Raw genomic sequence first — 55,403 nt, forward strand, 5'->3', positions numbered from 1 at the left:
GATGCGGCCGATACGGCCGATACGGCCGATACGGCCGATACGGCCGATACGGCCGACCGCGCGGAGCACCGCGATCCACAACAGCGTGACCCACAACAGCATGATCCAGAACAGCGTGATCCAGGAGGAGCAGAGACCGTATGTGCGGAATCGTCGGATACATCGGAAAGCGTGATGTGGCACCGCTGCTGCTGGAGGGCTTGCAGCGGCTGGAGTACCGGGGGTACGACTCGGCCGGCCTGGTCATCACCGGCAAGCCGGCCGCGGGCAAGCCGGCCGCGCTGAAGATGGTCAAGGCCAAGGGCCGGGTGCGCGAGCTGGAGACCCGCGTACCCAAGCGCTTCGCCGGTACCACCGGGATCGCCCACACCCGCTGGGCCACCCATGGCGCCCCGAGCGACGAGAACGCGCACCCCCACATGGATCCGGAGGGCAAGGTCGCCCTCGTCCACAACGGCATCATCGACAACGCCTCGGAGCTGCGGGTCAAGCTGGAGGCCGACGGTGTGGTGTTCCAGTCGGAGACCGACACCGAGGTGGTGACCCATCTCATCGCGCGCTCCCAGGCCTCGACCCTGGAGGAGAAGGTCCGCCAGGCGCTTCAGCTGATCGAGGGCACCTACGGCATCGCCGTCCTGCACGCCGATTTCGCGGACCGTATCGTCGTCGCCCGCAATGGCTCGCCGGTCGTCCTGGGCATCGGCGAGAAGGAGATGTTCGTCGCGTCCGACGTGGCCGCGCTGGTCTCCCACACCCGCCAGGTCGTCACGCTGGACGACGGCGAGATGGCCACCCTCAAGGCCGACGACTTCCGTACGTACACCACCGAGGGTTCGCGTACCTCGGCGACGCCGACCACCGTGGAGTGGGAGGCCGAGTCGTACGACATGGGTGGCCATGACACGTATATGCACAAGGAGATCTCGGAGCAGGTCGACTCCGTGGACCGGGTGCTGCGCGGCCGGATCGACGACCGGTTCTCCACCGTGCATCTGGGCGGTCTCAACCTGGACGCCCGGGAGGCGCGCGGGGTACGCCGGATCAAGATCCTCGGCTGTGGCACCTCGTACCACGCCGGGCTCATCGGCGCGCAGCTCATCGAGGAGCTGGCCCGGATCCCGGCGGACGCCGAGCCCGCCTCCGAGTTCCGCTACCGCAATCCGGTCGTGGACCCCGACACCCTCTATGTCGCGGTGTCCCAGTCGGGCGAGACGTACGACGTGCTGGCGGCGGTGCAGGAGCTGAAGCGCAAGGGCGCGCGCGTACTGGGCGTGGTGAATGTCGTCGGCTCGGCGATCGCCCGGGAGACCGATGGCGGGGTGTATGTGCACGCGGGTCCTGAGGTCTGTGTCGTCTCCACGAAGTGCTTCACCAACACCGTGGTCTCGTTCGCGCTGCTCGCGCTGCATCTGGGCCGGATCCGTGATCTGTCCGTCGCGGACGGCAAACGGATCATCGACGGGCTGCGCAGGCTGCCCGCCCAGATCGCCGAGATCCTGGCGACGGAGGATGACATCGCGAAGCTGGCGGCGCAGTACGCGCAGGTCAGTTCCATGATGTTCATCGGCAGGGTGCGGGGCTATCCGGTGGCGCTGGAGGCCTCGCTGAAGCTGAAGGAGATCTCCTACATCCATGCCGAGGCGTATCCGGCCTCGGAGCTGAAGCACGGCCCGCTCGCCCTGATCGAGCCGGCGCTGCCGACGGTCGCGATCGTCCCCGACGACGATCTGCTGGAGAAGAACCGGGCGGCGCTGGAGGAGATCAAGGCCCGCAGCGGCCCGATCCTGGCGGTGGCGCACCAGCCGCAGGAGAAGGCCGACCACACCATCGTCGTACCGAAGAACGAGACGGAGCTGGACCCGATCCTGCTGGGCATCCCGCTCCAACTGCTCGCGTACCACACGGCGCTGGCGCTGGGCCGGGACATCGACAAGCCCCGTAACCTCGCGAAGTCCGTGACGGTCGAGTAGCGGCTCGCCCCCGCCCCCTGCCCCCGCCCCCGCTCACGAACGCGCGGGGGCCCGTACGGCGAGAGCGGGTCCCTCCGGCGGGAGCGGGCCCGTACGGCGAGAGCGCCCCCAGCGCGTGCCACCCATCGCGCTGGGGGCGCTCCCCGAAGGGGCCGGCGCTTGCCCTGGGCGCCGGCCCGCGGCTGCCTCAGCCGGTGGCCGTCACTCCCCGGCCGGCAGCTCGACGGCGCGGCAGGGCGGTCGGCCACTTGGCGAGCGCGGCCGTCGCCGCGTACCAGGAGGCGAGGCCCGCCACGACGGCGAACCAGCCGCCGACCTTGGTGAGACCCGCACTGTCGGCGAACTGGCCCACGGCGAGCAGCAGCAGCCCGACGCAGAACAGTCCGTACGCGCTCTGCACCAGCGGCCCCGCGCCCGCGCCGCCGACGGCCAGGCTGAAGGCCAGGAGCGCCCAGAGGACGAGGAAGAGGCCCGCGGCGTCGGCGGAGGTCTGGTGGCCGACTCCCATCCCCCAGGTGAACCAGAAGGCGCCAAGGCCCGCGAAGGCCGTACCGGTGAATGAGTCACCCGCGCGGAATTCGAGCAGTCCGGCGAGGAAGAGGGCGATGCCTCCGACGTAGAGCGCGAGCGTGACGGCGGCGACCGCCGTCACTCCCCCGACGACGCCGGTGTGGCCGATTCCGAAGGCGAGCAGGGTGAGGCCCAGGGCGAGATGGCCCAGGACCCAGGTCGAAGTAGTACTTCCCGCGGAGACGGCGTTGTCCACGGCGGGCTCCCTTCACGATGTGCGTGGTGCTGTGTCCCAGCGGCCGATATGTACCCTTCACAAGGACGCAATCCACCTCTACCTGTGAGTAGATTCACACTGCGGGCAGGGCAGTTGACAAAGCGTCAGCATTCGGTTGACGTCAACGGGCTTGACGCACAAGGAGGGTTGCGGAACCGAGGGTCCGCGAGTGGAGACGGCGGCACGGCGAAGACCGTGCCGGGCGACACACGGAGATCCGTGGCGCGAGGAGTCAGGGAATCACCACGACGGGCCGCTGCGCGCGCCGCGCCAGCCGCCCCGCCACCGAGCCGAAGATCCGCCCGACGATGCCGTGGGTGGATCCGACGACGATCGCGTCGGCGGAGTACTCCTGGCCGACCTCTTCGAGTTCATGGCAGATGTCACCGCCGCGCTCGACCAGGATCCACGGCACCTCGGCGAGGTAGTCCGCGCAGGCCAGTTCGAGCCCGAGCACTTCCGTGCGGTGATCGGGCACATCCACGAAGACAGGGGGCTCGCAGCCCGCCCAGACCGTGGTGGGCAGCCGGTTGGCGACATGGACGATGATCAGACCCGAGCCCAGCCGTCTGGCCATGCCGATGGCGTAGGCGAGGGCCCGCTCACTCGATGTCGAGCCGTCGAAGCCGACAACGACTCCGTGGCGGAAGGCGGGATCGCAGGAAGAGCGCGTCTGTTCCGCCGCTCGCGGGCCCGACAGGGGGTCGGCTACCTGCTCGCGGTCTACGGGTTCTGGGATTTCGTGACCGGCCATGAGTGTCTCGGCGAAGGAAGTCCTCTTGAGAAGGATCAACAAGTGGCGTGACAGGGGGAGCTGTGTCCGGGAATCATCTTCCCAAGCCCATACCCCGAAGGGTACGGCGGCACTCCTCTCATGCCCAGAGTCCGGCGCCCCACACGCGGCGTTCCAGGGAGCATGCACGAGGGCGCCCCGGATGGCAATGCCGGATGGTCGCTACAGCCGTTCCCGCGTCGCCCCGGAGGGACCGGACGGCTCCGCTCCTCGTTGGCCATCGGCCATGTCCCCGGTCCCGGGGAGCTCCCGTGCCCGCACCACCCGGCGCACGGGCCCCGGCTGTCGCCGCGGTGCCCGCGCGCCACGGAGCGCACCCCGGGGCGCATCATGGGGCGCATCGCGCGGGGCCGCATGGGCGTCCGCCGACCCCCGTCGCGCTCGCCGCACGGCCCGCCGCGGAGCCGGCGGACGGAGCGGTCGGCTCGGCGGCGTTCGGCTGTCCGCTGGTCCCGGTGGCCCTCGCGGTCGTGACAGCGCGGTCTTCGGCGCCATGGCGGCGGCCACGGCCGGCCTCGCCGCGATGACCGCGTTCCGCCGGCTGCCGCCGCGCCGGTCCGAACGCGCCGCCGCCCGGCGGCGTGCGAAGGAGGCCAGGATGTACGTAACGTACGCAACGTCCGGAAGCCGTCACTCCCGGAGCCCCCAAGGGGCGCGCCGGGGCTCGCGCGTACGCGGACGGTGTGCGCCGGGAGACTGAGCGTGTCACACCGACGCACCCATCGCTTTTCAGCCAACTTCGCGCTTGAGTGGGACCCTTGGTGAAATGGCCTGCCAACCCCCTTGCCACCAGGGAAGAAAGGACCACACCGGTCCTTGGCACCCTACGGGGACGGGCCATGCATGCGAGGCCCACTTCCACTCTCGGCTTCCGAGTGGAACGCTTCGTGATCGAATGCTTCGCGCCAAGTTGCCTTGTCGACATAGCGCCGGTTGGAGAACTTGTCACGCCGGCACCACGGGACACAGTAGATTCGATCATGAGTATCGAAGGCTGGGGACCCGTGCAAAACCGAGGGGAATCGTGCAGGAGCGAGAGGCCCGACAAGAACGGGGAGACGCGAACACCGAGGGGGGCTTAGCACCATGAGCCAGGACTCCACTGCCGTATCGGAGTCAGCACGCAAACTTTCCGGCAGACGTCGCCGGGAAGTGGTCGCCGTGCTGCTCTTCAGCGGCGGCCCCATCTTCGAGAGCTCCATCCCGCTCTCCGTGTTCGGAATCGACCGCCAGGACGCCGGGGTTCCCCGCTATCGCCTGCTCGTCTGCGGCGGGGAGGACGGGCCGCTGCGCACCACCGGCGGCCTCGAACTCACCGCGCCGTACGGCCTGGAGGCGATCAGCAGGGCCGGCACGGTGGTGGTACCGGCCTGGCGGTCGATCACATCACCGCCACCGCCGGAGGCACTGGACGCGTTGCGCCGTGCCCACGAAGAGGGCGCGCGGATCGTCGGTCTGTGCACCGGCGCGTTCGTGCTCGCCGCGGCCGGTCTGCTGGACGGCCGGCCGGCCACCACGCACTGGATGTACGCGCCGACGCTCGCCAAGCGTTATCCGTCCGTCCATGTGGATCCGAGAGAGCTGTTCGTCGATGACGGCGATGTGCTCACCTCCGCGGGGACAGCGGCCGGAATCGATCTGTGTCTGCACATAGTCCGGACGGATCACGGCGCGGAGGCGGCGGGCGCGCTCGCCCGCAGACTGGTCGTACCACCACGGCGCAGCGGCGGCCAGGAGCGCTATCTGGACAGGTCTTTACCAGAGGAGATCGGCTCCGACCCGCTCGCCGAGGTCGTGGCCTGGGCGCTGGAGCATCTGCACGAGCAGTTCGACGTGGAGACGCTCGCGGCCCGCGCGTACATGAGCCGCCGTACGTTCGACCGGCGGTTCCGCTCGCTCACCGGGAGCGCGCCACTACAGTGGCTGATCACCCAGCGGGTGCTCCAGGCACAGCGGCTGCTGGAGACCTCCGACTACTCGGTCGACGAGGTCGCGGGCCGCTGCGGCTTCCGCTCCCCGGTGGCGCTGCGCGGCCACTTCCGGCGCCAGCTGGGCTCGTCCCCCGCGGCCTACCGGTCCGCCTACCGGGCCCGCAGGCCGCAGGGCGATGCCATGCCCCACGGGGTCATGGAGTCGGTCGTCCCCGCCCAGGCGTCCCCGCACTCCAGGCGGGCGGCGGCAGCCGCCAGCACGCCCGGCCAGGCGGCGGCGTCGGCGTCGGTGGCGGAGCACGGAAAGACCGGATCCGACATGTACGCGACAGGTCCGGCCCGTCCGAGTCTGCCCGGCCAGCGGAGCGCCCCGTAGGGTAAGGCGCATGAACGATCGAATGGTGTGGATCGACTGCGAGATGACCGGGCTCTCGCTGACGGACGACGCACTCATCGAGGTGGCCGCGCTGGTCACCGACTCGGAGCTGAACGTGCTCGGCGAAGGGGTGGACATCGTCATCCGCCCGCCGGACGCGGCGCTGGAGACCATGCCCGAGGTGGTGCGGCAGATGCACACCGCCTCGGGACTCCTCGACGAGCTGGCGGGCGGCACCACGCTCGCCGCCGCCGAGGAGCAGGTCCTCGCGTACGTACGCGAGCATGTGAAGGAGCCCGGCAAGGCCCCGCTGTGCGGAAACACGGTCGGCACCGACCGGGGCTTCCTGCTCCGCGACATGCCGACGCTGGAGGGCCACCTCCACTACCGCATCGTCGATGTCTCCTCGATCAAGGAGCTGGCCCGCCGCTGGTACCCGCGGGCCTACTTCAACAGCCCGGAGAAGAGCGGCAACCACCGCGCGCTGGCCGACATCCGCGAGTCCATCGCGGAGCTGCGCTACTACCGCGAGGCGGTCTTCGTACCCCAGCCGGGCCCGGACTCGGACACGGCCAAGCAGATCGCCGCGAAGCACGTGCTCCCCGGGGACTGACCACCCCGGAGCAGCGCCGCACCCGGGCCCCTGCCCCGCCCCGTGCGCCGCCCCCGCCCCGTGGCCCCGCCCTCGTCGGCCCGGAGCGGGACCCGGCCCCGGAATCCGGGCGCGAGCACCCTCGCGGACCCTGTACACTTTTTCTCGGCCGGTAGGGAACGAAGACCGGCCCTTGGTGGGTATAGCTCAGCTGGTAGAGCACCTGGTTGTGGTCCAGGATGTCGCGGGTTCAAGTCCCGTTACTCACCCTTGTCGATCAAGGCCCGACCCGCGGAAAGCGGATCGGGCCTTGATCGTTTCCCAGCCCTGGGAACATGGCCTTCCCCCATGGTCCTCGCGTGGCGGCCCCCGCTGGTCCCCGCGTGGCGGTCCCCGCGTGGGCGGGGACGGGTCCGCACGAGCCGGCGGGAGCGTTGGCCGGGGCCCACCGGCGCTGCCCGCTTGGCGCAGCGCGGCCTCGGTGCTTTCCCGCGCTCTCCCTGCGTCCAAGGCATCGCCCGCCACAGCGCATGCCCACGCCCTCCGTTCGTAGGGCAGCGCCCGGACACCGGCCGGTGCGTCTGGCCCGATCGTCTCGCAGGAGCAAGCCGCTATCTCCACACCGGCGCACCGGTCTCCAACGCTCTCGACGCGGACCAGCAGTACCGTGGATCCACAAACCTTCTGGCGGGGGTCACATGAACACCACCTCTATTGGCGACCGCATCCGCAGCCTGCGCGAGTTCCGCGACGTCACCCAAGAGCAACTCGCCGAACGTGCCGGCGTCCACGTGGACACCATCCGAAAGCTTGAGCAGAACGTCCGGCAATCCGCCCGCATCAACACCCTGCGAGCCCTCGCACGCGCCCTGGACGTCCAGCTTGAGCGCCTAGTAGGACAGCCCACCGTGACCCAAGAACTCACCGCAGACGGCGGCCTGATCGCTCTGCGGGACGCCATCCAGGATATCGCCGCGCTTCCCGGCGTCCTCTCCGACGGCAATCTTGAAGAGCCGCCCGACGCGGACACCTGGACGGCCTCTGTGAAAGCGGCCACCAACCTCTATTGGGCAGGCGACTACTCCGAACTGTCCAGCATGCTGCCGCTCCTCCTTCGCGACGGCCGCGCGGTCGCCCGCGAGGCTGACACCGAGCGTGTGTGGCAGCAACTCGCCCTCTCCTACCAACTGGCCGCGTCCCTCGCGGCACAAGCAGGGCATCCGGACTGGGCGTTCGCTGCTGTCGAGAAGCAACTCGCCGCCGCTCAGCGCGCCTCTGACGCGCTCATGGAAGGAATGGGGATCTCGACGCTCTCGTGGATCCTGCTGAGGCAGGGGCGGTGGGAGGAGGCACAGGACGTAGCCGAGCGAAAGGCCGACGCCCTTGAACCGCCGTCGTTCCGCCGGGCTACCCCGGCGCACCTCGCGGTATACGGCAACCTGTTGGTCGCCGCCGCCACTCCAGCGGCACGGCGGGACAATCGTGACGCCGCGGTGGAGCTTCTGAACGCGGCCGAGACCGCGGCCACCCGGTCAGGTCCGGTCCGGGCCTACGGATCAGCGTTCTCGGTAGTCGACGTCCGAACGCAGCAGGTCAACATCGCTCTCGCCGGGCAGGAGCCCGAACCCGCCGACGCCCTCCGGCTCTCCCGTGGTGTCGACGTGGACGAGATTGCCCGGCCTGTTCACTCCGCCGCCCACCGCGTGGATGTTGCGCAGGCGCGCTATCAAACGGGCGATCACGACGGTGCGTTGGAAAAGCTGCTTGAGGTGGAGAGCGACCAGCCCGAGTGGATCCGATTCCAGACGCTGGCCGCCACTACTGTTCGCGAGATGCTGGAGGCCGAGCGCAGGCGCAACACCGCTCTACGATCCCTGGCCGCCCGCCTTGGAGTGGACCCGACTCTCTGAACGGGTAGGACAACACGTCCTACCCGGGCAATCATGGGCTGCCAAGTAGGACATTCTGCCACTGGGCTGTGATCGCGCGAATTCATAGCGTGATCCGCATGAGGCGACGCCGTCCAGCCCCCGCCAGGGTCGGCCGGCGCCGCACCGCATGCAGCCCAGGAGCCGACCATGCCCACACCTTCCGCCATCGAGAGCGCGATTTCCCGATGGCTGACGTCGTCCAGCCCCCATCCAGCTGTCGTCCGCGAGGTGTGGCAGGACGGCCGCCCGGCGATGCTGCGCACCGGCAACCCGTACGACGCCGTGAAGATGCCGTTGCCGCTGGTCCACGCGGCGGCCGACAGCAGCGCCCCGGACGTCGTGGCCGCCGTCCTGGCCGAAGCGCTCGACGGCCCCGTGATCTGCCACCCGCGCCACTGGTATTACGCACTCGTACCGGCGGGGACCTGCGGGACGTGGCGAGGTGCGGAGGCTGTGGTCCGTGGCCCGGGCGGCTGGCTCGGGATCCCACGACCGGACCGCACGGAGCCGACACCCGTCACCCCCTACTGGGCCGTCCCCGTGAAGCGGCCCGGGAAGCTGTGCGCCGCCGAGGCCGTGGCCGAACTGCTCCGGGCCGGCCGGGCCCGCCTCGAAGGCACCGCCACGTGAACGCCACCAGGACCCGCGCGTACACCACCCCCGCCTGCCGCCTCGGCGAGCACGAGGAGTGCCCCGGCCCCGGAGAGACACGCCTGCCCTGGCAGACGCCCACACAGCCGCCGGTCGAAACCCTCCGCTGCGCCTGCCACTGCCACCGGGAGCCCCCGTCATGACGAAGTGCCCCGGCGGCGACCATGACTTCCCGGTCGAAGACGACGACGGCGCCCGCTGCGAGGAACACGGCATCACCCTGCTGTGGAACGGCCCGCCCATCACGGAGGACGACCTCCTCACGGAAGCAGGCGCCCTCGCACCGTGTGGGCCCTGCCTCGCCGCGCGCCTCTTCGGCCTCAGCTCTCCGCACCGCTGCCTCGGCCGCAGCGTCGCGCGCGCCCTCGTCACCGGAATCACCCTGGCGGAGCCCGAGCCGTGCCCCTGCGACTGCCAGAGGGAAGGCGCACAGTGAGCGAGCGGACCCAGCAACTGCTGTACGCCGCCGTCCTGGCCGTCCTTCTGGCCGTCCTCGCCGTCGGCATCGTCGGCTGCGCCGCGACAGGCGACACCTGGGGGCCGCCCCCGGACCGAGTGCTGAGCACGTGAGTCCCGCCCGGAGGCCCGGAGGCCGGGGCGCTCACGGCCGTACGGCGCGGCCTGTCGCCCCCGTCCGGGCCGTCGCGCCGGCGGCCGCGACGCCCGCGCGCGCTGGATACTGAAAAATTTACTCAAATCCTCTTGACTCCCCCCACATATGGCGGAAGCTGAGGAGTAGAGCCATAACCCCGAAACAGCCACAAAGCCGGTGAGGACGTCTGGTCGGCGGAGTGACTGGGACAGGATGTGGTTTCAGGCCCCCGGCAAGCCGGCGCGATACCGAGGCGACAGTGACGACTGGAGCTTCAGGACACGCGCAGCACTACCGGGGACTGTTTTTTGCCCTCGGCGCCTCAGGACGACCCCCGTACCACCAGTTCCGTCGGCAGCACCAGTTGCCGCGGGCCTCCGCCCGGCTCCGTCTCCCCGGCCTCCGTCCCGCCCGGCCCCGTCGGGTCGGACGCCGTCCCCGCGGCCGCCGGTGACCGTCGCGCGATCTCCGACAGGACCACCCGCGCCATCGCCCGGCCCATCTCCTCGATGGGCTGCCGGACGCTCGTCAGAGGCGGGTCCATGTGGCGTGCTATCGCCGAGTCGTCGAAGCCGACCAGCGCCACGTCCTCCGGTATGCGCCGGCCCGCCGCGCGGAGGGTTTGGCGGGCACCGGCCGCCATGACGTCGGAGGCCGCGAAGACCGCGTCCAGGTCCGGGCTGCGCGCCAGCAGCTCGCGCATCGCGCGACGACCGCCCTCCTCCGTGAAGTCGGCCACCGCGATCAGCGATTCGTCCGGCGCGTGGCCGGCCTCCGCGAGGGCCCGGCGGTAGCCGTCGAGGCGGCAGGCCGCGCCGTAGACCTCCAGCCGGCCGGTGATCGTCGCGATCGTACGGCGGCCCCTGGAGAGCAGATGCGTCACCGCCGTACGGGCGCCCCCGGCATTGTCGGAGTCGACCGAGGGCAGCGACTCGGCCGCCGAGCGGCGTCCGCTGATGACCGTCGGGATGCCTGTCCCGGCCAGCAGGTCCGGCAGCGGATCGTCCGCGCGGACAGAGACGAGCAGCACCCCGTCGACCCGGTGCGCGGCCAGGTACTGCGCCAGCCTGCGGCGCTCGCGCGCGCCGCCCGCGAAGGTGAGCAGCAGTTGCATCCCGGTCTCGGCGAGCGCCTCGCCCACACCGCTGACGATGTCCGAGAAATAGGGCTCGGCGAAGAACCGCGCCTCCGGCTCGGGCACCACCAGGGCGATGGCGTCGGCGCGGTTCGCGGCGAGCGCGCGGGCCGCGCGGTTCGGTACGTACCCCAGCTCGGCGATCGCCGCCTCCACCGCGGCTCTGGTCCGGTCGCTCACCCGCGGCGAGCCGTTGATCACCCGGGAGACCGTGCCGCGCCCGACCCCCGCGCGCGCCGCCACTTCTTCGAGCGTGGGCGGCTTTCCGCCGCCCCGCCGCGTCGGCAGGGCCGTACCGGCTGTAGCGGCCGTAGCGGCCGTACGGGCCTCATCCGCCCCCCGGGCCGTCCGAGCTGTCATCTCCGCCTCCCCATGAATCCGTCCCGTGGAATCCGACCCGAGTCCAGCCCGGTCCCTTGACACCCCCTACAGGGACCCGCGACGCTTCAACACATCACACATGGGAGCGCTCCCACCGTACCCGACCCATTCATGCCCCGCACGCTGCCCGACCACGCCCGGCCGGCCACGAGTGCCGGAGGAACCGGGCATGTCGGTGCACTAGGAGGACGTCATGCGTACACGTACTCGCTCGTCCCGGATGGCGGTCCTCGCCGCCGTCGCCGCGCTCACCGCCGGAGTCCTGGCCGGTTGCGCCCAGGACAGCGAAGGCCCTTCCGGCAGCGCCACGGGCGGCGGCGGAGACGGCGGCGAGGGGAAGACCACGCTCACGGTGGGGGTCTTCGGGGCCTTCGGCCTGAAGGAGGCCGGGCTCTACGACCAGTACATGAAGCTCCACCCCGACATCGTCATCAAGCAGACGTCCATCGAGCGCAACGAGAACTACTACCCGCAGTTGCTCACCCACCTCGGCAGCGGCAGCGGACTCGCCGACATCCAGGCCGTCGAGGTCAACAACATCGCCGAGATCACCGCCACCCAGGCGGACAAGCTCGTGGACCTCGGAAAGACCGGTGGCGTACGGCAGGACAGCTTCCTGCCGTGGAAGTGGTCGCAGGCCACCAACAAGGACGGCCGCACCATAGGGCTCGGCACCGACATCGGCCCCCAGGGCATCTGTTACCGCAAGGACCTCTTCGCCGCGGCCGGGCTCCCCACGGACCGCGCGTCGGTCGGCGCGCTCTGGGCGGGCGACTGGCGCAAATATCTGGATGCCGGAAAGAAGTTCAAGGCCAAGGCGCCCAAGGGGACGGCCTTCGTGGACTCGGCGAGCGGCGTCATGGCCGCCATCACCGGCAGCGAGGCGAACCGCTTCTACGACAAGGACGGCAAGGTCGTCTACAAGACCAGCCCGTCCGTACGGAACGCGTGGGACATCGCCGCGGAGTTCGCCGGGGCGGGACTGACCGCCAAACTGCAGCAGTTCACCCCGGCCTGGGACCAGGGGTACGCGAACGCCGGCTTCGCCACGGTCTCCTGCCCGGCCTGGATGCTCGGCTATATCCAGGACAAGTCCGGCGCCGCGGGCAAGGGCAAGTGGGACGTGGCCGCCGCACCGAAGCCCAGCAACTGGGGCGGCTCCTTCCTGGTGGTGCCCGAGGCGGGCAAGCACAAGAAGGAGGCGGCCGAACTCGTCGCCTGGCTGACCGCGCCCGAACAGCAGGCCACGCTCTTCGCGAAGCGCGGCAGCTTCCCCAGCTCCCAGGCGGCGTACGCGCTGCCCACCGTGTCCGGCGCCAAGCACGAGTACTTCGACAACGCCCCCATCGGAGAGATCTTCTCCGCCGCCGCCCAGGGCGTACCGGTCCAGATCGTCGGTCCGAAGGACCTGATCATCGCCCAGAACCTGGCCGATGTCGGCATGCTCCAGGTCGACCAGAAGGGCACCTCCTCCAAGGACGGCTGGGACGCGGCCGTCAAGGCGATCGACAACGCACTGGACCAGTGACCGATGGCAAGCAGTGACGCCCCCGCCGTCCCGGAGACAGGTGTCGGGGACACGGCGCCCGTCTCCGGGTGGCGGGAACAGCGAGGGGACGGGGAACGGGACGACCGGCGCCGGGAGCGGCGCAGCCGCTGGTACCGCCGCGACGTGCGGTGGAGCCCGTACGCCTTCATCGCCCCGTTCTTCGTCTTCTTCCTGGCCTTCGGCCTCTTCCCGCTCCTCTACACCGGCTGGGCCTCGCTCCACCGGGTGGAACTGACCGCGCCCACCGACATGGAGTGGGTGGGGCTGAGGAACTTCTCCCGGCTGCTGAGCGACGACTTCTTCTGGAACGCGCTGAAGAACACCCTGACCATCGGGGTGCTCTCGACCGTTCCACAGCTGCTGATCGCGCTGGGGATCGCGCATCTGCTCAACTACCGGCTGCGCGGCTCGATGTTCTTCCGGGTCGCGGTGCTCACTCCGTACGCCACTTCGGTGGCGGCCGCGACGCTTGTCTTCGTCCTTCTCTTCGGTCGTGACTACGGAATGATCAACTGGGTGCTGGGGCTGATCGGTATCGATCCGGTCGACTGGCAGAACGGCAACTGGACCTCCCAGCTCGCGGTGTCCACGATCGTCATCTGGCGCTGGACCGGCTACAACGCGCTGATCTACCTGGCGGCGATGCAGGCCATCCCGGACGATCTGTACGAGTCGGCGGCGCTGGACGGGGCGTCGCGGTGGCAGCAGTTCCTCCATGTGACCGTCCCTTCGCTACGGCCGACGATCCTGTTCACCTGCGTGGTCTCGACGATCGGCGCGACCCAGCTCTTCGGCGAGCCGCTGCTGTTCAACGGCGGCGCGGGCGCGACGGGCGGGGCGGATCACCAGTTCCAGACGCTCGGGCTGTATCTGTACGAGCAGGGCTGGGTGAATCTGCATCTCGGCCGGGCCTCGGCGATCGCCTGGACGATGTTCCTGATCCTGCTGGTCATCGGCGCGGTGAACTGGATCATCGCCCGCCGTCTCCGCAAGAGCGCGTAGGAGAGAGAGATGGCGACGACGACTTCAGGGACCGGCGACATGACGAGCGGCACAACCCGTCGCTCGACCGGTGATACGACCGGTGATACGACTGGCAACACCACCCGCGGCGGAAACAGGAAGGGCGCGGGGCGGCACCTCCACGGCGGGCGGATCACCCACGCCGTACTGATCCTCTTCACCGCCGGCTCGCTCTTCCCCCTGGTGTGGACGGCGATCGCGGCCTCCCGCAACAACACCCGGCTCGCCCAGACCCCACCGCCCTTCTGGTTCGGCGGAAACCTCTTCAAGAACCTCGAAATCGCCTGGACCGACGCCAACATGGGCACGGCACTGCTCAATACGACGATCGTCGCCGGGGCGATCGCGGCGGGCACGGTGCTCTTCTCCACGCTCGCCGGTTTCGCCTTCGCCAAGCTGCGCTTCCGGTTGAAGAATCTGCTTCTGCTGCTGGTGATAGCCACGATGATGGTGCCGCCGCAGCTCAGTGTCGTACCGCTGTACATGCTGATCGCCGAGCTGTCCTGGACCGATCAGCTCCAGTCCGTCATCCTGCCCACCCTGGTCAGCGCGTTCGGGGTGTTCTTCATGCGGCAGTATCTGACCGGGGCGCTGCCCACCGAGCTGATCGAGGCGGCCCGGGTGGACGGCGCGAGCAGCTGGCGGGTGGTGTGGCATGTGGTCTTCCCGGCCGCGCGGCCCGCGATGGCCGTGCTCGGGATGCTGACCTTCGTGATGGCCTGGAACGACTTCTTCTGGCCCATCATCGCGCTGACCCAGAACGGCAGCCCCACCGTGCAGGTGGCGCTGACCGGGCTCGGCCGCGGCTATATCCCCGATCAGTCGGTGATCATGGCCGGCGCGCTGCTGGGCACCCTGCCGCTGCTGATCGCCTTCGTGATCTTCGGCAGACATATCGTCGGCGGCATCATGCAGGGCGCGGTCAAGGGGTGACGGCCCGTGCGGCCGGCCTCATGGGGCCGGTGCCCGTACGGCCGGCCTCATGGGGCCGGTATCCGTACGGTCGGCCTCGTGGGGACGTGCCCGTACGGCGGGTCCTCGTGGGCCCGTACCCCTGTTCCTCATCTTTCCTTACTCCTTTCCCTCATCCCTCCGGTCAACGGGAGCCGCATCATGTCCGACACCTTTCCGCCCGGGTTCCTGTGGGGCACCGCCACCGCCGCGTACCAGATCGAGGGCGCGGCCCAGGAGAACGGCCGTACGCCCTCCATCTGGGACACCTTCAGCCATACCCCCGGCAAGGTCGCTCGGGGGGAGACCGGTGACATCGCCGTCGACCACTTCCACCGCAGGGCCGAGGACGTCCGGATGATGGCGGACCTCGGCGTGAACGCGTACCGCTTCTCGGTCTCCTGGCCGCGCGTCCAGCCCACCGGCCGCGGCCCGGCCATACAGCGCGGTCTCGACTTCTACCGCGGTCTGGTCGACGATCTGCTCGCCCGTGGCATCGAGCCCGTCCTGACGCTCTACCACTGGGACCTGCCGCAGGAGTTGGAGGCGGCGGGCGGCTGGCCCGAGCGCGAGACGGCGTATCGCTTCGCGGAGTACGCGCGAAGCGTCGCCGAGGCGCTCGGCGACCGGGTGACACGCTGGACGACCCTCAACGAGCCCTGGTGCAGCGCCTTTCTGGGCTACGGATCCGGTGTGCACGCCCCCGGACGTACGGACCCGGTGGCCGCCCTGCGCGCGGCGCACCATCTCAACCTGGGTCACGGGCTCGCGGCCCAGGCGCTGCGCTCCGTACTCCCGGCGAGCGGCCAGGTCTCGGTCAGCCTCAATCCGGCGGCGGTCCGGGCCCGTACGGGGTCGCCCGAGGACCGGGACGCGCGCCGCCGTATCGACGCCCTGGCGAACCGGGTCTTCACCGGCCCGATGCTGACCGGCGCGTACCCCGAGGATCTCCTCGCGGACACCGCGCGACTGACCGACTGGGCATTCGTCCAGGCCGGCGACGAGGCCGTGTGCCGGCAGCCGCTGGACTCGCTGGGCATCAACTACTACCAGCCCTCGGTGGTCTCCGCCGAGAGCGGCCAGGACGCCGCCGGGCGGAACCGTCAGGACGGCCATGGCGCGAGCGAGTACTCGCCCTGGCCCGGCGCGGAATCCGTCGTCTTCCACCAGCCGCCCGGTGAACTGACCGAGATGGGCTGGTCGGTGGATCCGAGCGGACTGTACGACCTGCTGCTGCGCTATACGCGCGAGGCGCCCGGGCTGCCCCTGATGATCACCGAGAACGGCGCGGCATACGCCGACAAGCCGGACGCCGACGGCGCGGTCCACGACCCGGACCGGATCCGCTATCTGCACGGTCATCTGTCGGCGGTACAGCGCGCGATCGCCGACGGGGCCGATGTGCGCGGCTATTTCCTCTGGTCGCTGATGGACAACTTCGAGTGGTCGTACGGCTACGGCAAGCGCTTCGGCGCGGTCCATGTGGACTACGAGACGCAGCGCCGTACGCCGAAATCGAGCGCGCGGTGGTATGCCCGGCTGGCCGGTACGGGGGTGCTGCCGGAGGTGCCCATCGGCTGACGCCGGTTGAGCGGGGGGGCGCGCCCCGGCCGGGGTGGGGGGTTGGATACCGGCCGGAGCGCGCGGTGCGGGTGCTCGTGCGGGTGCTGATGCCGATAGGCTAGCCGCCCCGCTCCGGACGAAGGACCCATTCAGGGCAGGAGCCGCTGGTCTTAGGGCGCGCTTAAGGGGCGCATCGGAAGCCGTTAAGGGTCCGGACTCGCGCGGCGTCCGCGACGTCTCAGCCGGTGGCCCCGGCGCGGCCCGTCCGCGCCGCGCCATCCGTCGAGGCCGATCCAGATCCGTACCTCGGTACCGCCGAGCACCGAGCGTCCGATCCGTACGTCGCCCCCGGTCGACTCGGCGACCCTGCGCACGATGTCCAGGCCGAGCCCGGTCGAGCCCTCCCGGCCGCCGCTGTTGCCCCGGGCGAGGGCGGCCCGCGGGTCGGCGATTCCGGGGCCCGCGTCCGAGACGAGGACGATCACGGCGTCCTCCCCGTTGTGCACATCGACGGAGAAGGCCGTGCCTTCCGGCGTGTGGCGGAAGACATTGCCGAGCAACGCGTCGAGGGCGGCGGCCAGTTCGGCGCGGACGACCGGGATGCGTACGGGGCGGCCGATGCCCGCGACCCGCGCCGGGCGCCCCTCGTCCTCCGCCAGCGCCGACCAGAAGTCCATCCGTTCCCTGACGACTTCCGAGACATCGCACCCGCCGGCCGGGCCCGCCGCCCCCGTCTGCGGTTTGGCCTCACGGGCGGTACGGATGATCGTGTCGACCTCGCGCTCCAGTTGCGCGACGGCGGCCCTGGTCTGGTCGGCGGCCGGTCCCTCGCCCAGGGACGCGGCGTTGAGGCGCAGTACGGTGAGCGGGGTGCGCAGCCGGTGGGAGAGATCCGCCGCGAGTTCCCGCTCGTTGGCGAGGAGACCGACGACCTGGTCGGCCATGGAGTTGAAGGCGATCGCGGCGGACCGCAGCTCCGCGGGGCCCTCCTCCGGGACGCGCGCGCCGAGTTTTCCCTCGCCCAGCGCGTGCGCGGCGCCCGCGAGCCGCTGGGCGGGTTCGACCATCCGCACGCCGAGCCGGTCGGCGACGGCGACGGACCCGACGATGAGCGCGAGCCCCACGCCCGCGAGCACCAGCCAGGCGGTGGTGACGCCCTTGGAGACCTCGTTCTGCGGAACGTAGATCTCGACGATCGCGATCTGGCCGGAGCCGAGGGCGGTCGGCTGGAGCAGTACCGACCCGCCGACGACCTCGGCCATGGCCGCGCGGGGGATCCGCTGGACGGTCGCCAGATCCTTCTCGGCGGCCCGGCCGCGCCCGATGTCCAGCCGGCCGGCTCCCGGCCCAGGGGCGGCCGGGACATGCACGGCCATCCGCCCCTCTGCACCGGCGTTGGTGGAGGCGATGGCCCGCTCAAGCTGCTCGCGGTCGGTGGTGATGGAGAGGGTGGGCGCGATGGCGGCGGCCTGCCGCTCGGCGTTGGAGAACGCGCGGTCCCTGGCCATCTCCTTGATGACCAGTCCGAGCGGGACGGCGAAGGCCACGACGACCATGACCGTCACGGCCACGGCCACCTTCACCAGGGCCCATCTCATAGGGGCGGCTCGGGGACGGGCGCTCCGGCCGCCGACGCCCCCGGAACCGACGCCCCCGTTACTGGCGTGCCCGGTACCGGCGTGCCCGGCACGGGCGCCTCGGGAAGGGGTTGCTCCCGTACGGGTGGCTCGGACACGGACGCCTCGGACACGGACGCCTCGGGGACGGGCGGCACGGGCGGCTCCAGCTTCACTCCGACGCCCCGCAGCGTGTGCAGATAGCGCGGCCTGGCCGCCGTCTCACCGAGTTTCCTTCGCAGCCACGAGAGATGGACGTCGATGGTCTGGTCGTCGCCGTACGACTGCTGCCACACCTCCGCGAGCAGTTCCTTGCGTGACACGACCACCCCGGGGCGCCCGGCGAGGAAGGTCAGCAGGTCGAACTCCCGCCGGGTCAGATCCAGCCGTGCCTCGTCCAACTCGGCCTGGCGGCGCAGCGGATCGATCGAGAGCCCGCCGACCCGGATGACGCGCGGCGGCGTGACCTCACCGGCGCCGGCGCGCGAACGGCGCAGTACCGCCGCCATCCTGGCCGCCAGATGCTCCACCGAGAACGGCTTGGTGAGGTAGTCGTCGGCGCCGTCGTTGAGCAGCCGTACGATCTCCGCCTCGTCGTCCCGCGCGGTGGCGATGATCACTGGTACGTCGGTGATGCCCCGCAGCATCTTCAGCGCCTCCGCGCCGTCCAGATCGGGCAGACCGAGGTCGAGAATGACCACGTCGAACCGGAAATGGGCCACCTCGCGCAGCGCCTCCAGAGCCGTGCCGACGCTCCGCACGGTGTGGGAGGCCTCGGTCAAGTGCCTGATGAGGGCGGAGCGTACGAACTGGTCGTCCTCGACCACGAGCACACTGGGCATGGGCGGCACCGTACGCCATCCGGGCCGTGCGGGAGGGCCGCTCCCGTGGGCCGGCCGTGACCAATGTCCGTTCCCCGCGCTCACGGGACAGCCGTGGCAGTCGTGGCAGGGGTGGTGCAGTATGGCCCGGATGCGTAGGGGACTCGTGCACACCCTGGCGTGGTCGCTCGCCACGGGCGCGGCGGTCACGCTGTCGTGGTGGGGCGTTCACTCGGTCATGGCGGGCACGGCGTACGACCCGCCACGCGCGCTCCCGCTGCCCGTGGACAGCGCCACGGGCGCGAGCCCCCGGGCCTCGTCCACCTGGCGTCCCCCGAGCCCGTCCGCGCGGCCACCCTCCTCGCCGACGGCGGCACCGAGCCACAGCGGTCGGCCCTCGTCGCGTCCACCGGCCGAGCAGACGAAGGACACGGCCGGGAACGGGAACGCGGACGCGGACAGGGGCCCGGCCGCGGGCGCGGAGACCGAACCGTCCGGCTCCTCAGGTGAGGTGAAGAGCTATACGGTCGACGGCGGCCGGGTCGTCTTCGACATCCACGGCGCCTCGGCCGAACTGGTCTCGGCCACGCCCGACAACGGCTGGCAGATGCAGGTGTGGGCCCAACCGACCTGGATCCGGGTCACGTTCACCCGGGACGGCCGGGAGGTGTCGGTGTTCTGCACCTGGAACGGCCACCCTCCGATGGTCCAGTTCGACGACCGCTGAGCCTGTTCTCCGGCCTCCGGTGCGCGATCACCCCGGGCCCGAAGGCTCGCGGGGTGTCCTCGCCGCCGGTCCAGCCGTAGGCGCGCCCTTGGACGAGGGGCCGGGGGGCCGGGCGCGGGGCCGGGATCAAGCCGGAAGGGTGCGGCACAGGGCGAGAGCTCGTATCAACTGAACGCGTCGGACGGGGGTGGCGGCGACGCCTTGGCGCTCGCATCGGTCACCACGGCCGCGCCGCCGGTGAAGTCGGTCAGCGCCCGGCCGTGCTCCACCCGGCCCGGATGCGGATCGCTCGCGACCCGCCGGGTCAGCTCGGCGACGGGCGGTTCACGGTCGGAGGCGAGCAGTACGGCGTTGCCGAAGCGGCGGCCCCGGAACACCGCCGGATCGGCGGCGAGCGCGAGCCGCCCGAAGACGGTGGCGGCGGTGGCGATCTGGCCGCGCAGATGCGCCAGCGGCGGACCGTCCGCGAGATTGGCCGCGTAATGGCCGTCCGCCTTCAGGACGCGGCGTACATCGCTCAGGAACTCGACGCTGGTCAGATGCGCGGGCGTACGGGCGCCGTCGAACACATCGGCGATCACCAGATCCGCCCAGCCGTCCGGCACTTTCGCGAGCCCGGCCCGCGCGTCGGCGGTACGGACGCGGATGCGGGCGTTCGGGTCCAGCGGAAGGTGCTCGCGTACGAAGTGGACGAGAGGACCGTCCACTTCGACGATCTGCTGGGTGGAGCGGGGGCGCGTGGCCGCGATGTAGCGGGCGAGGGTGAAGGCCCCGCCACCGAGGTGCACGACATACAGCGGTCGGCCGGCGGGCGCCACGAGATCCACGACATGGCCGAGCCTGCGCTGATACGCGAAGGACAGACGCGTGGGGTCGTCGAGGTCGACATGGGACTGCGGGGCCCCGTCGATCAGCAACGACCAGGCCCGCGCCCGCTCCCGGTCGGGAACCAGCTCGGCGCGACCGCCGTCGACATCCTCGGCCAGGGCCGCACGGGGCGCCCGGCGCTTGTTCTTTGCCACGGCTCTATTTTGAGGCTCGGTTCGCCTCCGGGGCGCGCGCACCCCGGGGAGCGGATGTCCGGCGGGCTATCTACATCGGTCGGCGGCCTCAAGGAGCCGCGCCGCCTCGCCCAGCGCCTCCCTCAGCAGCGCCGGATCCGTGACCGGGCCCGTCGTGTCGGGGTGGAGCAGCCAGTCCGAGCCGATGACCGGGGGTTCTGCGGGGAGGCGGAGACCTCGGCCGTTCGTCTGTGTACAGGCGCTGCCCGGCATGTCCCAGCCCGCGGCCGTACCCGGCGGGACCAGAAAGCCGAGGATGTCGCACGGGCCGTCGTGGAACACCGGCCCCACCTTGGGGGTGGCGCCCCCGCGGCGCAGGATGTCCACCGCTTCGAGGCCCTGCCGGGCCGGCACCGTCACCAGGTCACAGGGCTCCCCGGCATCGTCCCGGGAACGCCCGCCGCACTCCTGGCCGGGCATGCGCCGGGCAGTCGTCCGCGAGCCACCACTGGTGTCCATACCGACCTCCACGTTGAGCGTCTCCCGATCGTTCAACGCGTTCCGGCGTCAACGGCTACGGCGGCGCACCGTCGAAAAAGATGGCAGTTCATGGCAGATCATGGGCGAGAAATCCGGTTTGTAGGCAAACTCTATGTGTCACCATCGTCACAGCCGGTACGTTCTGCCCGTCGGAACAACCGGAGTTGGGCCCCGCGCCACCCCACACCGCACGCTCCGGGTGACCCGCGGGCACCAACGGCTGTACCAGGAGAGGGCTCGGTCATGGCGTCGTCTCGGGCAGTTCCCAACCTCGCCTTCCGTCGGCTGCGCGCGCGGCGCTCGCCGGGGGAGTTCGCGGCCGCCGTGCGCAGGGCCGCGCGGGAGATCGGTGAACAAGTCGCCTGTGACGCACGTTATATCGGACGGGTGGAGGCGGGCGAGATCCGCTGCCCCAACTACGCGTACGAACGGGTCTTTCTGCATATGTTCCCCGGGCTGACCCTGGAGGACCTCGGCTTCGCGCCGCGTGAGCACGTACGCGGCAGAGCGCCACGGGCCACGATGACCACCGCCACGGACCGGGTGGCGGCCGTCAACGGCCGGAACGGCACCGGCAGTCCAGGCGTGACCGGCGAAACCGGCGAGAACGGCGAAACCAGCGAGGAGAGCGACGTGCTGCGTCGCGCGTTCATGACGAGCGGCCCCGTCACGGTGGTGGCCGCCTCTCTCGGTCTCGGCGGTACGGCCGCCGCGGCCGTACCCACGCCGCGGCGGACACCGCGGCTGGTCGGCGACGCCGAGGTGATGGCCGTCGAGGCGGCCGTGCGGCGGATCCGGCTGCTGGACGACCGGCACGGCGCCGACGGGATCTACCGGCAGGCCGCCCAGCCGCTGCGCGCCGCGTACGCGCTGCTCGACTCGGGAACGCCCGCTCGCCAGTCCACCGCCGACCGGCTCCACGCGGGCGCCGGTGAGCTGTCGATCTCGGTGGGCTGGCTCGCCCATGACTCCGGACGCTTCGACGACGCGCGCTCGCACTACGCGGAGGCGCTGGCGACGGCGCGGATGGCGAACGATCCGGAGGTGGAGGCGCACGCCTTCGCCAACACCTCGTTCCTGGCGAAGGATTCGGGCCGGTACCGGGAAGCGGTAAGAACCGCGCAGGCCGGCCGGCGTGCCGCCAGGCATCTGGCCTCGCCACGGCTGCTGTCGCTGCTCGCCCTGCGCGAGGCGGCCGGCTGGGCCAAGCTCGGCGAGCGTACGGACTGCGAGCAGTCGCTGTCCCGGGCCCATCGCCTCTTCGACCGCGGCCCCTCGGACGCCGACCCCGAGTGGATGTCCTTCTTCGGTGAGCCCGAGCTGGAGTCACAAGTGGCGCTGTGTCACGCGGCGTTGGGCGACTGGTCGCGCGCGGCCCGGCACGCCCATCGCGCGACAGCGCTCCAGAATCCGCACTTCGTCCGGAATCTCGCGCTCTACCGGGTGGAGCTGGCCACGGATCTGGCCCGCGCGGGCGCGCCGGACGAGGCGGCGGCGGCCGGCCATCAGGTGCTCGATCTGCTGGACGTCGTCCAGTCGTCCCGTATCCATACGAGACTCGCGGCCACCGCACGGGTTCTGCTGCCGCAGCGGCGGCTGCCGGAGGTGGGTGCCTTCCTGGACCGCCATGGCTCGACGAGCAGCCGGGCCTGAGGGCCGGACGAGGGCCGGGAAGCCAAGAGCCCGGCAACAGCGGCCCGGGGCCAGCGGTCCGGCCTCCAGCAGCACGGGGTCAACGGGCCGACCTCCAGCAGCACGGGCCAGCAGTCCGAGGCCAGCGGGCCGAGGTCAGCAGTCCGGGCTCAGGGCGTGAGATGCGCCGTGTCGTTCCAGATCTGGATCGCCGGCAGGCCGTACGCCCAGCTCAGCACTGACACCGACGTCGGATCGAGCCGGATGCGCGCCGCGAACGAGATGTCCTCGCCCAGCCAGCGCGCGCCGATCGCGCGCAGGATGTGCCCGTGGCCGAAGACCAGGACGTCGCGGTCCGCCTCGCGCGCCCAGGAGACGACCTCGTCGGCGCGGGCCGAGACCTGCTCCAGGGTCTCGCCGTCCGGGACCCCGTCGCGCCAGATGAACCAGTCGGGACGGTCCGCCTTGATCTGCGCCGGGGTCATGCCCTCGTACGCGCCGTAGTCGAACTCCATCAGCGCGTCCCACTCCTCGGCCCGGTCGCCGAAACCGGCCAGCGCGCAGGTCTCGGCGGCGCGCGCCAGCGGGCTGGTGCGTATCTCCACGCCGGGCAGCCCCGACCAGGGCGCCTGGTGGAGACGTTCACCCAGCAGCTTCGCGCCGCGCCGGCCCTCGTCGAGCAGCGGGATGTCCGTCCTGCCCGTGTGTTGGCCGGACAGCGACCAGGCTGTCTGACCGTGCCTGGCGAGCAGGATGCGCGGTGCCATGAAGGTGCTCCCTGAGGTTCACAAGTGGTGCTGTTCCATCATCGCGCACCTGAACGGAGAGTGACGTCCAGGGGCAACCTCCCGGAAGATCCCCGCGTCCCTCCCTCCGTCAGGGAGTGATGTTGTCGAACATTATTCCGGAGGTGCACCCGGCCGAAGGACTCAGCCGCATACACCGTACGGTGAACGTCGGCCGACAACCGCATGAAAGTACGATGGAGATCGTCCGAATGCCGTACAGAGCCGGCGTGCCGCCGCAGAGCCCTCGCCCCCGGGCCCGGCCCCGCTGGTGGACCGAGCTGACGCTGCTCGTCCTGGTCTACGCGGCGTACTCCCTGGGCCGGCTGCTCGCACGGGGCGACATGTCGACCGCCGTCGACCACGGACTCGCGATCCTCCGAGTGGAGAAGGCGCTCCTCCTCAACGCCGAGCATCCGCTCAACCGGCTCTTCACCAGCACCCCCGCCCTCGGCATACCCGCCGACTTCGCCTACGCCTCGCTGCACTACCTCGTCACCCCGGCCGTCCTCGTCTGGCTCTTCCGCCGTCGCCCCGCCCGCTACCGGGCCGCCCGTACCTGGCTGATGCTCTCCACCGTCCTCGGCCTGGCCGGCTTCACCCTTCTGCCCACCTGCCCGCCCCGGCTGCTGGAGGCGGGGTACGGCTTCGTCGACACCATGGCGCAGTACAGCGCGTACGGATGGTGGGGCGACGAGGCGAGCGCCCCGCGCGGTCTCGGCGGGCTGACCAACCAGTACGCGGCGATGCCCAGCCTCCATGTCGGCTGGGCCCTGTGGTGCGGGGTGCTGCTGTGGCGGCACAGCCGTAACCCGCTGATGAAATGGGCGGGCGCCGGCTATCCGCTGTTCACCACCGCGGTGGTGATGGGGACCGCGAACCACTACTTCCTGGACGCGGTCGCGGGCGCGGCCGTGATGGGCGTCGGGGCACTGCTGACCCGGCCGGCGCTGCGCGCGGCCGAGTTCGTACGGGGCTCGGCCGAACGCGTACGGGGCGCGGCCGAGCCCGCGGCGTCGCGGACCCCACCCCGTAAAGACCCGATTGTCAGCGGCGGATGCGAGACTTCCGCGGGTGAGCGATTCCCTGGGCAGCGGACCCGCACCAGCACCTCCGGTACCACCCCCGGCACCACCTCCGCGGACGACACTCCGGCGACGGCTCGCTGAGCTGCGCGGCCCCGCCGTCGCGCCGCATCCGCTCGACGCCCGTGCGCTGGCCGCCCTCGCCGCCAACCCCGGCTGCCGACGGCGCGCCCTGCTGGACGGCGCCGGAGTCGACAAGGCGGCGCTCGCGTCGGCGCTCGGCTCGCCCGCCCCGTTCGGCCAGTCGCAGTTCGCGTTCATGCGCGGCAACGCCTTCGAGGCCAAGGTCAAGGCCGACGGCGGTACGGAGCTGATGCGGCTGCTGTCCGAACGGCTCGGCGGGCAGTCACCCCCGCCGGCCCCCGACGACGTCCTCGTCCCCGATCTGTCCGCGGCCGGTCCCGAGGGCCGTACGGCCCGTACGGCCCTGGCCCTGCGCGAGGCCACGGAGGCGCGCGCGTGGGCGCTGCTCGACCATCCGCTGCTGGCCCTTGAGGTGGCGGGCTCCCCCGCGTATCTGGAGCCGGACGCGGTGGTGGTGCGTCCGGACGGCCGGTGGACGGTCGTGGAGATCAAGTCCTTCCCGATGATCGACGGTTCGGCGGACGCGGCGAAGGTGGGCGCGGCGGCGCGGCAGGCCGCGGTGTACGTGCTGGCGCTGGAGCGGGTCGCCCTCCACACGGCGGGCGCGGAGGTGGCCGACCGCGTCCTGCTGGTCTGCCCCAAGGATTTCTCCAACCTGCCGGCCGCGTCGGTCGTGGACGTACGCAAGCAGTTGTCGGTGACACGCCGTCAACTGGCCAGGCTGACCCGGATCGAGGACATCGCGGCCGGGCTGCCCGAGGGCACCACCTTCGATCTGGACCACTGCTCGGGCGAGGAGCTGACGGCCGCCGTCGAATCGGTCTCGGCTGCCTACGCGCCCGAGTGCCTGTCCGCGTGCGAACTGGCCTTCCACTGCCGCCACCGGGCCCGCGCACAGGGCGCGGTGGAGGCGCTGGGCCGTGGTGTGCGGGGCGAGTTGGGCGGGCTGACCACGGTCGGCGCGGTGCTGGCGGCGGCGCACGGCGCGGCGGGCGACCCGGCGGACCCGACGGTCATCGCCCTGCGCAGGGCGGCGGCGCTGCGGACGGAGGCGCTGGCGGCGGCGTCCGGGGCCTCCGGTGAAGCGGCCCAGGGCGCGGCCGAGGGAGCCGGGTCGGTCATGGTGGCCACGGACGAGGCGGTCGCATGTCGCTGATCAGTACGCTCGCGCGGCTGGAGGCCATGGAGAGCGGACGGGCCCGGCCGCTGGCCACCGTCCGGCACCGCAGGATCTCGGACAAGCCGCTGGTGCTCGTACCGCTCACCACGGCGGGCGAGGCCGGTGCCCCGCTCGGCGCGCTGGTCGGGACGGACCGGGACGCGCCCCGGCTGCTGACCGTCGCGCAGCCGCGCGACCGCGATCTGCGGTTCGCGTTCCTCGGCGAGCTGGCCGAGGCGGTACTGCCGTATCTGGACGCGTACGCCGAGGTGATCGAGCCGGCCGAGCGCAATGAGACGGACCCGGAGACCGGAAAGCGGATCAAGGTCGAGGTCGAGCTGTGCGTGGACGCGCCGCAGTTGATCGTGCCGAGCCGGCCGGGCATCGATTTCGTACGGCTGCTGGGGCGGTCGATGCGGTTCCGACGTACGGCCGAGGACGATCCGGACGCCCCGTATCCCGCACCGCCGCGTGTGCCGTTGCTCGGTCGCTGGCTGACGCACTACGGCGAGCGCGCCCGGGTGCCGGGGTCCTCGCTGCTGCTCGCGGCGACCGATCTGCTGAACCGCCACTGGGCGACCGGGCAGTCCAGCCTGGAGGACCAGCATCTCGGCGCCCTGCTCTCCTGGATCGATCCGCCGGAAGACCTCTCGGGCGCCGAGGCGGCGCTCCGGGCCGAGCTGGACCGGGACCGCGGCGGGCAGCTGCGCTGTCCCCCGGCGGGGCCCGCCACCGACCCGGCGTTCGACAACAGACTGCTGGCGCCCGCCATCGAGGGGTACGACCGGGCGCGCCAGGCGCTCGCCGCGGCGGAGGACGGGCCGGGCGCGGAGGAGCAGTTGGCCCGGCTGACGGCGGCGGAGCGGGAGATCCGCGAACTGCTCGCGGGTGTCATGCGGCCGACCTGGGACGCGGTGTGGCGCGGCCTCGACCTGCTGCGCGCGCTGCCGGAGGGGGAGCGCGTCACCGACCGCTGGACACGCGACCGCTGGTCGTTCACCGGCCATCGCGACCGGGTGCGCGCCGGGGAGCCGCCGCAGCCCCGGCGGGACGACGCGGTGACGGCGGCGCAGAAGCTCGCCTCGCGTGAGACGGCGCAGGCGCGGCTGGAGGCCCAGGAGGCGCTGGACGATCCGCTGGTGTTCGCGGGGCGCAGGCTGTCCGGCGAGGCCTTCCTGAGCGAGGTGACGGAGGTGGTGATGGCGTACAGCGAGAGCAAGCGGCCGAGCCCGCGCCCGCTGGTCACCGTCCGCACCGAGGACCGGCCGCATCTGGAGGCGGGTACGAAGGTGTTCCGCTCGCTGGACGGCAAGCCGCAGTCGGCCGAGTTCGTACGGTCGTCCACCGCCGACTCCCACGGCGCCGACCGGGCCGACAGCTCCGACAGCTCCGACGGTGTGCTGGTGCTGCGGCTGACCGACCGGATGGGCCGCGGCAAGGAGCCCGCTCCCGGTTCCGTGCCGGAGAAGGGCGACCGGATCGCCTGGACGCTCTTCGAGCACGACCAGCGCGGTGGCCCCGGATTGCCGGACCCGGAGGAGACGCCGTGGACCCACGGCGGGCCCCCGGAGGCGCGGGACGCGTCCCTGACCCCGAGCCTTCCCGAGGCTCCGGACCCGATCACCGAGGAGGACTTCCTGTGACGGACACCGCGGCGTCGGTACCCGCCACTTCGGACAGCGCCACCAGCTCCGCCACCGGCCGGGCGGCCTTCGACCCGGGCGCGGCGGCCGCGCGTGCCACCGACGCGATCCTGCGCGACACGCTGCACGGCACCCACCGCGGTGTGGTGGTCGACTCGCCGCCCGGCGCGGGCAAGTCGACGCTCGTCGTCCGGGCCGCCCGGGAACTGGCCGCGGCCGGACGGCCGTTGATGGTCGTCGCGCAGACCAACGCCCAGGTGGACGACCTGGTCGCACGACTCGCCGAGAAGGATCCCGAGCTGCCGGTCGGCCGGCTGCACAGCAACGACCCCGACCCGTACGACAAGGCCCTGGACGCGTTGCCGAATGTCCGCAAGTCCGCGAAGGCGGCGGATCTGGCGGGGCTCGATGTGGTGATCTCGACGGCGGCGAAGTGGGCGCATGTGCGGGGCGTCGAGCCCTGGCGGCACGCCATCGTGGACGAGGCGTACCAAATGCGTTCGGACGCGCTCCTCGCCGTCGCCGGGCTCTTCGAACGCGCCCTGTTCGTCGGCGACCCCGGCCAGCTGGACCCGTTCAGCGTGGTGGGCGCCGACCAGTGGGCGGGGCTGTCGTACGACCCGTCCGCGAGCGCGGTCTCCACGCTCCTCGCGCACAACCCCGAGCTGCCCCAGCACCGGCTGCCCGTGTCATGGCGGCTCCCGGCGTCCGCGGCGCCGCTCGTGTCGGACGCGTTCTATCCGTACACCCCGTTCCGCAGCGGTACGGGCCGTGGCGACCGGGGGCTCGCGTTCGGGGTGCCGTCCGACGGCTCGGGCCCCGACCGGGTGCTCGACGAGGCGGCCGAGTCCGGCTGGGGCCTGCTGGAGCTGCCCGCCAGGCGTACGCCCCGTACGGACCCGGAGGCCGTCCGGGCCGTGGCGCTGGTCGTGCGCCGATTGCTGGACCGCGGCGGCGCGGCCACCAGCGAGCGCTCCCCCGATCCGGTGCCGGTCACGGCCGACCGGATCGCGGTCGGCACCGCCCACCGCGACCAGGCGGCGGCGGTCCGCGCGGCCCTCGCGGAGCTGGGGGTGAGCGGGGTGGCCGTGGACACCGCGAACCGGCTCCAGGGCCGTGAGTTCGATGTCACGGTGGTGCTGCACCCGCTCTCCGGCCGACCGGACGCCACCGCGTTCCACCTGGAGACGGGCCGACTGTGCGTCCTGGCCTCCCGGCACCGGCACGCGTGCGTCGTGGTGTGCCGCGCGGGCGTGGCGGAACTGCTGGACGAGCACCCGTCGACGGAGCCGGTCCAGCTGGGAGTGACGGTGAAGTTCCCGGACGGCTGGGAAGCGAACCACTCGGTCCTGGCCCGCCTCTCGGAGCACCGGGTGAGCTGGCAGCCCTGAGTCGACTCCGCCCGAAGAGCGTGGACGGCAGGGGGCCGATTCGCGCCGTGAAGCGTCCACAGGCCCCGACACCAGCGCATGGACCTGGCTCCACCGGCTCCTGTGCGCCCTTGACGCGGCCCACGGCTCAAAGCGAGGGTCATGCGACAAGTCGCAACATGCTTATGCGGGAGAGGTAGCCATGTCACTACTGTTCTTCGGCAAGGACCCCGAGACGGACGAGGACCACTGTCCGACCGTCTGGGTGGATGACGAGAACGATGACCTCGTCTTACAGGGGTGGAAGATCGACGGCGCCACGGAGAACAAGTGTCTGCAGGTCGGCCCGATCTCCGACACCGAAGCCGTCATTCGCGTTCCGGCCCGAATGGTGCCGCAGATCAGGAAGGCGTGCGATGCCGCAGAACGCTCAGCCGAGCTTCGCTGAGTGCATCCAGGACACGAAACACTCGGCGGTGCATCTGGAGATGCGCGACGACTATGGCGACAACGAACGGTTCGCCGCCTGGCGACGAGGAAAACGGATCGACTGGGACGACCGGGCATCCTGGTGGCGCGGCTTCCACGACCAGATCGCCGGGGCAGTTGCACGTGGCGTTTCCATTCGCCGAGTCCGCATCGTCAGTGAGCCCGTTTCGGAATACATCCGTTGGGAGCACCACATCACGCGGGCCAACATCATCGCTGGAGAGCAAGTCCGATGGGTGCCACGCGGTCTCGCGTCGGACCTTCTGCTTCCGTGCAACGATTTCTGGCTGTTCGATGACCAACTGGCGAGGATTCACCACTTTGCCGGGAACGGCTCTCTCGTCTCTGACGAGTTCGCTTCCGAGCCCGACATCCTGAAAACGTTCGCCGTGTCGTTCGAAGCCGCGTGGGAACGCGGCATCTCACACGAGGAATACACGGTCTGATCGTTCCACCATCGCCTTCCGGCCGGACCATGCCTTCGTCTCCATTCTCCAGTGCCCAGGCCGTGCGTGAGTCAGTGGCCGCACGGCTCAAGGAAATTCGCCGTGATGCGAACCTGACGATGCAGGACCTGGCTGACAGGTGCGGCTGGAACAAGGCGAAGACCTCACGCATCGAGGCCGCGAAAACCACCCCGTCCGATACCGATATCCGGTCCTGGTGCACTGCCTGCGACACAGAGGAACAGGCGGCGGATCTCATCGCCTCGTCCCGCTCGGCAGATTCCATGTACGTCGAGTGGCGACGGATGCAGCGCACGGGCCTGCGCAGGCTCCAACAGGCCAATGTCCCCTTGTACGAGCGGACGAGACTGTTCCGCGTGTACTGCTCCCGGGTCATGCCCGGTCTCCTCCAGACCGAGAGCTACGCACACGCGCTTCTGACGCTGATCGCGGATTTCCGCGGCCTGCCGAACGATGTCACCGAAGCCGCGGCGGCCCGCGTGGACCGATCGCACGTCATTCGCGACGGTCTCCACCGCGTTGTCCTGCTGGTCGAGGAGGACGTACTCACCCACCGGATCGGCAGCAACTCGGTGATGGCCGACCAGCTCGGCCACCTGCTGACTTCGATGTCATATCCCGCCGTCTCGCTCGGCATCATTCCTCGCACAGCGCCCCGAGTCATGTGGGGGCCCGAGACATTCACCATGTTTGATGACCAGCGGGTTCATGTCGAATTGCTGGCCGCGAAGGTCACCGTCACGACACCGACTGAGGTGGGCGTGTACAAGCGGGCGTTCGCGCGCCTCGCCAAGATGGCCGTGTACGGTCCGCCGGCCCGGACTTTGATCAGCGGAGCGCTCGACGCTCTCGACTAACCGCTCTGCAACAAGATGCAACAACGTGGACCGGGAACTCCCTTCCTTCGTAACGTCACTGACATCCGATCAGCCATGTCGTGGTCAGCGACAGGAAGTGAGGCAGAAATGGGCAAGAAGGGCGGGAACCACTCCGGCAAGCCGGATACCTCCAGCAGCGACGGCCACCGCGACAAGCCACCTGGCCCGACCAAGCCGTACGAGCCGCCGAAGAAGTGAGGCCGAATGACGACGCAGCAGCGACTGGTGGAGACGCTCAAGAGCAAAGGGGTTCTGTCTCCTGAATGGCAGGACGCCGTGACCTCGGTGGATCGCGCGCTGTTCATCCCCGAGGTCATCGAAGAAGGGGACTTCACCACCGATCCTGAGGGCTGGTTGCGGACTGTCTACTCGGACGCACCTGTCGTGACTCAGGTCAACGATGGTGAGCCGACGCCCGAAGGTGAATTCAGGCTCTTCACGTCGTCCTCCTCCATGCCGTCGATCATGCTCGAAATGCTGAGCCTGCTCGATGTGCGGGAAGGGCAACGGGTATTGGAGATCGGTACCGGGACCGGTTACAACGCCGCCTGGCTGTCACACCGGCTGGGCGAGAACAACGTGACCACGGTGGAGGTGGACGAGGCGGTGTTGTCCACAGCCGTGCAGAACCTGAAACGGGCGGGATTCCACCCGACGACGATTCTGGGAAACGGTCGTGCGGGGCACCGCGGGTGCGCGCCGTACGACCGCGTGATCTGCACCTGCACCATACGAGATGTGCCGTCGTCGTGGTTGGAGCAATGCCCCCATGGGCGCATTGTCAGTCCATGGGGCAGCAGCTTCTTCAGTGGCTCGTACGCCACGCTGAACGTGGTCGACGGTAAGGCTCAAGGGTGGTTCTCCGGTTACCCGGCCTTCATGTGGGACCGCACCCAGCGAGCCGGGGCCGGTCGCGTCGCGGACATGTACCACCAGGAGAACGGAGCGAGGAGCACCACCGACATCCCTCCGCAGAACGTCATCCAGGACGACCCCGCCTTCTTCACAGGGCTGAGCCTCACGGACGCGTGGTACCGGTGGTGCGACGCGGACGACGGCAGCGGAGAAGCCACCTTGTGGTTCTTCGCCGACGACCGGAAGTCGTGGGCCACCGTCGACTACGTCCCGGACGCGGAGACCTACGAGGTGGAGCAGTACGGGCCCCGTGCGCTGTGGGACGAGGTCCGGAAGGAGTTCCTTGGTTGGCATGACGTGGGGAAGCCGGAACGCGGTCCCGGTTCGGTCTGACGATCGACGGTGACGGGCAGCGGGTGTGGCTGGATGCTCCGCATAACGTCATCGGAAAGAGCGCCGTCGGAGAGAGCACCCTCGGAGAGACATAGGCGCGCTCACTGGCTCGCTATGCCTTCGCCACTCAGCAGGTCCCGGCCGAACTCGACCATCTTCCTCGTGTAGTCCTCGGTCCACTGCGCGCGCAGCGCGATGTCCGCCGTCGTCAGCCGGTCGAACCGGCGGGGATCCGCGAGCTGCGCGGCGGCGATCGCCTGGAACTCGACGGCACGGTCGGTCGCCGCCCGGAACGCGAGAGTCAGCTCCGTGGCCCTGGCCAGCAGATCGGCGGGGTCGTCGATGGATTCGAGGTCGAAGAAGTGCTCGGGGTCGGCGACCGCCTGCGAGGGCTCGAAGAGCAGCGGCGCCGGCCGCAGCCGCCGCTCGCTCCGCTCGGGATCCGGCATCGGTTCTCCTCCTGCTCGTGCGTGTCCGGCCTCTCGGCCACCGTCCATTGTCCCGCCCGGCGCAAGGGGGCCTCGAAAGGTGCCCTGCTTCAGGGTCCTGGCCTGCCGTGATCGGTGCCACGGCCAAGGCGCCGTCCGGTGGCAGCGCCCGCCCCGTGCCCCTTCCGGGCGCTGCTCCGAATCGTTCGAAGACGCTGGGAGACCTCGTTTCGGCGGGGGCTTCCTTCGTTCGTTCACCGCGCGCGGCGGGCGAAGCCGACGGGCAGAGTGAAGCGGGCGGGCCGGATGGGGCAGGTGAGTAACCCGTGTGGCATATGCGGTGCGCAGGTTACGCCTCCCCGCGCCGCCCTGTCCCGTCTTTCGCGAACTCTCGGGAATGGGTTCATTACTCCCGGTAGATCTGACTGCCATGAGCGTATGGCTACGAGATGAATCCCCGCTGAGCCCCGGAACGAGTGCCGACGAGCGCCGCACCGGCGTCTTCGGCCTTCTCCATGACGAGGGCCGCCCTCACACCGCGCGGGTCACCCCCGCCGGCGCGGAGTGGCTCGCCTCCGCCGGACCGTACTCCCGCTCCACGCTCTCCCTCTGGAACGCCCGTCCGACCGCTCCCGCAGTGCTGCCGTGCGGCTCCGCCTTCGATGTGGTGAACGCCCCCGCGATGTTCGGCCGGCGCATGCTGGACCGGCTCTGGTCCAACGGTCCCGGCTCGGGACCGGTCGCGGCGTATCGCGGCCGTACGCTGCTGTTCGCCGCGCCCGGCACCGCCCAGCGGCTGCCGTCTCTGCTCGCCTGGGAGGAGTGGGGCGGCTCGGGGCCCGACGAGCGCGAGGCGGCACCGCCGCCCCTGCTCTGCCACGGCACAGGTGACGCGGTGACCGTACCGCCGCTGACGCCGGGATCCGCGTCGGGGCCGCGCTGGCTGGTCGCGCCCGACACCCGCCACCCCTGGCTGCCGGGGCCCGATGTGCTGCTCTGGGCCTGCGTACGGGCGGCCCGCGACCAGAAGGCGTCCGCGACCGGCTCCGTACCGCGCCCCAGGACGGCGCCGCGAGCGTCGGCGGAAGCCATTGCCCGGCTGCCCCGGCCGCGCTCCTGACCACGGGAAACGCCATCCAAACGGGTCCGCGTATATCGATTTTTCTTCGCGCCGATCCGGGTGCTAAGGTCTACGACGTCAGCAGGCGCCGCTAGCTCAGTTGGTTAGAGCAGCTGACTCTTAATCAGCGGGTCCGGGGTTCGAGTCCCTGGCGGCGCACAGACATGAAGGAGCCTCTCGCGTGAGCGGGGGGCTCCTTCGTTTGCCCTTCGGCCCCAGGGCCGGTCCTCGTACCGCGACGGTACTAACGCGCGACCTCCGGGGTGATCTTGACGGTCCAGGCCCCGGTGGGCGTACGGTCGGCCACCTGCACCCGCGTCCGCTCCCCCTCGACCGTGAAGGTCTCGCCGACCCCCAGCGGCGCGTCGGCCAGCGGCGGATACACCGAACGGTCCCAGCAGGCCTCACCGTCCGGATGGGTGTCCACCACCTCGACCGGGCCGCCGCCCGACGCCGTCTCGCCGCGCACCCGGTAGATCAGCACCCCCTCCGTACAGGTGTGCAGATCGTTGCCGGTCGCGGCGCGCGCCTCGATGGCCAGCGCGGTGTTCCGGCCGGTCCTGACGACGGCGAGCCGGGTCCCGACGCTCCCGCCGGGGGTAGGCGCCGCGGCGATCGGCTCCAGGGTGAGCAGGCTCGTGCCCGTGGGCTGCACGCACCGCACCTGCCGCTGGTCCAGCCAGCCGAGCTTCCACTTGTGCCAGCCGAAGAGATCGGGCGCCATCCCGAACTGGCTCCCCATCACATCCCAGTCGCCGACATAGGTGTCCCAGTCGCCCCTGCCGTCCGTGGGGCGGTGGTAGAGGTCCGCCAGATCGAAGACATGCCCGGTCTCATGGGCCAGCACATTGCGGTCCGGCGGGTGTCGCTCGAAGACGGTGACGATACGCCGGATCTCCGTGCCGTCCGCTCGCATCGGCCGGTCGAAGTTGACCACTTTCGTGGCATCGGAGTCGACCCCGGGCGCGTCCGGATCGGCGACCAGATACACGACGTCGTAGCGCGAGAAGTCGACCGCCGGATCGGCCGCGGCCAGCGCGTCCCGCAGATAGGCCGTGCGCCGGGCGGGCTCCCAGTCACGCCTTATCCCGTAGTCGGTGGAGGCGTGCGGCATCCGGAACCACTGGAGCTGGGGGTGGGCGCGCAGCGCGAACTTCCCGTACGAAGCCTGTTCGTAGAAGCGGCTGGTGGCCGGGAAGTGATCGGCGGCCAGTTCGGCCGGGTCGGCCAGCGGCACCGAGTCGGGAAAGGAGAGAAAGATCATGACCGCGTCGAGGACGCGATCCGGGCGTGGATAGGAGGCGTTCCAGGTGTCGAGGCCGAGGGAGTGGTGGGCGGCGGTACGCGGCAGGGCGCAGGGCCCTTCCGGCGCCGAGGCCCCCGCGGGCCCCGCGATCAGTGATGTGGCGGCGAGCGCCACGAGGGAGGTCACGGCGGCCGCGGTCCTGCGCAGGCGTGGCCGTTCCACTCCCCCGGGTGGCTGCGGACGCTGCACATCGACCTCCGTTTCCGGATTGGGGGACACCACTCCCACCTTGGGTCGTTTTGTATGACTCCGCCCTGTTCCGCTGCACCGGATGGGTGAGGAGGCTTGTGACCAGGGCGTCGACGACCCGACACCCCGAGGCGTCACGGAAAGTCACAGGCGATCACGGCGGGCTCTCCCGGTGCCACAGACGTGCAGAAACGATCGCGCGGTGGCAAGCCGGCGGGATTACGCTGCCTCTTCGCCGTCCTGGAGCTGGAATGGCCGCCCGGCCTGCCTCTATGATCGGCACACTTTCCCTGGCAGACCCGTCCCGACCACTCTGTACGACTCTGTACGACACGACTGCACCGCGGGAGCGAGCCGTGAGCGGAACCTCCGAAGGACCGCGTCCAGCGGCGGTCACCGCGGCCGGCGTCGCACGGCCACCCGTTACGGAGCGTCATACCTTCGGCAGAACAGCCGCCGAGTCGTTGGACGGGCGCGGCGCACCCGCCCCTGGCGGCGCGTACGCGGGTGGAGGCGCGCACGCACCGGGCGGCGCGCGGTCGGCGGACGATACACACGCGGCAGCCGACGCACTGGACTTCCGCGGTGCCTTCCGGGCCGCCGAACTCGCCATGGCCGTGATCGACCACGAGGGCGCGGTCGTCAGCGTCAACGACGCGCTCGCCGTGCTCCTCGACACCGAGCCCGCCGCGCTCACGGGCCGGGCCGCGGCCGATCTCGTCGACCTCGCCTCCGACAGCCGCACCTGGGACGCCTACAGCGCGGTGCTTGAGCGCCGGCGCGCCCGCTTCCGCTGCACCCGTCGTCTCAAACACCCCGACGGACGGACGCTCTGGGCAGAAGTCACCGTCGTCCCCGTACCCGAGAGCCGCGGGGCGCTGCTCTCGATCGCGGACATCAGCGACCGGCGCGAGCTCCAGGCGCGGCTGCGCCATCTCCAGATGCACGATCCGGTGACCCGGCTGCCCAACCGCACCCTGTTCTTCGAACGGCTCTCCGCCGCGCTGGAGGCCTCGACGTACGACGGCGTCACATACGGCGTGACCTATGGCGTGACGTACGGCGGGTCCCCGGCCCATCCGGACCGCGGGCCGTACGGCGATGGCAGAACAGGGCGGATCGGGCTGTGCTACCTCGATCTCGACGGCTTCAAGGCCGTCAACGACACGCTCGGCCACCGCACCGGCGACCGGCTGCTCGCCGCCGTCGCGACCCGTCTCACCGAGTGCGCCGACCAGGACGGCTACACCCGCAGCGGCGGCCATCTGGTCGCCCGGCTCGGCGGGGACGAGTTCGCGATCCTCGTCGAGGACTCCACCGGTACGGAACAACTCGCCGATCTGGCACGCTCCGTACTCACCGCGCTCCAGCGCCCCTTCGATCTGGCCGGGCAGCGGCTCTCGGTCTCGGCGTCGATCGGGGTCGTGGAGCGAGCCGCGGAAGGCACCACCCCGACCGGTCTGATGCAGGCCGCCGACACCACGCTGTACTGGGCGAAGGCCGACGGCAAGGCCCGCTGGACCCTTTTCGACCCGGAGCGCAACGCCCACCGGATGACCCGGCAGGCGCTCACCTCGACGCTGCGGCCTGCCGTGGAGCGCGAGGAGTTCGTGCTCCAGTACCAGCCGCTGGTGGGGATGGCCGACGGGGTCGTGCGGGGGGTGGAGGCGTTGGTGCGCTGGAACCACCCGCAGTTCGGGACCCTGGCGCCGAATCGGTTCATCGGGATCGCCGAGGAGGACGGCTCGATCGTGCAGCTCGGCCGCTGGGTGCTGCGTACGGCGTGCCGCCAGGCGAGACGGTGGCAGGTGGACCACCCGCACACCCGGCCGCTCTTCGTCAGCGTCAATGTCGCCGTACGCCAGGTCTGGGACTCCGACCTGGTCGCGGACGTGGCGGAGATCCTCGCGGAGACCGGTCTCGCGCCGCAACTGCTACAGCTGGAACTGACGGAGTCCGCGGTGATGGGGTCGGCGGGCCGGCCCCTCCAGGCCCTCCAGGCGCTGAGTGACATGGGCGTACGGATCGCCATCGACGACTTCGGCACCGGCTACTCGAACCTCGCGTATCTCAGCCGGCTGCCCGTCTCGGTCCTCAAGCTGGACGGCTCGTTCGTCCGTGGTTTCCGTTACGACGAGGGTGTCCATCCGAGCCCGGCCGACGAGACGATCGTGGAGGCCCTGATCCAGCTCGCGCACCGGCTGGGGCTGACGGTCACCGCGGAGTGCGTGGAGACCTCGGGCCAGGCCGCCCGGCTCCAGCGGATCGGCTGTGACACGGGGCAGGGCTGGCTCTTCTCCCGTCCGGTGGCGCCGGAGCGGATCGCGGAGATGGTCGCGGTCAGCCCGAGAGGCAGGTAGCGGCACGTCGCGACAAGCAGAGGCATGTGACGGCCACTCAGGCCATCATGTGCCGCCCGTACGTGGCCCGTACGCGCAGGACGTACGGGGCGTACGGGGCGTACGAGATGTACGTGGCATACGGGGGCGTACGCGCGGGCCATACCCGAACGGATGGGCCCTTGGCTGGCGGGGACTCGCCATTCGTTCGGGTGGCCTTGCCGCTGGTCCGGGCGCTGGGTGATCGTGGAGAGGCGTCCCGGTGTCTGTCCCGCCGGTGTCCCGCCGGGGCGTGAGACCACGGCAGCGGCGGAGACGACGGGGACGAAAGACATGAGCTGGGAAACGGGCAGGACCGGCGGCGGGGGCCAGGGCAAGCACGCGGGCGGCAAGGATCCTGGTACGGCGAAGCCTTCGCCGGACACGGCTCAGCCCAGGCCCGGACCGAAGCACGGCAAGTAGCGCGGTGACGGATGCCGTGCCGGGCGGCGCGCCCCGTACAGGCGCCGCCGAGCGGGCCGCCATGCGGGGGCTGCTCGACGGGTTGCGCGGTGCCCTGGCCGGTCCGCTCGCGCCGGAGTGGGAGCGTGCCTTCTGGGCGGTGCCGCGGCACCGGTTTCTGCCGGAGAGGGTCTGGGTCGACGAGGATCTGACGGCCTGTAGCCGAGGGGCTGCGCCGGACCACTGGCTCCGCGCCGCATACGCGAACGGGCCGGTGGTGACGCAGATCAACGACGGCCGGGATCCTGGCGACGGCGAGCGCCGGGCCTCGTCGTCGGCGTCGGCACCGTCGATCGTCTTCCGTATGCTGCGCCTGCTGGCGGTGGAGGACGGGCACCGCGTGCTGGAGATCGGCACCGGGACCGGCTGGAACGCCGGGCTGCTGGCGCATCGGCTCGGCGGTGAGCGCGTGACCACCGTCGAGCTGGATCCCCTGCTCAGCGCGCGGGCAGCACGTCAGCTCCGCACGGCCGGTCTGGAGCCCCGGGTGGTCACCGGTGACGGCACGGCGGGGTACGCGCCCGGCGCCCCGTACGACCGGGTAGTGGCCACCTGCTCCGTACGGCGGGTGCCGCGCGCCTGGCTGGAGCAGACCCGGCCGGGCGGGGTGATCCTCACGCCCTGGGAATCACCCTGGTTCTGCTTCGGGTTGCTGCGGCTCACGGTCCGGGACGACGGCAGCGCCTCCGGCCGGTTCTCCCCGCACTCGGCGTTCATGCTCATCCGCAACCAGCGCACGGACCTGCGGATCTACCGCGATGTCGTGGAGGACGACCAGATACCGGAGCGGTCCGCCACGGAGCTGTGCCCCTGGGCGGTGGCGGGCGACGACCCGGCCGCGCGCTTCGCCATCGGCCTGCGGCTCCCGGACATCTGGCGTGCCTGGCACGACAACCCGGATGTGCATGGCGTGGCGTCCCGGCTCTGGCTCGCCACCACCGACACCACGTCCTGGGCGGCCGTCGACTGGGACGACCGGACGGACCATCGGCTGACGGTCTGGCAGTACGGCCCGCGTCGACTGTGGGACGAGGTCGAGGCCACGTACCGATGGTGGCTCCGGGCCGGCAGTCCGGGCCCGGAGCGCTTCGGTCTGACCGTCGCCCCTGACGGCGGGCAGACACCATGGCTCCACACCCCGGCCGGGGTGTGGAGGTCGGGGACGGACGAGCCAGAGCGGTGACGCTGGGGACCATCCCCGGTGACGCTGGGAACCGTCCCCGCTGACGCTGGGAACCGTCCCCGCTGACACTGGGAACCGTCCCCGCTGACACTGGGAACCGTCCCCGCTGACGCTGGGGACCATCCCCACTGGCCCCGGGCCGTCCCCATGCCCCTGGGACCGCCCCGCTCCCGCTCCCGCCTCACTCCCGAGAGAGTCCGAGGGCTGGGCGTCAGGCAGGCAGGCCGTACACGTCCGCGATCAGCTCATAGCTGCGCAGCCGCTCCTCGCCGCTGTGCGCGTGGCTGGTGAGCATCAACTCATCGGCGCCCGTGCGCTTCTGAAGGTCGTTGAGGCCGTCGCGGACCGCGTCCGCGGTGCCGTGCACGATATTGACCAGCCAGTTGTCCACGAACTCCTGCTCCACCGAGCTGAACCGGTACGCCTCGGCCTCCTCCGGTGTCGGAACGAGCCCCGGCCGGCCGGTGCGCAGCTGGACCATGGAGAGGGCGCCGGTCATGACCTGGCGGCGCGCCTCGCGCTCGTCGTCGGCGGCCAGGGCCGAGACGCCGATCAGCGCGTAGGGGGCGTCGAGGACGGCGGAAGGGCGGAAGGACTCCCGGTACAGGTCCAGCGCCGGGACGGTGTTCTGCGCCGAGAAGTGGTGGGCGAAGGCGAACGGCAGCCCCAGCACCCCGGCCAGCCTGGCGCTGAAGCCGGAGGAGCCGAGCAGCCAGATCGGCGGCCGGCCCACCGGGCCCTGGACGGGCCCCGGCACCGCGTGGATACGGGAGTACGGGTGGCCGTCGGGGAAGTCGTCGTCCAGGAACCGGGTCAGCTCGGCGAGCTGCTGCGGGAAGTCGTCGGCGCCTTCGTTCAGCCGGTCGGTGCGGCGCAGCGCGGCGGCCGTCGCCCCGTCGGTGCCGGGTGCGCGGCCGAGGCCCAGATCGACCCGGCCCGGGGCGAGCGCCTCCACCGTGCCGAACTGCTCGGCGATCACCAGCGGAGCGTGGTTGGGCAGCATCACACCGCCGGAGCCGAGCCGGATGCGCTCGGTGTGCGCGGCGAGATGGGCGAGGATCACGGCCGGGGAGGACGAGGCGACGCCCGGCATGGAGTGGTGCTCGGCGACCCAGTGCCGGTGGTATCCCCTGCGCTCGGCGAGCTTCGCGAGCGCGACGCTCGTCCGGAGCGACCGGGTGGCCGTGGAGCCACTGCCCACCGTGACCAGATCCAGTACCGAGAGGGGTACGGGCGCGGTGCCGTGTGCCGTGCCCCTGATGCCGTCCGTCGTGCCTCGGCTCGCGTCGTCCACCGGTCAGACCCTTCTGCGTATCGAATACGTACAGAAGGGCAACAACAGGAGGGAGTCTCCGGTTATTCCCGCGCCAAGCCGCTTATTCCCCGCACCGTCAGCGCGGGGCCTCGTACTCCCGGCCCTCGAACAGTTTCCCCAGCCGGGGCCCCCACGCCCTGCGCCGCGCGAGCCGCAGCCCCTCCCAGACCGTCACCTGGTTCGCGGTGAGGACCGGCTTGCCAAGGATCTCCTCCAGCTCGGACAAATACGCGATCGTGTGCAGGGCCGTGTCCGGGAGCAGGACGACCTCCGCGTCCGGATGGTCGCCCGCCCGGGCCAGTTCGAGGACCTGCTCCCGCTCCCAGGTGCCGACCTCGGCGGCGGTGATGATGCCGCTCGCCCGGTCCGAGACGACCTCGATCGCGGCCGCCTTGAGGAAGGCGGCGAAGTACGCGGTGACATCCGCCGGATAGGTGGCGGCGACGGCGACCCGTGAGGCGCCCAGCGCGCGTACGGCGTGGGCGAAGGCGAACGACGTGCTCGACGCCGGCAGTCCGGCGGCGGTGGCCAGGGCCCGGGTCTGCTTGTGGGCGCCCTCCCACCCGTAGACGAAGCTTCCGCTGGTACAGGCCCAGACCACGGATTCGGCACCGGCGAGGCGCAGCTCCTCCACCCCCTTGGCGAGCCGTTCGTCCGCCCCCATCCGGAGCAGCGCGTCGACCCGGTGGGCGTCCTCGCCGATATCGGTGTGGACGACGGGCAGCCTGATGTCGCTGCCGAACATCATCTCGATGCGGGGGTAGTCGTCCTCGGCCGAATGCCCGGGGTAGAGGAGTCCGACGGTGGTCATGTCCATCCTTCCGTATCTTCCGGCAGCGGCTCCGCCGATGGGGCGGCCTGCCCCTGCGGGGCGACTCCGACCGGGCCGACCGGCCCGATCGGCGCTGCCGGTGACACGGGCGCGACCGGTGGCAGGGGCTCCACCCGCGGCAGCGTCGGGACCTCGGGCGTCGAGGGCCGGTCCAGCAGCAGCGCCTGGTACGGACCGACGGCGTGTGCCCCGAGCCTGCGCAGTGCCGCCCACATCGTCACCTGGTTGGCGGACAGGACGGGCATCCTCAGCTCGGCCTCCAGCTGTGGAATCGCGTCGTACGTCGGCAGATTCGTACAGCTGATGAAGAGCGCGTCGGCCGCCCCGACAACGGCCTGTCGCGCCATGTCCACGACCGAGCGGTACGGCACCTTCCAGATGTGCCGGGTCAGCCCCAGAAAAGCGCGACCCGTCACAGTTACCCCGACCTCACCCAGATACTCCTCCAGCGACTGGGTGACCGACTCCGTATAGGGCGTGACCAGCGCGATACGGCCGACGCCCAGCTCCGTCAGCGCCTCGACCAGGGCGCCCGAGGTGGTGAGCGAGGGGACCTCACCGGCGCGGGTCATCGCCTCGCACATGGCGCGCTCGCCCGCCGCGCCGCCGACGAAACTGCCGGAGGTGCAGGCATAGGCGATGACCTCGGGCTCCGAGGCGCCGAGCGCCCTGACCGCCTCGCCCAGAGTCTCGTGCTCGCTGACCAGCCGGGCGAGGTCGAGAGAGACCTCGACCGGCACGTACGGCGTGCGGGTGACGCGCAGGGAGATGTCGTCCGGCACCCACCGCCACAGTTCACGGTCGAGTGCGAAATCGAAGGGAGCCACCACGCCGACACCGCGCTGCGGCTCCGGACCACCCAGAAAGGAGACTTCCATGACATGCCCCCTTGTCGGGTATCAGGCTCTTGTTGACGACGGTAGGAGCAAGGTGCGAGCGTGGTCAATCAGCCCATCTCAGACGTTGCACGGATTTTTCCCGAGGGAAATCCCGAGGGAACCCCGCCCGGCCCGATCCTCGGCGGACTCCCGCCCGTGCCGGGCGGATCCCGTCCGGCTGCCCGGCGAACCCGCCGACGGTCAGGCCCCCGGCAGAAGGGCTCCTCCTCATGCCAGCACCCACCCTCCTCGTCCTGGAGGCGGACCCTCCACCACGGTTGGGCCGGCTCACCGGAAAGGCACGGATCCGCTCCGTCGACGAAACCGCTCTGGCGGCCGAACTCCCGCACGCGGACGCCCTGCTGGTCTGGGACTTCACCTCCGACGCGGTACGGAACGCCTGGCCGGGCGAGGGGCCGCGGCCCGGCTGGGTACACACCGCGAGCGCCGGGGTGGACCGGCTGCTCTGCCCGGAGCTGGTCGCCTCCGACACGGTCGTGACCAATGCCCGGGGCATTTTCGAGGCGCCGATCGCCGAGTATGTGGCGGGCCTGGTGCTTGCCATGGCGAAGGACCTCCCAGGCACGCTGGAGCTCCAGCGTCAGCGCCGCTGGCGCCATCGCGAGGGCCTTCAGATCGCGGGCAGCCGGGCGGTCGTGATCGGCGCGGGCCCGATCGGCCGGGCCGTGGCCGACACGCTGCGGGCGCTGGGCGTGACGGTGGCCGTCACGGGCCGTACGGCGCGCCCCGGCGTGCACGCCGCCGACCAGCTGGACCGGCTGGTGATCCGGGCCGACTGGGTGATCTCCGCGGCGCCGCTCACGGACGCCACACGCGGCATGTTCGACGCGCGGCTCTTCGGCCTGATGCAGCCTTCCGCCCGCTTCATCAATGTGGGCCGGGGTCAGCTCGTGGTGGAGGACGATCTCGTCGCGGCGGTGTCCAACCGGTGGATCGCGGGCGCGGCGCTCGATGTCTTCGCGCGGGAGCCGCTGACCGCGGACGACAGGCTCTGGGACGTCCCCGGCCTGATCATCTCGCCGCACATGAGCGGGGACACGGTCGGCTGGCGCGACCGACTGGGCGAGCAGTTCGTGGAACTTTATGAACTTTGGGCCGCCGGAAAGCCACTGCCGAACGTGGTGGACAAGAAACGTGGGTACGTCCCCATGCATGACTGATCTCACGCACGACCCCACGCGTCTCACCGACCTCACCGCGTGTCAGCTGTTGGCCGGCTACGAGAGGGGCGATTTCTCGCCGCTCGACGCGACCCGTGCCGTGCTGGACCGGATCGAAGCGGTACAGCCGCTGGTCAACGCCTTCGTACGGGTGGACGCGGAGGCGGCGCTCGGCCAGGCGGAGGCGTCCACCGCCCGCTGGCACGGGAGGGAGCCGCGGGGCCTGCTCGACGGGGTCCCGGTATCGGTGAAGGACATCTTCCTCCAGCGCGGGAGTCCCACCCTGCGCGGCTCCCGGACCGTACGACCTGAGGGCGCCTGGGACGAGGACGCGCCCGCGGTGGCGCGGCTGCGGGAACACGGCGCGGTCCTCGTCGGCAAGACCACCACGCCGGAGTTCGGCTGGAAGGGGGTCACCGACTCACCGCTGAGCGGGGTGACCCGTAATCCGTACGATCCCACCCGGACGTCTGGCGGGTCCAGCGGCGGCAGCGCGGCGGCCGTGGCGCTGGGCGCGGGTCCGCTCTCCATCGGTACGGACGGCGGCGGCTCGGTCCGTATCCCCGCCTCCTTCTGTGGCATCTTCGGGTTCAAACCGACCTACGGCCGGGTGCCGCTCTATCCGTCCAGCCCGTTCGGCACGCTCGCGCACGCCGGGCCGATGACCCGGGACGCGGCGGACGCCGCGCTGCTGATGGATGTGATCAGCGGCGCCGACTGGCGGGACTGGTCACAGCTCGCCCCGGCGCCGAGCCTCTACGCCGCACTCGTGGGGGGCGCGGGCGCGGGAAGTACGGGCGCGGGGATTACGGGGGCGGAGGGCGCGGGCGCCGTCAAGGGGTTGCGGATCGCGTACTCGCCGACCTTCGGCAATCAGGTCCCGGTGCGCCCGGCGGTGGCCTCGGCCGTACGGCGCGCGGTCGGCCGGCTCGCCGAGCTGGGGGCGTATATCGAGGAGGCCGATCCGGACATCACGGATCCGGTGAGGGCCTTCCACACCCTGTGGTTCAGCGGCGCGGCCCGGCTGGTGGAGCCGTTCGGCGCGGAGCAGCGGGAGCTGCTCGATCCGGGGCTGCGGGAGATCGTCGCGGTCGGTGAGCGCTACAGCGCGCTGGACTATCTGGCGGCGGTCGACGCGCGGATGGAACTGGGCCGGCGGTTCGGCCGGTTTCACGAGTCGTACGACCTGCTCGTCACACCGACGCTGCCGATCACCGCGTTCGAGGCGGGCCGGGAGACGCCGCGGGGCTCGGGCCAGCGGCGCTGGACGGGGTGGACGCCGTTCACGTACCCGTTCAATCTGACGCAGCAGCCCGCCGCGAGTGTCCCGTGCGGGGTGGACGAGGACGGGCTGCCGATCGGCGTGCAGCTGGTCGCCGCCCGGCACGCGGACGCGCTGGTGCTGCGCGCCGCGCACGCGCTGTACGCGTCGGGGGCCGCACCCGGCATTCCCGGCCCGAAGCCCTCCGGCTCTGCTCTCTCCGGCTCTGCGCCCTCCGGCTCTGCGCCCGCCGACCCGGGTTCGTCCGGCCGCACCGGCCCGGGGTCTACTCCCGCCGGAAGCTGAGCGTCTCCCCGATGGCGCCCGCGCGCCACAGGTCCTGGCAGGCCTCGGCCATCCGGTCGAGGCCGTCCACGACCGTCCCCCAGACGATGCCGGGGATCCAGCCCATGTCCCCGTTGATCAGGAGATTGTTGCGCTCGTAGAAGAGCGCGAGATCCACGACGGTGCGCCGGCCGCGCACCGCCTTCTCGTCGTATCCGTACGACGACGTGCCCAGCTCCGTGTCGGAGAAGGTGAAGTAGCAGAGGTCTCCGGGGATCGGGGTCACGGTCGGATTCTCCAGCGGTGGTTCCTCGGCCGCGAAGGCCGGAAAGAGCGCGTAGATCTCATTGCGCGCGTACTTCGCGTGGTACACGTCCGAGCCCAGCGGCAGCGCCTCCCACACCGCCGCGCAGGTCACGGGGGCCCGGTCATCGAGGAGTTTCGCGGTGCAGCGCACCCCGCGCTTGTCGAGCGACACAGTCACAAATCGGTCGGCCATGCCCTCATGGTCCTCGTCTGATCCACTGAGTCAAGGCCACCGACCGGGCGCGGGACGGTCTCAAGATCGGCTCGAATTGATGTGCATAACCCGTATGGAGTCGGGTAGCCGCGCGCCCATGGCCTCACCACCAGAACACGACAAGGAAAGAACCGCGAAACGCCCCATGGGCCGCCGGTCAGCCGGCCGTCAATCCCTGGGCCGCCGGTCCCTTCTGCTGGGCACGGCGGCGCTGGGTGCCGCGGGGGCGCTCGGCGCCGCCGGCTGCGGCAGGATTCCCTCCGGTGACACCCTCGCCCGGCTGAAATCGCAGCGCACGGTGCGGCTCGGTATCGCGGGCGAGGCACCGTACGGATTCATCAACGACCAGGGCGATTTCACCGGTGAGGCGGTGGAGCTGGCGAAGGTGATCTTCAAACGGCTCGGTGTCGGCGCCGTACAGCCCGTGGCCACCGATTTCTCCTCGCTGATACCCGGCCTCAACTCACAGCAGTTCGATGTCGTCTCGGCCGGGATGTACATCAACAAGGAGCGCTGCGCGCAGGTCATCTTCGCCGATCCCGAGTACCAGATGCTCGACTCGTTCATCGTGCGCAAGGGAAACCCCAAAGGGCTGCGCTCGTACCAGGACGTGGTGCGGACCAAGGCGAAGATCGCCACGGGCACCGGCTACGCGGAAATCGACTACGCGATATCCGCCGGGGTCCCCGAGAAGGAACTCGTCATCCTCCAGGACCCGGTCGCGGGACTGAACGCGGTCGAGTCCGGCCGGGTCGACGTATTCGCGGGCACCGCGCTCACCGGCCGCGAAGTGGTGAAGAAGAGCAGCAAGGCGGAGGCCACCGAGCCGTTCGCGCCGATCGTGGACGGCGAGAAGAAGATCGACGGCGGCGGGTTCGCTTTCCGCCCCACGGATACCGCTCTCCGGGACGCCTTCAATGTCGAGATCCACAAGATGAAGAAGAGCGGCGAGCTGCTCCGCGTCCTCAAGCCGTTCGGCTTCACGGAGGCGGAGATGACCACCCTGACCGCAGAGGAGCTGTGCGCATGACAGCCGGCCTCTGGACCCAGTGGGTGCTGCCCGGTATCTGGATCACGATCCAGCTCACGCTGTACAGCGCCGCGCTCGCCACCGCCGTGGCCTTCACCGTCGGCACGGCCCGTACGCACAGCTCGCGCTTCGTCCGCTTCCTCGCGGGCCTCTACACCGAGATCTTCCGGGGCACCTCGGCGCTGGTGCTGATGTTCTGGCTGTTCTTCGTCATGCCGGGCCTGTTCGGCTGGGCCCTGGTCCCGATGTGGGCCGCCGTGCTGGCGCTGGGCCTGTCGTACGGGGCGTACGGCGCCGAGGTCGTACGCGGTGCCCTGAACTCCGTGGCGCCCGCGCAGCGCGAGGCGGGCATCGCCCTGAACTTCTCCCCCTGGCAGCGCATGCGGCTGATCCTGCTGCCCCAGGCGGTCCCGGAGATGATCCCGCCGTTCTGCAATCTCCTCATCGAGCTGCTGAAGGGCACCGCGCTGGTCTCCCTGCTCGGCGTCGCCGATGTGTCGTTCGCCGCCTATCTGGTGCGGCTGGCCACCCAGGAGAGCGCGCAGATCTACTCGGTGACGCTGGTGATCTATTTCGTGCTCGCGTTCGTCCTGGCCCGTGGCATGAAGGCGCTTGAGCGCAGGACCAAGGCCGGAATCGGCATCACGGCGACACCGGGAACACCAGGAGGCACCCGATGAACAATTGGGACTGGTCCGCCGTCGCGGACTTCATGCCACGCTTCTGGGACGGCCTGCTCCTCACCCTTCAGGTGCTGGTGCTCGGCTCGCTGCTCTCCTTCACGCTCGGTCTGGTCTGGGCGATCGGATTCCGGGCGCCGACACGTTTCGTCCGGTGGCCGGTCAATGTCGTCACCGAGTTCATACGGAACACCCCGCTGCTCGTTCAGCTGTTTTTCTTCTTCTTCGTGCTGCCCGAATGGGGTGTGCAGTTCTCCGGGATGACCACCGGCACGATCGCGATCGGTCTGCACTATTCGACGTACACCGCCCAGGTCTACCGCGCCGGTATCGACGCGGTACCCATCGGTCAGTGGGAAGCGGCCACCGCACTCAGCCTGCCGGCCGACCGTACCTGGATGGCGGTGATCCTGCCGCAGGCGATCCGGCGGATCGTGCCCGCGCTGGGCAATTACGTCATCTCGATGCTGAAGGACACACCCCTGCTCGCCGGAATCAGCGTGCTGGAAATGCTCCAGCAGTCCCGGCTGGAGAGCGCGACCACCTTCCAGTACACCGAACCGCTGACCGTGGTCGGTGTCGCCTTCATTCTCATCGCCTACCCGGCTTCTCTTCTCATGCGAGCCCTGGAGCGTCGTCTTGTCCGCTGACATATCCACCACCGAAATCACCGACCCGGCGGGTGAGCTGATCCGTTTCGAGAATGTCACCAAGCGGTTCGGAAAGAACACCGTGCTGGACGATCTCTGTTTCTCCGTGCGGCCCGGAAAACATGTGACCCTGATCGGCCCGTCGGGCTCGGGAAAGACGACGATCCTGCGACTGCTGATGACTCTCGTCAAACCGGACGAGGGCGTGATCACCGTCAGCGGCGACAGACTCTTCCCCGCCGACACCAAGCATGTCCGTGAAGTGCGCAAGAACATCGGCATGGCCTTCCAGCAGTTCAATCTCTTCCCCAACATGAATGTGCTGCGCAATGTCACCGAGGCCCCGGTGAAGGTGCTGGGGCTGAGCAAGGACGAGGCGGAGGAGCGCGGCCGTGAGCTGCTCGATCTGGTCGGCCTCGGGGACCGCCACGCGGCGAAGCCGACCCAGCTCTCGGGCGGCCAGCAGCAGCGGGTGGCGATCGCCCGCGCGCTGGCGATGCGCCCGAAGATCCTGCTGCTCGACGAGGTCACCTCGGCGCTCGACCCCGAACTGGTCGCGGGCGTACTCGACGTGCTCCGGGACATCGCACGCACCACGGACATCACGATGCTCTGTGTGACCCATGAGATGAACTTCGCCAGGGACATCTCGGACGACGTCCTGATGTTCGACGCGGGCAAGGTCATCGAATCGGGCCCGCCGGAGAAGATCTTCTCCGAGCCGGAGCACGAACGTACCCGCGAGTTCCTGGGCGCGGTGCTCTGACCTCGCAGCCGACCGCGCAAGTATGCCTTTGGCATATGCCGGGGCGATACGGCCCAGCCCAGAGCGCCGGACCTGCCGCCCCTTATGGGCAACCGCCGCCCCGGCGAATGCCCTTGACGGCTATCGTGGTGCGGGAGCTTGCGGTCACAACCTGCTGGGGGGAACCGTGGTGCTGAAGCCGGAACCGACCGCGCCGTTCCATTCGGTGCGGTACGTGCTGCGCGTGCTGGAGGCCGTGTCCAAGTACGGCGGCGGGGTGACCGAGGCCCGGATAGCCCGGGAGAGCGGGCTGCCGGCCGGCCATCTGGCTCCCCTGCTCTCCATGCTGCGGCGCGAGGGATACGTGGAGCAGGTCGCGGACGGCGCGTATGTGATCGGTGACTCACTGGCCCTGCTCGGCTCCGGCGCGGCCCGGCAGCGGGCCCTGGCGGACAGGCTCCAGAACACCCTGGACGAACTGCGCGACTCGGTCGGGGCAGCCGTCTACCTCAGCCGCTACATCGACGGTGAGATCAAGGTCACCCAGGTCGCCGACGGCCCGCTGACGCCCGCGGTCAATGAGTACGTGGACTTCCGTGCCACCGCCCACGCCAGCGCGATCGGCAAGTGTCTGCTGACCCAGCTGGACAGGGACGGCCGCCGGGACCATCTGGACCGCCACAAGATCGCCCGGTTCACCTCCCGGACGATCACCAGCGAGCGGCTGCTGTTCTCCCGGCTCGACAGCCAGGCGCCGACGGTGCCGGTGCTCGATCTTCAGGAGTACGCGCTGGGGACGGTCTGCGCCGCGGTCCCGCTGACGGCGGGCTCCACCGTCGGCTGCCTGGCGCTGTCGCTGCCGGTCGAGCACGCCCATCGGCTGCGGGTGGCGGCGGAGACCCTGAACCGCCGGGCGGCGCCGCTGGCCCTCTCGCTGACGATCTGATGCCGCTCCCGGCAACCTGATGCCGCTCCCGGCGGCGTTTGCCCCGTCGCGGTGTGAATACACCCCTCCACTGGGCGGTGGTCCTGAGCACCCCGGACCACCGGGTATTATTTTCGAGTCAGCAGGCGCCGCTAGCTCAGTTGGTTAGAGCAGCTGACTCTTAATCAGCGGGTCCGGGGTTCGAGTCCCTGGCGGCGCACAGACAGGGAAGGCCCCTCGCGGAAGCGGGGGGCCTTCCCTTTTTCAAGATCCTCAGGTTTTCAAGATCCTCAGGCCACGGACCTCGAACCGTCCACCATCGGGCTCACGCCGAAGATGTCGACCGCGTGGTAGTACGTCCACGCCAGCCCGTCACAGGACACCTTCGTGGCGCCCGAGTACTTCGAGCACACCCGCTTCAGGTCCGCGTAGAACGCGGAGTCGAGGCGCGCCTTGTTCGCCGGGAACTGGCCGGCCGCCTTGTAGTTGCGGTAGCCGAAGTCGTGGCGGGCGCAGGCGGTCTGGAACGGGAAGCCGAAGGGGTTGTCCGGGGAGGACGAGCAGTAGTCCGTGGACCAGTCGAAGCCATAGGCCGACCACGCGCCCTGGTTCCCCCGGGCCGCGACCCAGGAGTTGTAGCTGGCGGCGGACTCCTGGGTCCAGTTGCTGAGGACCTGCGGCTTGTCGGCCGGGGCGGCGGCGGCCTGAGTGGCCGTCACCAGGGAGGCGGCGAGGGCGAGTACGGCTGAGGCGAGCGGAAGTGCCAGACGTCGACGCATGACGGTGATCCTCCGGGCGAGGTATGGGGGGACATGGGGGGACAGACGCTCCGCGCCCGGGTGGGCACGGAGCGTCCAAAGAGTGAGCGGCGCGGCTGTCGCATGGGTCTACGCGCGATGACCGACGCGGGAATGGTCCCCCAAATCCCGGCGTCGGCAAACCCCTCGGGCAGCGAACTCCCTGATGACGGAGTTCAGTTGACACATCCGTCCCTCGATGCCCGAGATGCGCCAAGGGCTGTCCCGTAATCCCTGGTGGATCAGCGCGCGGCGTCAGATGCGGTGCATCGCAAGGCGGAGGGGCGCTCGCATACTGGACGTATTCGGGTGTTCCGACAACGCGGCGAGGTGCCGTAGCTGTCGTCGCGCGCCCGCCGGGGATAACGGGACAGCCCTTAGGCCGCCGGGACGGACAAGACGCCCGACCAGGGGCCCGGACTACTCGTCGACTCCCTTGACCAGGCAGGGGATTTCGACCCGCAGGACGGTCGGGCCGCCGGCCGGGCTGGCCAGCGAGAGCCTGCCGTCCAGCACGGAGACGCGGTCGGCCAGTCCGGTGAGTCCGCTTCCTCCGCCCGCGCGGGCACCGCCGTCACCGTCGTCCTCGATCTCCAGCACCAGCCGCCCGTCGCCGTACCGGCCGAAGACGGTGACATGGCTCGCCCCGCTGTGCCTGGCCGCGTTCGCCAGCGCCTCGCACACCACGAAGTACGCGGTGGCCTCCACCGCGTCGGGGAATCGCCGTGCGCCTTCGATCCGTACGTCCACCGGCAGCGCGGAGCGGTCCGCCACGTCCGCGACCGCCGCCGCGAGTCCGTAGTCGGTGAGGACCTTGGGGTGTATGCCCCGGATCAGTTCGCGCAGCTCCGCCAGCGCGTCGCCGGCCTCCTGGTGCGCCGCGTCGATGCGGTCGGCGACCGGGCCTGGCGGGGCGTCGAGCCGGGCCAGACCGAGCGTCATGGTCAGCGCGACCAGTCGCTGCTGGGCACCGTCGTGCAGATCTCGTTCGATCCGGCGCCGCTCCGCCTCGAAGGCGTCCACCAACCGCACCCGGGAACGGCTCAGTTCGACGACCCGCTGCCCCAGCGCGGTCTCCCGGGGCGCGATCAGGCTCCGGGTCAGTCCGGCGCGGGCGCCGGCCAGCACGCCCAGCGCGTAGCAGCAGACCGCGAGGAAGAGCAGCCCGAGCACGGCGAACGTGTACGCCATGGGCCAGGAGGTGACCGTCCACACCTTGACGACCTTCACCTCCTCGCCCTCTCCCACGGTGGCCAGCAGGATCGGTGTGGCGACCATGGCGAGCGGCAGCAGCAGACAGAGGACGACGGCGAGGGCGTCGAGCGGCCACAGCACCAGGGCGAGGAGCGCGGCGTACCCCAACTCCCGCCAGGTCGACCGCTCCTGGAAGCGGGTCCGCAGCCAGGGCCACAGTCCCGGTTCGGCCGGCCGGCCGTGCGGATCGGCGGCGGGCCGCTCATCGATCAGCCGCGTCCTGAACCGCTCCAGCCGGGCCACCGGCAGTCCGCCGAGCGCCGCCAGGGCGAGGAGCGGCACCCCGATCAGTACGAGGGAGAGCACCCCGGCTACGGCAATGACGGCCACCGCCACCACCAGCACGGCGATCCCGACCAGTACGCCGCTGAGCAGATACGCCGCCGATCGCCACGGCCAGGGCGAGAGCACGAAGTCCGGCCGGGCCAGGGCCTGCCACAGGGTGCGGGAGCGGGTGTCGGAGCGGGAGCGCATGGGAGGACCGTAGAAGGCGGACCGGAGTACGGGCCATCCGTCCGGCCGGAGTATCCGGGGTAGTGCCTGCCCTACCTCAGGACTATGTCCCGCACTGGTGTGCCGGGCGCCACGCGACGGTCGAATCGTTCCATGACCCACGACATGGCCGACGACACACCTCGCGACAGACGCGACGCGCACGGCGACACGCACCGGGACACGCTCGGCGACACGCACCGCGACGTGCTCGGCGACACGCACCAGGACACGCTCGGCGACACGCACCGCGACGCGATTCGACTGCGCTCCGTGCGCAGGATCCACGGATCGGGGGACAGCGCTGTCGCCGCCCTCGACGAGGTCTCCCTCGCCTTCCCCCGCGCCACCTTCACCGCCGTGATGGGTCCCTCCGGCTCCGGCAAGTCGACACTGCTCCAGTGCGCGGCCGGTCTCGACCGGCCCACCTCGGGGTCCGTGTCCATCGGCGGGACCGAACTGACGGAGCTGACCGAGCGGAGACTGACCCTGCTGCGCCGCGACCGTGTCGGCTTCGTCTTCCAGTCGTTCAATCTGCTGCCCTCGCTGACGGCCGAGCAGAATGTGACGCTGCCGCTGCGGCTCGCCGGGCGCCGGGTCTCGCGAGCCCGGGTACGGGACGTACTGGACCGCGTCGGTCTGGCCGACCGCGCGCGGCACCGGCCCTCCGAGTTGTCGGGCGGCCAGCAGCAGCGGGTCGCGCTCGCCCGCGCCCTGATCACCCGGCCCGAGGTGCTGTTCGCCGACGAGCCGACCGGAGCGCTGGACTCACGGACCGGCCGTGAGGTGCTGGGGATGCTGCGCTCCCTGGTCGACCGGGACGGCGGCACGATCGTGATGGTCACCCACGACCCGGTCGCCGCCTCGTATGCCGACCGCGTCGTCTTCCTGGTCGACGGACGGGTCGGCGGCGAGTTGTCGGCGCCGTCCGCCGAGGAGATCGCCGCCCGGATGACCACGCTGGAGGCCGTGCCGTGCTGAGCGTCGCTCTGCGCACGCTGCGCAGCCGCTGGACCACGTTCGTGGGCAGCTTCGTCGCGCTCTCCCTGGGGGTCGGGCTGATCGCGACGATGGGACTCGCCCTGGCCGCGAGTCTGGACGCGCCCGAGCGCCGCCCCGAACGGTTCGCGGCGGCGCCGGTCGTGGTGAAGGGCGCGGACACCCTGCGCGTACCGACCCGGATCGGGGACCGGGTCGCGAAACTGGACAGTCCCCGGTCCGTGCCGCCGTCCCTGGCACGGGAGTTGGCGGCCCTGGGCCGTACGGTCGAGGACCGTACGTTCGCGGTGCGGGCGGAGGGCGGGCCGACCGGGCTGCTCGGTCACCCCTGGTCCACGGCCGCCTTCGCGCCGTACCGCGTCGACAGCGGCCGGGCGCCGAGGGCGGCGGACGAGGCCGTGGCCACCGGCGACTGGACCGCGCCGGGCCAACGGGTGCGTACCGACCGGGGGACGGTCGAGATCGTCGGTACCGTCCGGGATCTCGGCTTCGAGCAGGCGCTCTTCTACACCGATGCGCGCGCCGCCCAACTGTCACCGCCGGTGGACCAGTTGGTGGTGGACGCCGACCCTCGGGCGGTGCGGGAGATGGTGGCGGGCTCGGCGGACGCGGCGGGCGTACGGGTGCTCGCGGGCGCCGCCAGGAAGGACGCGGACGCCGATCCGGAGCGCGACGGCGAGGCGCTGGTCACGGTGAACGCGATGCTCGGCACGGCGGCCGGGGTCACCGGTTTCGTCTCGGTCTTCGTGGTCGCGTCGACGTTCGCCTTCGCGGTCGCGCAGCGGCGCAGGGAGTTCGGGCTGCTGCGCGCGGCGGGCGCCACCCCCGGCCAGATCCGGCGCATGGTGCTGGCCGAGGCGATGGTGGTGGGGGTGATGGCCTCGGCGACGGGCTGCGCGCTGGGCGCGCGGGGAGCTCCCCTGCTGGCGGCGTGGCTGGTGGACGGCGGGCTCGCGCCGCGCTGGTTCGCCATCGGGTCGGCCGGCTGGCCGTACCAACTGGCTTTCTGGACCGGTCTGTTCGTGGCGCTCTCGGGCGCGGTGGCCGCGTCGCGGCGCGCCGGGAGGACGGGGCCCATGGAGGCGCTGCGTGACGCGGCGGTGGACACCGGGACCATGACCCGGGGCCGGTGGCTCTTCGCCGCGGGGCTGCTGCTGGTGGGGATCGGGCTGCCGGTCCACACCCTGCTGACCGAACCGGGCGGTCTGCTCGGCCGCAAGTCGTACACGAGTGGGCCGATGCCGCTGATCGTCGCGTGCGCGCTGCTCGCGCCGGTCCTGGTGCCTCCGCTCGCCCGGCTGATCGCCTGGCTGCCCGCCCGGTTGCCGGGCGCGACCGGCCTGTTGGTGCGGGAGAACGCGGCCGCCGGGGTACGGCGCACCGCGGCCGTCGCCGCGCCCGTGCTGGTGACGGTCGCGCTGACGGGCTCCCTGCTCGGGGCCACCGCGACGCTCGACGGGGCTCAGGCCCGGGAGATCCGGCAGCGGACCACGGCGGATTTCGTGATCTCGGGGCCGGGCGAGGCGGACGCGACCGGGCAGGACTCGGCCGGCCGCGGTTTCGACGCCGCGACGGTGGAGCGCGTACGGCGGGTCCCCGGCGCCGTGGTCTCCCCCACCGCCGCGAGCGCCGTCCACGTACTGGAGGACGGGGTCGCGCTGATCCGGTCCGACGCCCGCGCGGCCGATCCGGTGGCGCTCGCGGAAACGGCCCGGCTGCCGCTCGCCGCGGGCCGGGTGACCGATCTGGACGACCGCTCGATCATCGTCAACGAGGAGTGGGAGCGGCACGCGGTCGGCGAGTCCGTGGACATTTGGCGGGCGGACGGTACGCGGACCACGCTGCGGATCGCCGCCGTCATGCGCGTCGGGACCGGCGGCAACGGGGTGTACGTGACGCCGCGCAACGCTCCGGGCGCGTCCGTCGACCGGATCGACGTACGGCTCGCGGAGGGCGCCGACGCGAGCGCCGTGGCGGCCGGTCTGCGCGCGGCGGCCGGGCGCTCGGGCGGGCAGGTGTTCAGCAAGGACGCGTGGGTGGCGGCCAGTTACCCGGAGACCGACGGCAGAACGCGGGCGGGATTCCTGCTGGTCCTCGGCATCGCGCTGCTCTACACCGGGATCTCCCTGGTGAACACCCTGGTCATGGCGGGTTCCGACCGGGTGCGGGAGTTGGCCGCGCTCCGGCTCGCGGGCGCCACCGCGCCTCAGGTGCTCCGGCTGGTCGCGGCGGAGGCGCTGCTGGTCGTGGCGGTCGGGACCGTGCTCGGCACACTGGTCGCCGGGGTCGCTCTGGCCGGGTTGTGGGGCGCGCTGGGCCTCCTGCACGCGGGGTCCGCGCTCATACTGCCGTGGCACGCGCTCGGCGCGGCGGCGGGCGCGTGCGCGCTGCTCGCCACGGTCTCGGCGGTCATACCGGCCGCGCTCTCCCTGCGCGGGCGGCCGGTGGAGTACGCGGGCGCGCGTGAGTGACACGAGCCTCGGGGAGCGCGGACCGCACGACGGCGGACCGTGAAGAGCCACGCTCCCCGAGGTCCTACTGGTTCCTACCGGTTACTTCTGGTCCCTGCCGAGGCATGCCTCAGAACTGGACGTCGGAGCAGGCGTAGAACGCGTTCGACGTGTCAGCGATGGTCCAGACAGCCACGATCAGGTGCCGGCCCGACTTCGAGGGCAGCGTGCCCGAGTGCGACAGCGTCGCGGGCGGCTGCTGGTTGTTGTACG

Annotated in this window: 52 protein-coding genes and 3 tRNA genes (2 of these 55 running past the window's edge); 37 read left to right on the forward strand and 18 right to left on the reverse strand. The window is 70.9% G+C overall.

The genetic code is table 11. The features are described 5' to 3' along the window. Positions 1 to 102 carry the 5' portion of a hypothetical protein gene (locus tag ABTZ59_RS02225; protein ID WP_351388508.1) on the reverse strand. Its footprint begins 27 nt before the window's first position, so 102 of the gene's 129 nt are visible here — the first part of the coding sequence; its start codon is at positions 100 to 102; the stop codon falls past the left edge of the window. A 38-nt stretch (positions 103 to 140) separates the two neighbouring features. Here ABTZ59_RS02225 and glmS point away from each other — a divergent pair, with 38 nt between their 5' ends. Beyond that, positions 141 to 1,970: a glutamine--fructose-6-phosphate transaminase (isomerizing) gene (gene glmS, locus ABTZ59_RS02230; RefSeq protein ID WP_351388512.1), complete on the forward strand. Its 1,830-nt coding sequence runs from the start codon at positions 141 to 143 to the stop codon at positions 1,968 to 1,970. A 187-nt stretch (positions 1,971 to 2,157) separates the two neighbouring features. On the opposite strand, the gene ABTZ59_RS02235 is transcribed toward glmS, so the two are convergent. Next, on the reverse strand, positions 2,158 to 2,736 hold the full coding sequence (locus ABTZ59_RS02235) for an acetate uptake transporter (RefSeq protein ID WP_351388515.1): 579 nt from the start codon (positions 2,734 to 2,736) through the stop codon (positions 2,158 to 2,160). Between the two features lie 253 nt (positions 2,737 to 2,989). Next, entirely contained in the window at positions 2,990 to 3,511 is a 522-nt protein-coding gene (locus tag ABTZ59_RS02240) for a universal stress protein (protein WP_351388519.1), read from the reverse strand. A 1,125-nt stretch (positions 3,512 to 4,636) separates the two neighbouring features. On the opposite strand from ABTZ59_RS02240, the gene ABTZ59_RS02245 reads away from it, so the two are divergent. The 7 genes from ABTZ59_RS02245 (at position 4,637) to ABTZ59_RS02275 (ending at position 9,601) form a co-directional block, all read left to right on the forward strand. Next, a complete protein-coding gene (locus tag ABTZ59_RS02245; RefSeq protein WP_351388522.1) occupies positions 4,637 to 5,857 on the forward strand; it encodes a GlxA family transcriptional regulator in 1,221 nt (406 codons plus the stop codon). A gap of 10 nt (positions 5,858 to 5,867) precedes the next feature. Beyond that, on the forward strand, positions 5,868 to 6,470 hold the full coding sequence (gene orn / locus ABTZ59_RS02250; RefSeq protein WP_351388524.1) for an oligoribonuclease: 603 nt from the start codon (positions 5,868 to 5,870) through the stop codon (positions 6,468 to 6,470). A gap of 175 nt (positions 6,471 to 6,645) precedes the next feature. Beyond that, positions 6,646 to 6,718: transfer RNA gene (locus tag ABTZ59_RS02255), tRNA-His, on the forward strand. Positions 6,719 to 7,147: 429 nt separating this feature from the next. Beyond that, entirely contained in the window at positions 7,148 to 8,359 is a 1,212-nt protein-coding gene (locus ABTZ59_RS02260) for a helix-turn-helix domain-containing protein (RefSeq protein ID WP_351388529.1), read from the forward strand. A gap of 168 nt (positions 8,360 to 8,527) precedes the next feature. Next, positions 8,528 to 9,010 carry a hypothetical protein gene (locus ABTZ59_RS02265; protein WP_351388534.1) on the forward strand — a complete coding sequence of 161 codons (483 nt, stop codon included), beginning with the start codon at positions 8,528 to 8,530 and terminating at the stop codon, positions 9,008 to 9,010. A 160-nt stretch (positions 9,011 to 9,170) separates the two neighbouring features. Then, positions 9,171 to 9,467 carry a hypothetical protein gene (locus tag ABTZ59_RS02270; protein ID WP_351388536.1) on the forward strand — a complete coding sequence of 99 codons (297 nt, stop codon included), beginning with the start codon at positions 9,171 to 9,173 and terminating at the stop codon, positions 9,465 to 9,467. Then, positions 9,464 to 9,601, forward strand: coding sequence for a hypothetical protein (locus ABTZ59_RS02275; protein ID WP_351388538.1), 138 nt, complete (start codon positions 9,464 to 9,466; stop codon positions 9,599 to 9,601). The genes ABTZ59_RS02270 and ABTZ59_RS02275 overlap by 4 nt, the downstream gene beginning before the upstream one ends. Before the next feature lie 344 nt (positions 9,602 to 9,945). Here ABTZ59_RS02275 and ABTZ59_RS02280 read toward each other — a convergent pair whose 3' ends face one another. Beyond that, on the reverse strand, positions 9,946 to 11,118 hold the full coding sequence (locus tag ABTZ59_RS02280; RefSeq protein ID WP_351388541.1) for a LacI family DNA-binding transcriptional regulator: 1,173 nt from the start codon (positions 11,116 to 11,118) through the stop codon (positions 9,946 to 9,948). A gap of 214 nt (positions 11,119 to 11,332) precedes the next feature. Between ABTZ59_RS02280 and ABTZ59_RS02285 the strand changes: the two genes are divergently transcribed. The 4 genes from ABTZ59_RS02285 to ABTZ59_RS02300 all read left to right on the forward strand — a co-directional run bounded on the left by ABTZ59_RS02285 (position 11,333) and on the right by ABTZ59_RS02300 (position 16,243). Continuing rightward, positions 11,333 to 12,667, forward strand: a complete 1,335-nt coding sequence (locus ABTZ59_RS02285; protein WP_351388547.1) for an ABC transporter substrate-binding protein — start codon at positions 11,333 to 11,335, stop codon at positions 12,665 to 12,667. Between the two features lie 3 nt (positions 12,668 to 12,670). After that, positions 12,671 to 13,690 carry a carbohydrate ABC transporter permease gene (locus tag ABTZ59_RS02290; RefSeq protein WP_351388552.1) on the forward strand — a complete coding sequence of 340 codons (1,020 nt, stop codon included), beginning with the start codon at positions 12,671 to 12,673 and terminating at the stop codon, positions 13,688 to 13,690. 39 nt (positions 13,691 to 13,729) lie between these two features. Continuing rightward, on the forward strand, positions 13,730 to 14,644 hold the full coding sequence (locus ABTZ59_RS02295; RefSeq protein ID WP_351388555.1) for a carbohydrate ABC transporter permease: 915 nt from the start codon (positions 13,730 to 13,732) through the stop codon (positions 14,642 to 14,644). 180 nt (positions 14,645 to 14,824) lie between these two features. After that, entirely contained in the window at positions 14,825 to 16,243 is a 1,419-nt protein-coding gene (locus tag ABTZ59_RS02300) for a GH1 family beta-glucosidase (protein ID WP_351388559.1), read from the forward strand. A gap of 185 nt (positions 16,244 to 16,428) precedes the next feature. On the opposite strand, the gene ABTZ59_RS02305 is transcribed toward ABTZ59_RS02300, so the two are convergent. Both ABTZ59_RS02305 and ABTZ59_RS02310 read right to left on the reverse strand, forming a co-directional pair. Next, positions 16,429 to 17,823: a sensor histidine kinase gene (locus ABTZ59_RS02305; RefSeq protein ID WP_351388562.1), complete on the reverse strand. Its 1,395-nt coding sequence runs from the start codon at positions 17,821 to 17,823 to the stop codon at positions 16,429 to 16,431. Next, positions 17,820 to 18,683: a response regulator gene (locus tag ABTZ59_RS02310; RefSeq protein ID WP_351388566.1), complete on the reverse strand. Its 864-nt coding sequence runs from the start codon at positions 18,681 to 18,683 to the stop codon at positions 17,820 to 17,822. Before ABTZ59_RS02310 ends, ABTZ59_RS02305 begins: the two co-directional genes overlap by 4 nt. Positions 18,684 to 18,813: 130 nt before the next feature. Between ABTZ59_RS02310 and ABTZ59_RS02315 the strand changes: the two genes are divergently transcribed. Further along, on the forward strand, positions 18,814 to 19,389 hold the full coding sequence (locus ABTZ59_RS02315; protein WP_351388569.1) for a hypothetical protein: 576 nt from the start codon (positions 18,814 to 18,816) through the stop codon (positions 19,387 to 19,389). A 164-nt stretch (positions 19,390 to 19,553) separates the two neighbouring features. On the opposite strand, the gene ABTZ59_RS02320 is transcribed toward ABTZ59_RS02315, so the two are convergent. Together ABTZ59_RS02320 and ABTZ59_RS02325 are read right to left on the reverse strand one after the other, a co-directional pair. Next, the gene (locus tag ABTZ59_RS02320) at positions 19,554 to 20,411 is read right to left on the reverse strand and encodes a spermidine synthase (RefSeq protein ID WP_351388572.1); all 858 of its coding nucleotides are present in this window, start codon (positions 20,409 to 20,411) and stop codon (positions 19,554 to 19,556) included. A gap of 66 nt (positions 20,412 to 20,477) precedes the next feature. After that, positions 20,478 to 20,870, reverse strand: coding sequence for a hypothetical protein (locus ABTZ59_RS02325; RefSeq protein WP_249949628.1), 393 nt, complete (start codon positions 20,868 to 20,870; stop codon positions 20,478 to 20,480). A gap of 303 nt (positions 20,871 to 21,173) precedes the next feature. On the opposite strand from ABTZ59_RS02325, the gene ABTZ59_RS02330 reads away from it, so the two are divergent. Beyond that, positions 21,174 to 22,583: an NsdA family TPR-like regulatory protein gene (locus ABTZ59_RS02330; RefSeq protein ID WP_351388575.1), complete on the forward strand. Its 1,410-nt coding sequence runs from the start codon at positions 21,174 to 21,176 to the stop codon at positions 22,581 to 22,583. Between the two features lie 149 nt (positions 22,584 to 22,732). Here ABTZ59_RS02330 and ABTZ59_RS02335 read toward each other — a convergent pair whose 3' ends face one another. Next, positions 22,733 to 23,329: a histidine phosphatase family protein gene (locus ABTZ59_RS02335; protein WP_351388578.1), complete on the reverse strand. Its 597-nt coding sequence runs from the start codon at positions 23,327 to 23,329 to the stop codon at positions 22,733 to 22,735. Between the two features lie 230 nt (positions 23,330 to 23,559). Between ABTZ59_RS02335 and ABTZ59_RS02340 the strand changes: the two genes are divergently transcribed. The 8 genes from ABTZ59_RS02340 (at position 23,560) to ABTZ59_RS02375 (ending at position 31,770) form a co-directional block, all read left to right on the forward strand. After that, positions 23,560 to 24,516 carry a phosphatase PAP2 family protein gene (locus ABTZ59_RS02340; RefSeq protein ID WP_351388581.1) on the forward strand — a complete coding sequence of 319 codons (957 nt, stop codon included), beginning with the start codon at positions 23,560 to 23,562 and terminating at the stop codon, positions 24,514 to 24,516. Further along, a complete protein-coding gene (locus tag ABTZ59_RS02345) occupies positions 24,422 to 25,672 on the forward strand; it encodes a hypothetical protein (protein ID WP_351388584.1) in 1,251 nt (416 codons plus the stop codon). The genes ABTZ59_RS02340 and ABTZ59_RS02345 overlap by 95 nt, the downstream gene beginning before the upstream one ends. Beyond that, positions 25,663 to 27,318, forward strand: a complete 1,656-nt coding sequence (locus tag ABTZ59_RS02350) for a hypothetical protein (protein WP_351388587.1) — start codon at positions 25,663 to 25,665, stop codon at positions 27,316 to 27,318. The genes ABTZ59_RS02345 and ABTZ59_RS02350 overlap by 10 nt, the downstream gene beginning before the upstream one ends. A gap of 107 nt (positions 27,319 to 27,425) precedes the next feature. Next, positions 27,426 to 28,709 (forward strand): AAA domain-containing protein, encoded by a 1,284-nt coding sequence (locus tag ABTZ59_RS02355; RefSeq protein WP_351388799.1) that lies wholly within the window; start codon positions 27,426 to 27,428, stop codon positions 28,707 to 28,709. Between the two features lie 181 nt (positions 28,710 to 28,890). Beyond that, positions 28,891 to 29,136 (forward strand): hypothetical protein, encoded by a 246-nt coding sequence (locus ABTZ59_RS02360; RefSeq protein ID WP_351388590.1) that lies wholly within the window; start codon positions 28,891 to 28,893, stop codon positions 29,134 to 29,136. Continuing rightward, positions 29,105 to 29,623 carry a DUF6879 family protein gene (locus ABTZ59_RS02365; protein ID WP_351388593.1) on the forward strand — a complete coding sequence of 173 codons (519 nt, stop codon included), beginning with the start codon at positions 29,105 to 29,107 and terminating at the stop codon, positions 29,621 to 29,623. Before ABTZ59_RS02360 ends, ABTZ59_RS02365 begins: the two co-directional genes overlap by 32 nt. Positions 29,624 to 29,652: 29 nt before the next feature. Further along, positions 29,653 to 30,501 carry a helix-turn-helix domain-containing protein gene (locus tag ABTZ59_RS02370; RefSeq protein ID WP_351388802.1) on the forward strand — a complete coding sequence of 283 codons (849 nt, stop codon included), beginning with the start codon at positions 29,653 to 29,655 and terminating at the stop codon, positions 30,499 to 30,501. A 225-nt stretch (positions 30,502 to 30,726) separates the two neighbouring features. Further along, positions 30,727 to 31,770: a methyltransferase domain-containing protein gene (locus tag ABTZ59_RS02375; protein WP_351388596.1), complete on the forward strand. Its 1,044-nt coding sequence runs from the start codon at positions 30,727 to 30,729 to the stop codon at positions 31,768 to 31,770. A 101-nt stretch (positions 31,771 to 31,871) separates the two neighbouring features. Here ABTZ59_RS02375 and ABTZ59_RS02380 read toward each other — a convergent pair whose 3' ends face one another. Further along, entirely contained in the window at positions 31,872 to 32,219 is a 348-nt protein-coding gene (locus ABTZ59_RS02380) for a DUF8844 domain-containing protein (RefSeq protein ID WP_351388599.1), read from the reverse strand. A gap of 409 nt (positions 32,220 to 32,628) precedes the next feature. Here ABTZ59_RS02380 and ABTZ59_RS02385 point away from each other — a divergent pair, with 409 nt between their 5' ends. Both ABTZ59_RS02385 and ABTZ59_RS02390 read left to right on the forward strand, forming a co-directional pair. Next, positions 32,629 to 33,318 carry a bifunctional DNA primase/polymerase gene (locus ABTZ59_RS02385; protein WP_351388602.1) on the forward strand — a complete coding sequence of 230 codons (690 nt, stop codon included), beginning with the start codon at positions 32,629 to 32,631 and terminating at the stop codon, positions 33,316 to 33,318. Between the two features lie 85 nt (positions 33,319 to 33,403). After that, a tRNA-Lys gene (locus tag ABTZ59_RS02390) sits at positions 33,404 to 33,477 on the forward strand. 85 nt (positions 33,478 to 33,562) lie between these two features. On the opposite strand, the gene ABTZ59_RS02395 is transcribed toward ABTZ59_RS02390, so the two are convergent. Then, positions 33,563 to 34,843, reverse strand: coding sequence for a M6 family metalloprotease domain-containing protein (locus ABTZ59_RS02395; protein ID WP_503001802.1), 1,281 nt, complete (start codon positions 34,841 to 34,843; stop codon positions 33,563 to 33,565). 326 nt (positions 34,844 to 35,169) lie between these two features. Here ABTZ59_RS02395 and ABTZ59_RS02400 point away from each other — a divergent pair, with 326 nt between their 5' ends. From ABTZ59_RS02400 to ABTZ59_RS02410, 3 genes are all read left to right on the forward strand, one after another. Next, complete coding sequence (locus ABTZ59_RS02400) at positions 35,170 to 37,173, forward strand: putative bifunctional diguanylate cyclase/phosphodiesterase (protein ID WP_351388605.1); 2,004 nt, start codon at positions 35,170 to 35,172, stop codon at positions 37,171 to 37,173. Positions 37,174 to 37,485: 312 nt separating this feature from the next. Further along, a complete protein-coding gene (locus ABTZ59_RS02405) occupies positions 37,486 to 37,614 on the forward strand; it encodes a hypothetical protein (protein ID WP_351388608.1) in 129 nt (42 codons plus the stop codon). Between the two features lie 4 nt (positions 37,615 to 37,618). Beyond that, positions 37,619 to 38,836 (forward strand): methyltransferase domain-containing protein, encoded by a 1,218-nt coding sequence (locus tag ABTZ59_RS02410; RefSeq protein WP_351388611.1) that lies wholly within the window; start codon positions 37,619 to 37,621, stop codon positions 38,834 to 38,836. A gap of 211 nt (positions 38,837 to 39,047) precedes the next feature. Here ABTZ59_RS02410 and ABTZ59_RS02415 read toward each other — a convergent pair whose 3' ends face one another. From ABTZ59_RS02415 to ABTZ59_RS02425, 3 genes are all read right to left on the reverse strand, one after another. Then, entirely contained in the window at positions 39,048 to 40,130 is a 1,083-nt protein-coding gene (locus ABTZ59_RS02415) for an LLM class flavin-dependent oxidoreductase (RefSeq protein WP_351388615.1), read from the reverse strand. A gap of 97 nt (positions 40,131 to 40,227) precedes the next feature. Then, on the reverse strand, positions 40,228 to 40,962 hold the full coding sequence (locus tag ABTZ59_RS02420) for a maleate cis-trans isomerase family protein (protein WP_351388617.1): 735 nt from the start codon (positions 40,960 to 40,962) through the stop codon (positions 40,228 to 40,230). Next, positions 40,959 to 41,861 (reverse strand): maleate cis-trans isomerase family protein, encoded by a 903-nt coding sequence (locus ABTZ59_RS02425; protein ID WP_351388620.1) that lies wholly within the window; start codon positions 41,859 to 41,861, stop codon positions 40,959 to 40,961. The genes ABTZ59_RS02420 and ABTZ59_RS02425 overlap by 4 nt, the downstream gene beginning before the upstream one ends. Positions 41,862 to 42,091: 230 nt before the next feature. On the opposite strand from ABTZ59_RS02425, the gene ABTZ59_RS02430 reads away from it, so the two are divergent. Continuing rightward, the gene (locus ABTZ59_RS02430) at positions 42,092 to 43,042 is read left to right on the forward strand and encodes a D-2-hydroxyacid dehydrogenase (protein WP_351388625.1); all 951 of its coding nucleotides are present in this window, start codon (positions 42,092 to 42,094) and stop codon (positions 43,040 to 43,042) included. Further along, a complete protein-coding gene (locus ABTZ59_RS02435; protein ID WP_351388629.1) occupies positions 43,035 to 44,609 on the forward strand; it encodes an amidase in 1,575 nt (524 codons plus the stop codon). The genes ABTZ59_RS02430 and ABTZ59_RS02435 overlap by 8 nt, the downstream gene beginning before the upstream one ends. Here ABTZ59_RS02435 and ABTZ59_RS02440 read toward each other — a convergent pair. After that, the gene (locus tag ABTZ59_RS02440; RefSeq protein WP_249949578.1) at positions 44,590 to 45,087 is read right to left on the reverse strand and encodes a DUF3830 family protein; all 498 of its coding nucleotides are present in this window, start codon (positions 45,085 to 45,087) and stop codon (positions 44,590 to 44,592) included. The two genes, ABTZ59_RS02435 and ABTZ59_RS02440, sit on opposite strands and share 20 nt — an antisense overlap. Before the next feature lie 166 nt (positions 45,088 to 45,253). Here ABTZ59_RS02440 and ehuB point away from each other — a divergent pair, with 166 nt between their 5' ends. The 6 genes from ehuB to ABTZ59_RS02470 all read left to right on the forward strand — a co-directional run bounded on the left by ehuB (position 45,254) and on the right by ABTZ59_RS02470 (position 49,358). Continuing rightward, positions 45,254 to 46,138 carry an ectoine/hydroxyectoine ABC transporter substrate-binding protein EhuB gene (gene ehuB, locus ABTZ59_RS02445; protein WP_351388634.1) on the forward strand — a complete coding sequence of 295 codons (885 nt, stop codon included), beginning with the start codon at positions 45,254 to 45,256 and terminating at the stop codon, positions 46,136 to 46,138. Beyond that, the gene (gene ehuC, locus ABTZ59_RS02450) at positions 46,135 to 46,818 is read left to right on the forward strand and encodes an ectoine/hydroxyectoine ABC transporter permease subunit EhuC (RefSeq protein ID WP_351388639.1); all 684 of its coding nucleotides are present in this window, start codon (positions 46,135 to 46,137) and stop codon (positions 46,816 to 46,818) included. Before ehuB ends, ehuC begins: the two co-directional genes overlap by 4 nt. Continuing rightward, positions 46,815 to 47,468 carry an ectoine/hydroxyectoine ABC transporter permease subunit EhuD gene (gene ehuD, locus ABTZ59_RS02455; RefSeq protein WP_351388643.1) on the forward strand — a complete coding sequence of 218 codons (654 nt, stop codon included), beginning with the start codon at positions 46,815 to 46,817 and terminating at the stop codon, positions 47,466 to 47,468. The genes ehuC and ehuD overlap by 4 nt, the downstream gene beginning before the upstream one ends. Further along, on the forward strand, positions 47,458 to 48,234 hold the full coding sequence (locus tag ABTZ59_RS02460; protein ID WP_351388647.1) for an amino acid ABC transporter ATP-binding protein: 777 nt from the start codon (positions 47,458 to 47,460) through the stop codon (positions 48,232 to 48,234). The genes ehuD and ABTZ59_RS02460 overlap by 11 nt, the downstream gene beginning before the upstream one ends. 166 nt (positions 48,235 to 48,400) lie before the next feature. Beyond that, a complete protein-coding gene (locus ABTZ59_RS02465; protein WP_351388651.1) occupies positions 48,401 to 49,159 on the forward strand; it encodes an IclR family transcriptional regulator in 759 nt (252 codons plus the stop codon). Between the two features lie 125 nt (positions 49,160 to 49,284). Then, positions 49,285 to 49,358, forward strand: a tRNA-Lys gene (locus ABTZ59_RS02470). Positions 49,359 to 49,428: 70 nt separating this feature from the next. On the opposite strand, the gene ABTZ59_RS02475 is transcribed toward ABTZ59_RS02470, so the two are convergent. Together ABTZ59_RS02475 and ABTZ59_RS02480 are read right to left on the reverse strand one after the other, a co-directional pair. After that, a complete protein-coding gene (locus ABTZ59_RS02475) occupies positions 49,429 to 49,917 on the reverse strand; it encodes a phospholipase (RefSeq protein ID WP_351388654.1) in 489 nt (162 codons plus the stop codon). A 438-nt stretch (positions 49,918 to 50,355) separates the two neighbouring features. Further along, the gene (locus tag ABTZ59_RS02480; protein ID WP_351388660.1) at positions 50,356 to 51,663 is read right to left on the reverse strand and encodes a sensor histidine kinase; all 1,308 of its coding nucleotides are present in this window, start codon (positions 51,661 to 51,663) and stop codon (positions 50,356 to 50,358) included. Positions 51,664 to 51,795: 132 nt separating this feature from the next. On the opposite strand from ABTZ59_RS02480, the gene ABTZ59_RS02485 reads away from it, so the two are divergent. Both ABTZ59_RS02485 and ABTZ59_RS02490 read left to right on the forward strand, forming a co-directional pair. Continuing rightward, a complete protein-coding gene (locus ABTZ59_RS02485; protein WP_351388665.1) occupies positions 51,796 to 52,662 on the forward strand; it encodes an ABC transporter ATP-binding protein in 867 nt (288 codons plus the stop codon). Beyond that, a complete protein-coding gene (locus ABTZ59_RS02490; protein ID WP_351388670.1) occupies positions 52,656 to 55,151 on the forward strand; it encodes an FtsX-like permease family protein in 2,496 nt (831 codons plus the stop codon). Before ABTZ59_RS02485 ends, ABTZ59_RS02490 begins: the two co-directional genes overlap by 7 nt. A gap of 109 nt (positions 55,152 to 55,260) precedes the next feature. Here ABTZ59_RS02490 and ABTZ59_RS02495 read toward each other — a convergent pair whose 3' ends face one another. Then, positions 55,261 to 55,403: the final stretch of a lytic polysaccharide monooxygenase auxiliary activity family 9 protein gene (locus tag ABTZ59_RS02495; RefSeq protein ID WP_249949588.1), read on the reverse strand. The gene runs 445 nt beyond the window's last position; the window shows 143 of its 588 coding nt (coding positions 446–588); the start codon falls outside the window, past its right edge — the gene reads right to left on this strand; it ends in the stop codon at positions 55,261 to 55,263.

The organism is Streptomyces sp. NPDC094034 (assembly GCF_040303865.1).
In the GTDB taxonomy this organism is placed as follows: Bacteria; Actinomycetota; Actinomycetes; order Streptomycetales; family Streptomycetaceae; genus Streptomyces.

Bases quoted from the DNA above. Each gene is read 5' to 3' on its own strand.
- glmS (WP_351388512.1), top strand. From the start codon at position 141: ATGTGCGGAATCGTCGGATACATCGGAAAGCGTGATGTGGCACCGCTG.
- ABTZ59_RS02240 (WP_351388519.1), bottom strand. From the start codon at position 3,511: ATGGCCGGTCACGAAATCCCAGAACCCGTAGACCGCGAGCAGGTAGCC.
- ABTZ59_RS02245 (WP_351388522.1), top strand. From the start codon at position 4,637: ATGAGCCAGGACTCCACTGCCGTATCGGAGTCAGCACGCAAACTTTCC.
- orn (WP_351388524.1), top strand. From the start codon at position 5,868: ATGAACGATCGAATGGTGTGGATCGACTGCGAGATGACCGGGCTCTCG.
- ABTZ59_RS02260 (WP_351388529.1), top strand. From the start codon at position 7,148: ATGAACACCACCTCTATTGGCGACCGCATCCGCAGCCTGCGCGAGTTC.
- ABTZ59_RS02265 (WP_351388534.1), top strand. From the start codon at position 8,528: ATGCCCACACCTTCCGCCATCGAGAGCGCGATTTCCCGATGGCTGACG.
- ABTZ59_RS02270 (WP_351388536.1), top strand. From the start codon at position 9,171: ATGACGAAGTGCCCCGGCGGCGACCATGACTTCCCGGTCGAAGACGAC.
- ABTZ59_RS02280 (WP_351388541.1), bottom strand. From the start codon at position 11,118: ATGACAGCTCGGACGGCCCGGGGGGCGGATGAGGCCCGTACGGCCGCT.
- ABTZ59_RS02285 (WP_351388547.1), top strand. From the start codon at position 11,333: ATGCGTACACGTACTCGCTCGTCCCGGATGGCGGTCCTCGCCGCCGTC.
- ABTZ59_RS02290 (WP_351388552.1), top strand. From the start codon at position 12,671: ATGGCAAGCAGTGACGCCCCCGCCGTCCCGGAGACAGGTGTCGGGGAC.
- ABTZ59_RS02295 (WP_351388555.1), top strand. From the start codon at position 13,730: ATGACGAGCGGCACAACCCGTCGCTCGACCGGTGATACGACCGGTGAT.
- ABTZ59_RS02300 (WP_351388559.1), top strand. From the start codon at position 14,825: ATGTCCGACACCTTTCCGCCCGGGTTCCTGTGGGGCACCGCCACCGCC.
- ABTZ59_RS02305 (WP_351388562.1), bottom strand. From the start codon at position 17,823: ATGAGATGGGCCCTGGTGAAGGTGGCCGTGGCCGTGACGGTCATGGTC.
- ABTZ59_RS02310 (WP_351388566.1), bottom strand. From the start codon at position 18,683: ATGCCCAGTGTGCTCGTGGTCGAGGACGACCAGTTCGTACGCTCCGCC.
- ABTZ59_RS02315 (WP_351388569.1), top strand. From the start codon at position 18,814: ATGCGTAGGGGACTCGTGCACACCCTGGCGTGGTCGCTCGCCACGGGC.
- ABTZ59_RS02325 (WP_249949628.1), bottom strand. From the start codon at position 20,870: ATGCCCGGCCAGGAGTGCGGCGGGCGTTCCCGGGACGATGCCGGGGAG.
- ABTZ59_RS02330 (WP_351388575.1), top strand. From the start codon at position 21,174: ATGGCGTCGTCTCGGGCAGTTCCCAACCTCGCCTTCCGTCGGCTGCGC.
- ABTZ59_RS02335 (WP_351388578.1), bottom strand. From the start codon at position 23,329: ATGGCACCGCGCATCCTGCTCGCCAGGCACGGTCAGACAGCCTGGTCG.
- ABTZ59_RS02340 (WP_351388581.1), top strand. From the start codon at position 23,560: ATGCCGTACAGAGCCGGCGTGCCGCCGCAGAGCCCTCGCCCCCGGGCC.
- ABTZ59_RS02350 (WP_351388587.1), top strand. From the start codon at position 25,663: ATGTCGCTGATCAGTACGCTCGCGCGGCTGGAGGCCATGGAGAGCGGA.
- ABTZ59_RS02360 (WP_351388590.1), top strand. From the start codon at position 28,891: ATGTCACTACTGTTCTTCGGCAAGGACCCCGAGACGGACGAGGACCAC.
- ABTZ59_RS02365 (WP_351388593.1), top strand. From the start codon at position 29,105: ATGCCGCAGAACGCTCAGCCGAGCTTCGCTGAGTGCATCCAGGACACG.
- ABTZ59_RS02370 (WP_351388802.1), top strand. From the start codon at position 29,653: ATGCCTTCGTCTCCATTCTCCAGTGCCCAGGCCGTGCGTGAGTCAGTG.
- ABTZ59_RS02375 (WP_351388596.1), top strand. From the start codon at position 30,727: ATGACGACGCAGCAGCGACTGGTGGAGACGCTCAAGAGCAAAGGGGTT.
- ABTZ59_RS02380 (WP_351388599.1), bottom strand. From the start codon at position 32,219: ATGCCGGATCCCGAGCGGAGCGAGCGGCGGCTGCGGCCGGCGCCGCTG.
- ABTZ59_RS02385 (WP_351388602.1), top strand. From the start codon at position 32,629: ATGAGCGTATGGCTACGAGATGAATCCCCGCTGAGCCCCGGAACGAGT.
- ABTZ59_RS02405 (WP_351388608.1), top strand. From the start codon at position 37,486: ATGAGCTGGGAAACGGGCAGGACCGGCGGCGGGGGCCAGGGCAAGCAC.
- ABTZ59_RS02420 (WP_351388617.1), bottom strand. From the start codon at position 40,962: ATGACCACCGTCGGACTCCTCTACCCCGGGCATTCGGCCGAGGACGAC.
- ABTZ59_RS02425 (WP_351388620.1), bottom strand. From the start codon at position 41,861: ATGGAAGTCTCCTTTCTGGGTGGTCCGGAGCCGCAGCGCGGTGTCGGC.
- ABTZ59_RS02430 (WP_351388625.1), top strand. From the start codon at position 42,092: ATGCCAGCACCCACCCTCCTCGTCCTGGAGGCGGACCCTCCACCACGG.
- ABTZ59_RS02435 (WP_351388629.1), top strand. From the start codon at position 43,035: ATGACTGATCTCACGCACGACCCCACGCGTCTCACCGACCTCACCGCG.
- ABTZ59_RS02440 (WP_249949578.1), bottom strand. From the start codon at position 45,087: ATGGCCGACCGATTTGTGACTGTGTCGCTCGACAAGCGCGGGGTGCGC.
- ehuB (WP_351388634.1), top strand. From the start codon at position 45,254: ATGGGCCGCCGGTCAGCCGGCCGTCAATCCCTGGGCCGCCGGTCCCTT.
- ehuC (WP_351388639.1), top strand. From the start codon at position 46,135: ATGACAGCCGGCCTCTGGACCCAGTGGGTGCTGCCCGGTATCTGGATC.
- ehuD (WP_351388643.1), top strand. From the start codon at position 46,815: ATGAACAATTGGGACTGGTCCGCCGTCGCGGACTTCATGCCACGCTTC.
- ABTZ59_RS02475 (WP_351388654.1), bottom strand. From the start codon at position 49,917: ATGCGTCGACGTCTGGCACTTCCGCTCGCCTCAGCCGTACTCGCCCTC.
- ABTZ59_RS02480 (WP_351388660.1), bottom strand. From the start codon at position 51,663: ATGCGCTCCCGCTCCGACACCCGCTCCCGCACCCTGTGGCAGGCCCTG.
- ABTZ59_RS02485 (WP_351388665.1), top strand. From the start codon at position 51,796: ATGACCCACGACATGGCCGACGACACACCTCGCGACAGACGCGACGCG.